We start from the raw sequence: 55,949 nt of genomic DNA, 5'->3' as shown, positions 1-55,949 counted from the left end.
GCGGCAAGTGGGTCCACTGGGGCCGGGTGTTGCGATCCTCCCTGGCCACGGGCCGCCAGGGCTGCAGGCCGGTAATTGCCAGCGCCGAGCCGGCGCCGCAGTTGCGATCCTCGCTGGCACGGGCGATCAGCGCTGCCCGATCCGGAGCCGAATCCACAAGCCGCCGTACTCGTCGTTGCGATCCTCGCGGGCCGCGGACGGCCAGCGCTTGCTTGCAGACCTCGACGGCGATCGGGTCAATGTCGATGCCGTTGCGATCCTCGCTGACCGAGGGCGGTCAGCGCTGCTGCCTCACAACAGGATGCCCTCGATACCCAGGTTGTTGCGACCCTCGCCGCCGCCGACGGCGAGCGCTGCGCCGTCACGATAGATCAGTACAGCAACGCGGTCGACACGTTGCGATCCTCGCCCACCGCAGACAGTGAGCGTTGTTGGATACCGCGGACATCACACATGACGTCTGGGTGTGGCAATCCTCGCTCGTCGCGGACGGCGAGCGCTGCCCCTCCGAGGGACACATCAAGCGCGCAGCTGATCCAGTTGCAATTCTCACCAATCGCTGGCGGCCGACGCTGCCCGACCTGGACAACTTCGCGTTCGGTTTCGAGACGCAGTTGCGACCCTCGCTCGCCGCCGACGAGCGCTGCCCGGTCCCCAATGCCTTCGTGGAACGAGTGGTGTGGTTGCGATCCTCACTCGCCCCTGCCCTGCACCACGTCCTCATCGCCCGTCGAGTTGCGATCCTCCCTCGCTGCGGACGGCGAGCGCTGATAGCTCGTGTTGTTGTCGCTCGCGGCCGCCGGGTTGACGTTGCGATCCTCGCTCGCCGCGGCGGCCAGCGCTGCCCGAACACCGGAGACACGGACTGCGCCGCGAGGTAGTTGCGATCCTCGCTGGCCGCGGTCGGCCAGCGCTGCCTCGTCGGGCACCAGGCCGTCGTAGCCCAGCAGGTCGTTGCGCTCCTCGCTGAAGGCGGACAGCCAGCGCTGCTCGTCGTCATAGGCGTCGACCATGTAGCCGTTGCCGACGTTGCGATCCTCGCTGGCCGTCCGCGGCCAGCGCTGCAGGTCTGCACCCGGCCATAGGTCGGGCTCGGCCTAGTGTTGCGATCCTCGCTGGTCGCGGTCGACCGGCCCCCGTGCGGCCGGGTCGTTGCGATCCTCGCTGGCCGCGGACGGCCAGCGCTGCCGCCGCGTCGCATCCTGCAACGTCTCGGCGTACCGGTTGCGATCCTCGCTGGCCGCGAACGGCCAGCGCTGCCCGCGGAAGCGCAGGTTGTCGCGCGAGCCCTCCATGTTGCGATCCTCGCTGGCCGCGGACGGCCAGCGCAGCCCTCGGGCGGACTTCCCGCCGGCCGCGTACATCGTGTTGCGATCCTCGCTGGCTGCGGACGGCCGACAATGCTTGGGCATACGGTTTCCAAGGAAGCTGCTTGCGCGTCGTCGGCATTGTACTCAGTCGACGACTCGGGTCAGTGTCACTCCCTTGGGCAGTTCGTCTTCAACAGTGATCTTGTAGTCGTCGATCGACCTCGGCGCGGTCACGCCGTCGAGCAAGGCGGTTCGGACGCCCTTGAACAGCTGGCTGGCACGTGCTCGTCCGTACGCGTCGTCGTGGCTGAAGATGTACAGGCCTTTGACGTCCATTTCTCCGCGCCCGCTGGCCCGGTCGTGCTCGAAGAGATTGGCCAGTGTCTGCCACAGCGTCGCCAGATCATGTTGGGTGACCCCGGTTTGCTCTCCTCGAGGTGCGCTGTAGTGCAGGTGGGCACGGTAGAGTCCGTAGTGGACGGTCCACTTGGATCCCATCTCGGTGGATTCGCCGCTTTCAATGTCTTTCTCGGTCGTCTGCGTGATCCGCGTGATGCCGTGCGCTTGGGTGAGGACGGGGCTGACGCTGCGGGCGAAGGTCAGCTGCAGAGGGCCACGGATCCTTCCCGCGTTGCCGTCGCCAGTGCCGACGACTCCGCCGAACATGCGGATGTCGAAGAACTCGTTGCAAAGCCACTGCTGCACATCGGCCCGCTGCTGCGGGCTGGTCTTCTTGGTCAGCGGCGTCCCGGTCGCGGTGAACGCGCGTTTGATGTTGGTGTTGAGTGCGACGTCGGCTTCGACGAAGATCTTGAAGCGTTCCTCGCCGGGGTGGAGCAGCGGGATCTGGTCACGGATCTTGCGTTTGAGGCAGACGTCGGTGACGAGGCCATGGCCGGTTTCGACGTCGGTGCGGGGCTGGTTGCCGGCGTCAGGGTCGCCGTTCGGATTGCCGTCAATGACGTCGAAGAGCAGCACGGCGTCGTGGCGACGCCGTGGGTCGAGGTGGGGCTGCATCATGGTTCCTCCTGGGTTAGTTGTCGGTCGCCTGGTCGGCGTCCGTGTCGGGGATCTCCGGGGCGTTGTCGTCCGCTCGCTGGCCGCGTGCTGCCGCGAGTGCGAAGAAATGGTTGCGTTGGTCTGCGTAGCCGTTGAACCAGGAGCACTGGTCAGCCAAGCCGAGCGCCAGTGGTATCGGCTTGAGTCGGGCGCTGAGATCGTCACGCTGCTTGGCGTAGTGGATGGCGAGTCCGTCGCGGTTGCGGCTGCGCAGCTTCTTCAGGTGGGCCTGGGAACCGCGAAGCAGCTCGGGGACCACTCGTGCTGGGCTGGTTGATGCGGCGGCGAGGTACCGGTCGGCCAGGGTGGTGTTGAGCTTCTTGTCCTTGCTGTCGAGTCGGGTGGCGGTGTATTGGAGGGATTCGAGGACGGCGAAGAGCCTTCCGGCGAGGTACGCGGGTGTGTCGTCGGTTTCGTCGAGTGCCAATCGGGTCTCCTTGTCCGGTCTGAAGGTCCTTCTGATGAGGAGCTTGAGCAGTGCTTGGCGGGGACCGTCGAGGTGCCGGTCGGCCCGCAGCCGCTGTACGAGGTGGTGGGCGAGAGTGACGGGGGGTGGGTTCTCGTGGAGCGCTGCGGCGAGTAGATCTCGTTGTGCCCATAGCGGACGATGTGCGCCAGGATCACCCAGGGGCAGATACGAGCTGCGGTGCCGGTCCCAGCGGCCGAACGCCAGCGTGAGACGGTAGAGCGAGTATCTCCGCGCTGTGCCGGTCCAGGGGTCCAGCACGCTGTGGTCGGTGAACCACCGTGCCACCGCTTGCTTTGCCGCGGGCAAGGGCACATCGATCCAGTCGCGCAGGACCAGCCGGGTTTTGTTCGCCGACATCGCCGCTGCGCAGAACAGGCTGGTGTCCACCCGCCCGGGTTCGCGTCCGGATTTCGGTGCGTCGATGATCGTTCCGGCCGTCTTGACGAGCCACGCAGGATCAGGCGCGGAGGTGGTAGGTGTTTCTGCGAGCAGCGCGTCGATGGCTGCCTCGTCGGGGTCGAAGACGAGCTGGATCGGCGCGGCCGTGCCGGGTTCGGCGTGCAGCAGCCACCAGGCCAGCGCGGTGTCACCGATGCGCCGGTGGTGGTCACGGCTGCGCAGCAGGTGATCGAGTGCGGCCACGCTCGCTTCCGCACAGGCCACACAGATGGGTGAATGCGCGAGCTGGATTGTCAGGTCGAAACCCATGGACTCCTTGTTCACACTCACCAGCGCCACCGAGTTGGGCTGGGGCCGGTTCTTGCTGCGGCTGTCCGGGTCGAATCCCACCGCCGGGATCAAGCCAGCTGTCACTTGCCGCGGCAAGGTGTCGATCAGTTGTCCCGTCCTGCCGCAGACCAGGCACATCCGGGTGGCCTCGGAGGCCTTGCGGCTCGTGGCGATGTGGGTCCATCGCCGCTTCGCTGACGGCGAGAGGTGGACGAACCGGCCGTTGACGCGGAAGGCGACCAGGTCGCTTGAGCAGTACTTGTCCGGCCGGGCCAGATGTTGCTGGCCGTCGCTCTGCAGGAACGCGAGCAATGCACGTGCACCGCGGTCGCGTGGGCTGGCCTCGGCCCACTCGGCCACCAGCGTGGTGAACGCCGCATGGCACCGCCGAGCTCGTTCGACGTCCTTGGGGTCGGCGGGACGACCGCCCTTTCCTGGGCTTGGCCATCCGAGGGCGTTCTTCAGGTCGTCGCAGGCGAGCATCGGCTGCGGCGCCGGACTCGAGCGTTGCAGGTTCGGGACGAGCTCGCGTTTGCCGTTGCGGCGTGCCGGCTCGTCCGGCACCGCGAGGTCGACCAGTTCCCCGTCGGGCCGGCCGTCGGGATGCAGGTCGAGCATCCACCGGATGCTGCGCCGGGCGTGAAACGGAGGCGGCATCGCGTCGTTGGATTCTGCATACTCGCGCAGCCGGGTCAAGAACATGTCCGGTCCACCTCCGCTGCGAGGCTCGGCCTGGCGGCGATCTGTTCGTCGAGCGCGGGGTCGTGGATGCCTTCCGGCGGGACCTCGAGGACACCCTGGCGCAGCCAGGCGGTGAACCAAGTCGAGCGCGGCGGGCGGACTGTGTGGTCGACGTCCAGCAGCATGATCCCCAGATACTCATCGTGCAGGACCGGTCCGACCGCGGGATCTGGGGCGCCGAAGTCTGTGGCTGAGAACTCGCGGCAGCCGAGGTAGGGCTGGCTGAAGCAGGCACCGCGCTCGATACGCCGGCGAGCTTGGGCGACGTACTTGCCCAGGCTGTCGGTCGCGTGCGGGCGCAGCGCCACGTCCGCGTGGATCCGATAGGCGACATCGCGCAGCGCCAGGGTGAATCGCTGGTCACGATCGGCCGCCGCGTCGTACCGGAAGTCCGCCCCCTGCCGCTGGATGGTCGAGAGGGCCGGTGCCGAGGAGACTTCGTTACGGCGGATCCGGAACCATCGGATCGGCCGCAGCAGTTCGATCTTCCTGATCCGGTATTCGAACTCCGGCTTCCAGAACACCGCCTCGAGCACCCCGCGCGCGGCGCTGGGTGTGATCAGCGGGTAGCTGATCCGCTCGGCCTTGGCTTCCGGCCGGGTGAAGCAGGCGTAGTCCCCCGCGACGTCGAGAACGATGGGGGTGTCGGTGGTGACGGGTTTGCGTGGCTGTCCCATTATTGGTCCTCCGGGGTGAGATCGATGCCGAAGTGCGGGTCGTAGCGGCCTGTCCAGATGTGCAAGTCGCCGACCAGCCGGACGAGGCGGGCGTCTCGTTGCCGCTCGGCGAACGAACGTGGCAACGAGGCGAGAAAAGGCTGCAGGTGCCTCAGCTGGTCTGGCCGCACCGGCCTGCCTCGCTGGAGCGCGGCCACCACACGATCGGCCTTGGCACGCGCCTCGCGACCGGCGATCGGGGTGTAGTCGACCAGGACGGGCACCGACTCGTCGCTGATCATCCGGAACAGCTCACTGACGCGCAGGCAATCCCATTCGCGTCGGGCGTCGATCACGGCTTGCCCGCGTGCCTCCGGTCCCAGCGTCGCGTACAGCCCGGTGAAGTAGGCGGCCAACGCCACCAGGTCATCCGGTTCGGCTTGGCCGGGCGCCGGTCCGAAGCGACGCCGGGTCTCGTGCAGCGGCACCTCGTAGGAGGGTGGACGGCCGGGCTCGTGGGGATCGAACACCACCACCAGGCCGCCCTCGCGTCCCAGGCGGCCTTCGCGGTTGCAGCGGCCCGCGGCCTGCAGCACCGCCTCGGCCGGCGCGTCCGCACGGAAAACGACCGGGAAATCCAAGTCGACACCGGCCTCCACCAACTGGGTCGACACCACCAGCACATCACCATCACCGGCGAGCAGCCGGCGGATCTCCTCGATGGTGTCCAAGCGGTGCCGCGAGCACATCCGCGTGGACAAATGCCGAATCGCCGCCGATCCCGTGCGGGCGTCCTTCCACGCCCGCAGAACTACCCGCGCATGGTCGGTGGTGTTCACCACCACCAGCGCGCGGCGGTGTTTGGCGGCCTCGGCTGCCACGTCGGCCAGGGACGGCTTCGGCCTCCCCCACCACCGGTACTGGACGCGGCGCAGCGCGGCGTACAGGCTGCTGGGGTCGGCCACGATGGACGTCGGTGTGACGCCCTGGAGCACGGGCAGGTGCCAGAACTCCGGTTGTGTCGCGGACGCGAAAAGGACCGTGGCGCCGAAGTGCTCCACGAGCTGCCGGAGCGCGAGCAGGACCGGGTCGAGCACGTGCACCGGGATCGCTTGGACCTCATCCAGAACGATCACCGCACCGGCCAACCGGTGCACCTTGCGCATCCGCGCCGGCGTCCGCGCATGGATGGACTCGAACAGCTGCACCGTGGTGGTGACGATGAACTCGGCGTCCCAGTTCTCGGCCGCCAACCGCTGCCATCGTCCTCCCCTTCGGTCATCGTCGAGGTTCACCGCGGTGTGGTGCTCCAAGACCACCCCACCGCTCCCGTCCGGGTCGAGCAGCTCGCGATACACCTCCGCGTTCTGATCAGTGACGGACAGGAACGGCACCGCGAAGACCACACGACGCATGCCGTGACGCTTAGCGTGGTGCAGCGCGAACCCACCGGCAGCGAACGTCTTGCCCGTTCCTGTCGGCGTTTCCAGCCGGAAGAACCCAGGCGAGCACGCGGCCGCTCGAACACTGTCCGCATAAACTTGGGCGCGCAGTTCGTCGATCGACGAGGGCTCCCGTTCCGCCAAGAGACGGGCCCGCTCGCGCTCGAACCGGTCCAGCAGCTCAGCCATCCCCACAGGTGCTTTCGTTGGCCCGCGTTCAACACCGCGGAAATGTGCCGCCGTGTCGAGGTGATCGGCGTCGACGAGCGCGGAGAAGAGCATCCGCAGCAACATCTCACCCGCTTCCGGGTCCTCGCGGGCCCAATTCGGCCACGGCGGCTGAGTCGGCTGCTGAAGCTTGGCGATATGTCCTGACATTCGACGAACGGCCTGGTCCTCGGCAAGTCGATCACGTTCCGGGCTGGTCAAGAAGGCATGCAGCTGGGCCGGGTTCTCGAGGCCGCCGTGATGACCGTGTATGGCCATCGCGAGCCGCCACAAACCCACCCGCTCAACAGCGAACCGGGTCCCCGCCGCCTTGTGGTCGATCCCGACCCGACCGCCGTCCGCCCCCAAGGCGACGAGCCTCTGTTGCCAGGTCTCGGACCCTTTACCCAGGTCATGCAGCAAACCCAGCCACCACGCCAACGGCGCAGCACCGAACGCTTCGGCGAACTCGGCAGCACGAGACGCGACACTGGTCAGGTGCTCGACCAGGCCGTGCCACTGGCCAGCAGCGTTCCCGCTGTGCGACCACAAACAGCCTTCGTCAATCTCTTTCGACAACACGGCGGTAGGCATACTCCGGAGCACCGACAGAAACCGGCACCAGCCTCTCGCCTGGGCAATGACACCGCCACAGTTCACACGATCGGGTTAACCCCACACGCGCGAGCCGAGAAGTTTGCCTGGTGCCGCATCTCGCACGTGATCTTGTCGGCATTTTTGAGATCCTCGTCCGCCGCTCACGGCGAACGCTCTTCCGGCTACGGATTCAGCAGTATGGATGGATAGAACCGTTGCGATCCTCGCTTGGCCGCGAACGGCCAGCGCCGCGGCCTACGACCGCGTCGAGGGCAGGTCCTTGTACACGTTGCGATCCTCGTCGGCCGCGAGCAGCCAGCGCTGCTGTGCACCGCCATGGCGCTGGTGATGGTCGACCTGTTGCGATCCTCGCTGGCCGCGAGCGGCCAGCGCTGCCTTGACGAGCATGCCCATGCCGAAGGTGTTGATGTCGTTGCGATCCTCGCTCCCGTCGGTGGCGAACGGTACCCGGTCGGAGTGCCGTCGAGAATAGTGCCGCGGATGTTGCGATCCTCGCTGGCTGCGGACGGTCAGCGCTGCACGGCAGCGTCCGGAACAGGTCGGCCGTGATGCCGTTGCGATCCTCGCGGGCCACGAACGGCCAGCTCTATCGGAGAAGGACCCGGGCCAGGCAGAGCGGTTCTTCGGGTTGCGATCCTCGCTCGCCGTCCGCGGCGAGCGCCGCCTTGCATGACCAGGCAGTTTCTCAACAAAGGGGCAGGCGGCCAAGCTATCAACCCGATTATCGGGACGACACGCCGACTCCACCTTTGGAACCTGTCGGCGAGTCCCCCCGGACGCTACACGTTCCTAACCGACCCGGTCTGACACGCCACCCCACCATCGGCACCAGCCACGCTGGTCCCCTACCTGCAGTGCAACGACCGTGCACCGACGTGCCCGTAGCGCACGCCTGGTCCGTCACGCCGAGCCGGAGGCCGACAATCAGGAAGGCGGCTATGATCATGGCTGCAGACCACGACCTCCGGACCCACATTCAACAAGTTGGGTTTCCTCTCTGTCCTCAGAGGGTTGACACAGAGAGGTGCCGTCGAGACCCTCCAGGCCACCGGTGGTCAACCCAACGTTGCCTGATGCTCGTCACCGGCACGCACAGCGGGAATCAGCAATATCGCAGCCACGAGCGACCACGGTACCCCGGCCCGGTCTAACCGGCCTCCTCCACATGCGGCGCACGACCGGCAGCCGAATCGTTGCTAAGCACAGCCACTACCCTGTCGATCAGCGCGCCGCTGTCGTCGGCACCCGTCAACTCCAGATGCACCTTGCGGCCATCGCCCTTCTCGATGTCCAGCAACACCCGAGTGCCCTGCGCTCGCTGTCCCAGCCACGCGAACACCGACCGGATGAGCACCGTCACCGCACCGCCACCTCCCAACGCAATACCGACAACGTCGGAGATCCCACCCATCCGCCCCGGTTGCACCTGCGCACCGACGAGCTTCACACTGCCCCGCAGCTCATCAACTCGCTTGAGCCAGTCGGCAAGAGCTTGCGCCTCACGCACCGATCCAGTGCCATCGCAGCTCAAACGAGCCTGCATCAGTCCCACCCCTTCCGTGTCGGGGAGATCCGCGAACTTCCATCAACCTCATATAACGCAGTCGTTGGCACTGCTGTAACACCACTCCCCGTGCCGAACGACATCCTGCTCATACGCGTCATAGAGTGGGAGTTCACAGCGGTGCTCGATCCAGATCTCCGGCACTCCGCGGCGGTGCTCGTCGGCACGAGCGTTTACGCCGGCGAGACCGGTTTACACAACCTTCCCGCGGTGGACAACAATCTCACCGACCTCGCCGCAACACTCACCGACCCCGCTGTGCTCGGCCTGCCACCACAGCAATGTGTGACGATCCGCAACGCACCCGACGCGCTGTCGGTCTCCCGGACGTTGCGGCATTACGCCATGACGACCACAGACACCCTTGTCGTCTACTTCGCCGGCCACGGACTGGTAGCGCATAACAACGAGCTCTACCTAAGCCTCAGCGGAACCGACCCCGAGGAGCTACAGGTCAGCGCATTACGCTACCAACTCCTGCGCGAAATACTGATCGACAGCCCCGCCCGCAATCGAATTCTCGTGCTGGACTGCTGCTTCAGCGGCCTCGCGACCGAGGCGATGAGCACCACCCACAGCCTCAACATCGCCGGAACCTACATCCTGGCCGCGACACCCCCAACGGAGATGGCGCTCGCGCCGACAGGCGAGCGCAACACCGCCTTCACCGGCGCGCTGCTACACCTTTTGCACACCGGAATCCCCCAACGGCCTGCCAGACTCAGCTTCAACGATCTCTACGGCTACCTGTGGAACGCACTCACCGAGCGAGCCCTGCCCAGACCGCAACAACGTATCACCGGGCACACCCACACCTTGCCGCTGTTCCACAACAAGGCCGCAAGCGCAGGCGACAATCACGACGACCGCCCACCGAACGACCCACAGCCGCCCTACCGCACAACGCCGCGCAGGATCTCCCGGCGAACGACGATCACGTTGTCCACCGCCGCGGTTGTCGTTGCACTCGGCTCAGGTCTCACCTATGCGATCGCCGCCCAGACCGATACCGCGTCGCCGTCCAGCTCAACGCAAACCAGCGTCACGTCCGCACCTTCGACAACCACCCCGGCGACATCGACGTCCCCGCCGGTCGACACACCCTCAAGCACTCCCACATCGTCCACCGCGAACAAGCAAGCTCCGGACTCAACACTGGTGGTGCGCACGACGTGGCCCACGAGCCGCGGATGCGACGGAGGAACCGCAGTCGCGATGCCTCCAAAAGGGCCCGCGATCGACACCTTCCCCGCCAGTGGTGCCGACATCCGAGAACAGGCTGTGGCGCGCGGGGGAGCTTTTTGGCTCACAGGCCACATTTATCTCTTCCTCTCCGCTGCAGCAGGAAAATCCATCGACATCCTAGACCTCACTCCGTCCTTCAAACCGGCTACTCACGAGCAGGCCGCATGGATCTACTCCCCACAGGGCGGCTGCGGCGGTCTCGGCAACCGGGTCTTTGACCTCGACCTGGACGCGAAAAAGCTTGTCGATAAGGGCATCGAAGAAGGCGTCGACGGGTCGCTCGACCCGTCCAACAACCCCGACGCCAAACTCGCCCGAGAAGAACCACTCGGCCCGACTTTTACCGTCAGCGCTGAAAAACAAGGCCTGATCAAGATCAATGCACACGGCTGCAAAGCCAACTACACCTTCAACCTCAACGTCAGCTACGCGATCGCCGGTGACCCAACCGTGCATGTGCAGTCCTTCGGCCCTTTCAGGTCCAACGCCTCATCCGGCGACGTCCCCGTATACGCGCCGACATCCACCGATGGCCAGAACTGGCAATTCGTCAAAACCGGCAACGCCAGCAACTACTACGGGTGCTGAACAACCCAGGGAGGTTGGCACGGCAGGACATACCACCGACGACACAACGATCAACTGCTAAGAAAAAGCAACCTCGCCGAAGACTACTTCCGTTACCGCGAGGGCTACACCCCGCCCACTCGTGACGCGTTTCTCGGCTTGATGTGCAAACCGGTAGCGGACCTGGACGTCGTCGACGTCGGTGCGGGCACCGGGATCTGGAACACGCATGCTGGCCGAATGCCAGCCCCGGTCGCTCACGGCCGTCGAGCCCAACGACCGGATGCGCGCGACCGGCGAACGAGACTCACACACGCTGCCGATCACCTGGCGCGAAGGCAGCGGGGAACAGACCGGCTGGACGACGACAGCGCCGACCTGCTGACCATTGGCTTCGTCGTTCCACTGGGTCGACTTCGACACCGGCATGCGCGAGTTTCACCGTGTACTGCGCCCCGGTGGCTGGTTCGCCGCGCTCTACAACCCCCAAGGTCGAACTCACCCCCACCCTGGTCGACATCGAAGCCGAGATCAAACGCCTGAAGCCGGAAGCCAAGCGGGCGACGTCCGCGCGCTCGGGCCTGATCGCACAGCTGACCGAGCGACTCGACGCAGTCGAAGACTTCACCGACGTCGTCTACCTGGAAGGCCGGCACGTCTCCCACCAGAGCGTCGACCGCTACCTCGGTCTCTGGCGATCGGCCAACGACGTGCAAGCACAGCTGGGTACCGACCTGTTCGAACGCTTCATGCGCTACGCCCAAGACCGCCTGAGCGGGCTCGAGCACGTCGAGGTCACCTACCTGACCACCCTCTGGGCCGTGCGCCGGGCATGACACCCCCGCCCCTACTGGCATGATCATGCGAGCCTGCGTGTCCCACACAGCCCGGTTAGCCTCGGCTGATGGACACGACAGCCGTCCAGCGGAAACGCCCCGGACTGGTGGGCGCGATCCTCGCCGCGACGAACTTCCTCGCCGTGTTCGACGGATTCGTCGTCGTGGTCGCGCTGCCGGCCATCCAGGGCCGCTTCTCCCTCGGCGCACTCACCGGCCAATGGATCATCACCGCGTACGCCCTTCCCCCTCGGCGGATTGCTGCTGGTCGGAGGGCCGCTGCGGTGACCGCTTCGGCAGCCACCGGATGATGCGCTTCGGCCTGTGGACCTTCACCGCCGGCGCCGTCCTGGCCGGCTGGCCGCCGCTGGCTGGTTCCTGCTCGGCGCCCGCGCCCTGCAGGGCATCGGCGCCGCACTGTCGGTGCCCAGCTCCTTCGACCTGATCAGCGCCCAAGCCGAGCCGACACGCCGGAACAAATAAGGAGACTGATGCAATCCCCTGGCACGCAGACCGACGACGACCCCAAGGAGCCGTGACCGTGGCAGCACTCAAGAAGCGATGGATCTCCCGATGGCCGCATCTGCTTATCGTGGCGTCCAGCCTTCTCGTCGTCCTGTCGGCACGCTTCGCTTTCGGGCCCTCGGACTGGGCGGGCCTTGGCCAATGGGCCGGCGGCTTCGGCGCCTTCTACGCCGCTGTGGTCGCCCTGCAAATTTCCGGGCGGGAAGCAAAGGATCGCGCAAAAGCGGAGGCGCATCAGGACTTTGTCCGCGCCAACATGGTGGTCTGCTATCATCAGAATGGCGTGGTGGTCATCAGTAATCGCAGCCGTGAACCAGTCAACGACGTCTTGCTCACGGGCTACCACCTTGAAGGCACGCGACATGCGGTTGCTTCCGAAGTACGGCACCTTCTCCTCCCGAGCATCGAGCCGCACACGTTGCCGTTCGAGTACAAGCCTGGGCACGGCATGAGCACAGACGAGGCACTCGGACTCATCGAGCGGGGCGCCGAGTTCGAGTTCGAGTTCACTGACCTCCACGAAAATCGGTGGACCCGGAGAGGCGATCATGCCGTTCGGCGCAAGCAGACCTGAACCCGCTACCACCTCTGAATGACGGAAGCGCAGACCTGGCAGGCGCCTGAAACTTCGGCTTATACACTCCATCTAACTCTCTTACACGGTTAGATGGTTAGAAGGCGTGCACGTCGCCCACCTAGTTCCGCGGCCGCGGTCGGCTTCGGCGGATCTGGTCTGAACAGCGGCGGTCGGGTACCACTCAGGACACCGGCCAAAACTGTGGGGACACTGTCCGATACGGCCTGTAGCGATTTCTCGCCTCGCAGAAGGCACATCCGGGGCACGATCGGGTGAAGGAAAGGCATGAGGTCGTAACGACCACGCCAATCTCCGACGATTTCAAGATCGGAGGTGTCCGTGAACAAAACTGCACGAGGGGCGAACACAACGCCACGAACCACGCTACTCAACCTGCAGAGGTCACGCGTACGCCTGCTGCGGAAGCTCAGCGAGGGCGACGACCGCCAGGCCGCCAAGATCGGCCGGCGGGCACTGGCCAAGGTCAGCCGAACAGTCGTCACGGGCCGGGCACTGCCTCATCGCCTCAGCATCCCATCGCGAGAACTAGTGTCGATCATCAAAGTCGACGTCGAGGTCGCCGATGCCATCCGGGCGCAGGACGTGGAGTCGGCCGTCGAGGGCATCCACAACACCTTCAAGCTAGCGGGGCGTTCACCTCAATCGCTGGCTCCCGCCTCGAAACTGATCACGATTTCCAACCTGCCGGCGACACAGCAGGTTCGACTACTCGAGTACCTCAACGCTCCCGCCTCCATGACCAAAGAGGACGTTGGCCCTGTGGCAAAGCCGCTGGCCGCGTTGTTCCTCGAATACGTCCAACAGGGACCCTTGTCGCTGAAGGCGTGTCGGCATGGCAACCCGTCGATCAGCGGCTTGTGCCACAAACCACCCTGCCCGGAGGCACCGTGATCTCGTTCGTCCTCCTCGCCTCGGTGCTGGCAGCAGGACGCGCCGTGTGGATCGGAGACTACTTACGCCGATGCGCGATAGCGGCACCTGGCCACGGGATGACGTGGGTCAAAGCAGTCATCACCGGTATCAGAGTCACCACAACGTCAAAGCTCGAGGGCTACCGGACAGAGGCTCTCCACCAAGCTACCCTCGGTCTGAGTGAGCGGCAGCTCGATACCTCGCTCGTTGGTGGGTCCGTCGCGTTGGCAGCCTGGACACAGCTTTTCGTGTCCTCGGAGAGCACACCGGGGTCAAGCATCAGCGATACCAGCCTATCACTGCTCTTCATCGGCGCGCTCGCGCTGATCGCAGCTCCGATCCTTTTTCGCACAGAAGGAATTCACTTGACCTTCATCGGCCGCGAAACAGGTTCACATCTCGGCTTCGGCCTGGTGATCCTGAGTCTCCTGTCCATGGCTGCCGATCTGTCCATAAGCTGGCTCATCACTGCCCTCGCCATCCTGGTCGGAGCCCTCCTAGTGCTGCGAGACGTCAGCGAGGTGACCCGCCACGTACAACTCCAAAATGAATTCACCTTCTAACGTGGCATAGCCTTCCCGCTCTCTCGCCTGGCCCTCACCGCGTGAGATCCACCGCGCCGGCGTGGACGCAGCGCTGACCAGGCCGCGCATGGCGATCCGGGCACGCAACGACTGCGCCACCGGCCCGTCCGGCAGCGGCGCCGTCCACTGGTAGGACGGGGCACGAGCCACGGCGGCCGTTACCAGCGAGCGACCAAAACCCGAGCACCGGTACTCGGCGGCAACGTGGACGTAGGCGAGGGTGGCCGTCCGGCAGCTCGCGCACAGGCTGGCAGTCACCGAGCCGACCTCGGCGCCGTCGAGATGGAGTCCGATCCGACCGGCCAGCGTCCCCGCGGTCGGTGGACAGGCGACCAGGGCAAGCCCGTCGCCTGGAGCCATGCCGGACGCGTGCTGGAGCGTGACGTCGAGGTGGGTCCACTCGGCGAGGCGCCGGGCCGCAGGCTCTCAGCCTTCCTGCGCGCGGCAGACCTCGCACAGCGTGCCGTGCAGCCGGTAGCGGTGACTGTAGGGCTTGAGCTTGTCGTAGAGGTCCAGATCGAGCCGGTGGCCACGCAAGCAGACGACAAGCTTCCCGGTCGCCGGTCGGACCGGAGTCAGCCCGCCGAACTCGCCACGCGCACCGGACCGAACGACGCCGTCGGCCTGGCCATCACCGAGCACCTCGTAGGAGTACCGACCGGTTCGACTGCGGCCGCTACGCGGGCGAACCGCAGCGCCGCGGCCGCGGCTGGTCGCCACGAGGTCACAGAACTCGAGGTGACCGAAGCCGTCGTCGGTCAGACCGCGCCACCGGCGTTTCGACACACGCAGTTCGAGGTCAGCGCCGGGCCAGGGACCGACAGCCACCAGCACCGCACCCCGGTTGCGAAGCCGACCGGCGAGACGGCGCGCCAACTGCGGTCGTACCCCGCGGACGACAGCCGAGCCGAGGACGACCAGGTCGAACCGTCGATCAACGCGGACACGACGGCGACCAGCTCCGCCCCAGGGTTGGGCGCGAGCGCGAGCCGATCGAGCTCGACGCCCAGCTCGGCTGCCGCCACCACACCGACCTCGGGCATGCCGGTGATCGCCGCCCACGATCCTTCGCGGGTGGCTTCCGCCAGCAAGGCCAAGACCAGAGCGGTCGAGCCGCCGACCGACACAGCGCTGCCGCGCCGCAAGCCCCCGGAAGCAGCCCGGCGAGAGCCGATGCCACCGGCAACGAACCGGCGGACGTCGACGTGTCCACGGTTGGCTCGCCGAGCTGTGCGGACGCCAGGGATCGCCGCGAGTCCGGCCACCGCTTCCGGTACTGCCACCGTGCACCTCCAGCACCACGAACACGCACCGGAGACACCCGCGTGGGGAAGCCGCGAGCGAACCCGAACAGTCATCGAACACCTGTTCGGATACTGCGAGAGGCAGGGACGTCTGTCAAGCCGAGAGCCGCTTAGGCTCACCCACCGCTGTGGTCGGACCGCAGCTCAGGGCGTTCGCTTCCGCACCCGCCGTCACCGATCAGGGTTTTGACCAGCGCAAACACAGCGGGGTTAAGCCAGTCGGGTTACAGTCGAACTCAGACGAGGATGTCCCATCCGGGATGGCGGCCATGGCTGTGCGTGGCTCTTCCCGAGTGCCTGAGTGGGTCGAGCCGATGCTGGCCAAGGCCGACGGCGGACGGCTGCGCGCCGGCCCGGAGTGGGCATACGAGTACAAGCTGGACTTATGTACACGGTCTCGACCTGTGGGTCGAATGGCTGAAAGCCTCTGGCTGACCAGCAAGTGCATGCGCGATCAAGCTCCGTTCGTGGTGCCGACGTCGAGCACATGCGTCAATTCGGTTGTCTCACGGTCGTGAGGAAGTCCTGCAGGGCAGCGTGGCGGAACTGGTACACCGCTCCTGCTTGGCGCAGGACCTGTCTGTGTAGGGCAGCCTGTAGCAACGGCAAGAACCGTATCGGCCGGCCCCGCAGCCGCCAGATCGTTTGGACGACAGTAAGTTGCAAGGCTGGCCCGAACGCGACCAAGAATCCGATCACGAGGCCGCCCGCGAGCCCGACCGCCAGGCTGTCCGGGGATCCGACCACGAGCCCCGTGAGCCCCGTGAGCCCGATCACGAACTCTGTAAGGTCGATCACCCCATTGCCCCCAGATCCAACCACGAGCCCGGTGAGCCCGCCAACGAGGCCAACCACGAAGCCAAACAGGAGAGTGCGTCGGCGATCAAACCGATAGACCTCCGCCGGGTCAATGGCATGTGCTGTAGCCAACGGAGTAACCCAGAGATAAAAGAGCCCTTCTGCTAGGCCGAACGCGAGCCCGAACATAGTCCCTCCTAGCTCGCCCACCAGTCCGCCTGCGATGCCGCCCGCCAGCCCGAACACAACTCCGCCCTCCAGTCCGAACGTGAGCCCGAACAGCAGTCCGAACAGCAGCGCGACCTTTGGTCCGAACCTGAGCCCGTACCTGAGCATGCACACGTAAACATCGCGTAGGTCCGCTCGGGCGGGCCACCGCATGGCGAGACCCCGAGGCCCGCCCGCGAGCCCAGCGAACTCTGAGAACCCGTATGCGACCCCGTACCCAAACCCCATGAGTGCGCCCAGGAGTCCGCCCACGAGCCCGAGTACGACTCCGCCCGTGAGCCCGAACAAGAGTCCGCCCCCAAGTCCAGATGCGAGTCGGAGTTGCCAGGGAGGCACCCAGGCGGGGATGTCCCACCAGCGCAGGTCTCGACTGGTGCCCATGTGCTGGGCGATCCAGGACAGCCACCGGGTGGCGTGGGCGCGTTCGGTCGGGTTGGGGTAGGCCAGCGTGAGGGCGCCGGCGAGCAAGTGGTGCAGCAGTGCGTCAGGGTGGGGGTAGGCGCGGGAGTCGAGCAGGCCGGCCGGGTCGGCGCGGGTGTAGGTGTCCCGGGCCAGGCTGAGCGCCAGCGGGGTGGTCAGGGTGCGGGCGGCGACGCTATCCGGATGCTCGCGCAGCCGGTCGGCGACATGCTGCCAGGCGCGGCGGCGCTCGCCGAGCTGTTCGGCAAGCAGAAACCTCGTAGCGTCGTGGATATCGGCTGGTAGGAGTTTGATTACGGCGGCTCTGTACAGTCGACCGTCCGCGAGCGCAGCCTGGTACTCGGTAGTGCGGCTGGTCAGCACCACTTTAAGCCCGGTGGCGTCGCGGTCGATCGTCTGCAGGGCCGGGCCCTGGATGGCCGGAGCCATCTCGTCCAGGCCGTCGAGAAACAGCGCAATCCGTCCGGTGCGGATCAGATTCTTGGCGGTACCGGGCCCGCCATAGGCAGCGGCGGAGAGGCCGGGATAGTCGCGGGTCAGCGCTGCGGACGCCCAGTCCTCCAGCGAGGTGGTCTCGGGGTTCCAGCCGCCAAGGGTCAGCCACACCGGTACCGGCGCTCCTGAGCTGGGTGGGCGGTGTTCCAGAATGTCGAGCAGTAGCAGCAGCATCGCGGCGGTCTTGCCCGCGCCAGGCCCGCCGAGCACCACAATCCGCCCGGTATCATCGAGGCGCTCGTAGAGTTGCTGGCGGAGTTCGGTGACGACCCCGGATGTAAGCACTCGGCCTGTCGACCCGCCCAGCACAACCGGTCCGGAAACGGCCGGTATGTCGGATTGCAGCTCGGCGGCGGGAACAGCCACGTCCTGGCCCGCCCAGGTCCAGCGCACCGACGCTGATGACGGTGTGGTGATGCGCCGGTCGTGGGCCTGTCGGCGCCAGTACCGCAACGTCTCAGTGGCCAGGTACTCGACTGCCAACTGCGTCGGCTCGCTCGGGACAGGGTCTGCGGCAGCGCGCCGGGAACCCCGTCGCCACAGCGCCAAGAGCGAAACCAAAAGGGCCGCCACGCCGGCGAGCGCGCCGAGTACCTGCGCGTTGCCGATAGCCGCATCACTTGCGACCCGGCCTGTGAACATCCATGCCACTCCGGCCAGTCCAGCGATCACCGCGACCACGATCAGCGCACGCACGGCCCCCTTCATCCGCCGAATTATCCCGGAATCGGGCCAATCTGACGACCTCCGATGCCATCAAACATGGAGAAGATTGCCGCCGTATGCTGTGTGGCCTGAAGAGCGAGCTGACGCTTTCGGCGGATGCCGCACCATGCCGCCCTGCTGGAGCTCTACACCACCGCCGCCGAGGCCGCCCTGCGCAGCGCGCACCGCTTCCACGTGGCCCGAGCGACCATCGGCCAGCTGGGGACCGCGCTGGATTCCCGTGCGGTGATCGACCAGGCCAAAGGCATCCTCATGGCCCTGCACCGCATCAGCGCCGACCAGGCATTCGACCTGCTGGTCACCAATCGCAGCAGCAAAACGTTAAGCTGCGTGGAGTCGCCGAACGTTTCGTCACCAACGTCGTCAACGACCGAAGCTGACCCTCGGCGGCCCGGTTCACCCTCCGGAAGCGAGCGATCCAGGCGGTAACACGCGGCGAATCCACAGCGAGTGACAGTTGCCGGCAGCGAACTCAACTGGGGGCATGTCGAAACGGCAGCGCCGTCTCCGAGTCCACTCCGACAGGAACAGAGGCGATGAGCACCACCACCGAACCACACGACCACAGCGCCAGACCGGCCGAACTCCAGCCCACCGCCGACGTCATCACGGTGAAAGCGCCCAACGTCCTCGACGCCCACACCGCCGACCGGCTCAGCACACCCGTGGCAGCCGCCCCTCCAGAAGCCGCCGTCGTGGTCGACCTGACGGCCGTCACCGAGCTGAGCCTCGAAGCCGCAGCCGAGCTGATGACCTTGACTCATCGATGCCAGCATGAACGCCGCACCTTGCAGGTCATCGCCTCGACGGCCGCACGACGCAAGCTGGCCCTGCTCGGCCTCGACACCCTTCTCCCCTTACACCCACCTGCCTGACCGCCTTGCAGACCGGCGTCCCCCCACCCAGCACCCCCCAATCGGGTGATTGATGCTTTCAAGGGCTTTCGTCCCTGGTAAGTCGGCGGCCGCAGCGACAGACTGAGGCCAAGTCGACACAGTGTGCCTGCGGGCCGCACTCGGGTGGCCCAGGTCCGCGGCCGGTTCAAACCAGAGCCACCGTAGACCGTCCAACCCAGAACGCCGCACTGCCCCGCACCCATCGCCGGGGCACCAGTACGTCAGGTCCTTCCTCGGCGGCGACCCGATCAGCGCGGTGTACTTGCGCGAGAGCGACGCACGGAACAGCCCGGATGCGGCTCCCCCGGCACGACGCAGATCGTCGAAACGGTCCTCGCCGGGTTTCTCGGCGCCACCGAGGACGTGTTCGGCCCGCGGGTGCAGTACGACAATGTCAACAACCGGTTCAGCATGGTGGTCACCTTGACCCCGACCTCGGGCACCGCGGCCGCCGCCCTGTACGTCGCGGCCATCCAGACCGGCGACGCGTGCGCCGGCTGGTGGGTCTACCGGCTGACCCTTGAGCGGCAGCCTCTACCCGCCCGGCAACCTGCTCGACTTCCTGCAGGTCGGGCGGGAACGCGCCGGGCGCGACGGCCTGGGCGCCGACGATATTGTCATTCAGCCCAGGGCCAGCAGGAACTCCAGCACGCTCGTCGTGGCTGCCGCGACTCGCGTCGGCACCGACGTGAACGTCGACTTCGCGCCGGTGCAGTCGGTCACCGTGCGGATGCCGTAAGCGGCGTCCGCGGCCGCACCCGAGCTACCGGTGTCGCTCGGGCCGCCACACCCGGAGACGGCCACGACGACTGCTGCGGCCATGACCGCGACACGCCTTCTCACCAAGGACTCCTCCAGCACCAGCCCCCCCGTCACCGAATGGCCGGCTGGAGGCAGCGAAAGGTTCCCGGCAATTCAGACGAACGGTTCGCGCGGAGCCGAGCTATTGCCGGGTCCGCCGCAGCCGCAGCGCGACGAAGACCGCGGCCACCACAACCACGACGGCGATCAGGATCCACACCCACGCCGGAACGCCACCACCGGTGTCGCCGGAAGCGGCCGCGCTCGGCGTCGCCGAGGTCGCCGACGTCGGGGCAGTAACCGCAGACGACGACGTCGGGGCAGCCGAGCTGGACGTGGTCGGCGGCGAGGCCGGCGCGGTGAGGGTGAAGTGGATCGCCGCGGTCACTTTGTCATCGTCGTCGGAGACGACCTTGTACGTGAGCGTGTAGGCACCCGCGGGTCCGGACGGCGTCACCGCTGCGGAGACGACCGCGTCGGTGACGGTCGGCGTGCTCACCGCCCACGTCGCGCCATCGGGTCCGGTCACCGAGATCGGGTCCGCCTGCAGGGTGACGGGCTCTTCGAAGGTGAGCTCGACCTTGCTCGGCGGCGCCGCGAGGCTGGCGCCCTCGGCGGGCGAGCTCACCTTCAGCTCGGCGTGCGCGGACGCCGGTCCGGCCAACACCAGCAAGCCGGCGACGGCGAGCAGGAACGCTCCGAGCAGTCGTAGGATTTTCATGCGGGTTCCCTCGTTCTGGCGGCGGCTGGTCGTGTACAGGTCGGATGGGAGACCGGATTGGTTCCCGGCGATTCCGCGGAGCGCACAGAGCGCTGGGCAGACCCCCATTGGCTTAACCAGGACCGGGTGACGAGCAGCGCCGAAGACGACGCAGCCCAGCAGCGGCTGAACGAGCCGAGTTCCGTCGAGTGCGCTGAGCCGCAACGCCGTAGTCGGCCATCACGGCACCACCACCGCGGCCGCGGTCAGTCACAGAGTTTTCGGCGACGACTCACGCAGGCGCGGATGCGCCGTCGTAGCAGGAGAGGGAGGCGGAGTGGCACCCGGTTCCCCGGCTTCTGCGCGCATGCTCGCCGTGACAGCCTACGACAGGTCATCACCGACCTACAGGTGGTGGCAGGTATCGGCGGTCCCGGTCACGAGCTTCCGAGTTCCGGCGCCGGTAAACGACGAGCAGCAGGATCAGGCCGGTGGTACTCAGGGCGTGGGTCGAGATTCGCCCGGTGATCGGCAGGCCGCGGAAGAGGTCGCTCACCGAGGCGACACCGAGCACGACGGTCAAGCCGCAATAGAACGGCAGCCAGACGCCCGCCAGCCGGGGTAAAGGGCCACGCACAGCAGTCCGGCGCCCAACGCGAGATTCCAGGAAACACCGGCGAAGCCCGGCTGGACGGGGTGCGTCATCCCGGGCATGGCGACCATGTCGGCGTGCGGGTCGACGGGCAAGAACAGCGCGCCGAACCCGAGCCCGGCCTGTAGGAGGGCGATGAGCGCGAGGGCGTACCGCACGAGCTGACTTTGAGCTGCGGCCCGCTGGGTGTCCTCCGCGAGCAGTGTCGTCACACCGGGAACACGGCTCCCGGGCCGGATCGGTTGAAAGTGATCCCGAATGGCGGGATCCTGGCTCCGAAGGCAGCCGACGGTCGCCGACGTCCGCTCACCGCCAGAAGCGCATGTTCCTCGAACGGCTCGTCCGTCGGCTGGCTCTCGACGGGCGCCGCGCTTGACGGAGTACGAGCAGGACCGCCCGGTTCGGGTCTGACAAGCTGGCCGGATGAATCAGACGCTGCGGTTGGCGGTCGCGCAGAGCACGGTGCCTGAGGATCCGGCGGACCGGGACGCACTTCGCGCAAGCGGAGCGGAGATTCGTGCTCTGATGCACGAGGCGAGTGCTGCGGGAGTCCGGCTTGTGCAGTTCCCCGAGGGCGCGATCACGTATCCCAGCAAGTACGCGGTAGCCGGCGGCGGCATGGCGGAGCTGGCCGAAGCGGACTGGTCGCGTGCCGCTTGGGATGTCATGCGCGAAGAGGCCGAGGCCGTCCTGTCACAAACCGAGATCAGTTACCTGTACACGCCGGGAGTGGCGCCGCTGGTGTTCGAGGTCGACGGTTTCCGATTCGGCTGCGTGCTCTGCATCGAGGTCAACTTCCCCGAACTATTCGCCGAGTACGAACACCTGAACGTCGACTGCGTGCTGGCCTCGGTGATGGTCGATGACGCGCCGAGATCGGTCGTGGCCCAGGCATACGGGACGCTCTACAGCTACTGGGTCGGCTACTCCGTCCCGGCTCAGTTCAGCGCGACAGCTCCGGCCGGCGTCGTCGCGCCCGGCGGACGGTGGATCGGACGCTGTCACGGCGACGGGCGGCCTGGCCTCGCCGTCGCGGAGCTCGATCGCGACGCGCCGGACGCCGACATCGACGTGGCCATCCGGCTGGCACGGCCATGGCGCCGCACGGCCAGAGCCGGTCTCTACGAACACCGCTTCGTGCACGGAGACCCACGAAGCGACACCCGCACCGCATTCTGACGTGTCCCTTCGGCCAACGGCGTTCCGAAGCTTCCCCCGCCCGACGCAGACAGCACCCGTCATGCCGCCCAATGCCCCGGCCCGATTGCGCCGTATTCATCACGTGCCTCGATCGTGCCGCGCGCCTGTCCATCCCGAACGCTCTCGCGTTCCTCAGTGGTTCGCAGGACGATGACGTCCTCGTGCGCGATCAGGTGCAGCGGTAGTCCGGCCTCGCGCTGTTTTCGGATGAAGTCCCGTTGGAAGAAGCTGCCGCGCGCTACCAGCTCGCTCTCGGCAACGCGAGCGAGGAGGGCGACGCAGCGCTCAACCGGAACCAACCCGGCCGCAACACCGCAGGCGATGACCTGAGAGGGCAGGTCGATCAGCTCGGCGTGCTCGCGCCACGGGCGAACGGTGATCACCACGTGGCCGCCCGGGCGCAGGACCCGCGCGCATGCGGTGAGGATGCGGGTGAAGCCGGCCAGCAGGCGGTGGTGACCGATGTTGGCGAGGTTGCCGCGGTCGAGCGCGCTGCCGTAGCGGTAGTGGTGCTTGCGGACCTTGCCGTCCTCCGTCTCCCGGTCGGTCTTGACCAGTCCGTGGACCGACGGCCCGTACGGCGGCGACGTCACCACCAAGGCGACCTGGCCGACGTACGGCTCCGGCAACAGCGTCTCGAGCTGACGGGCGTCACCACGGATGACCATGCCGTCGTGGTCGTGGCCCCGCTTGCGCGCGAAGCGAAGGTTCGCCCGGGCAACGTCGACCCAGTGCGGCTCGTACTCGACACCGGCTGCGCGGCGGCCGAGGTCGATCGCCTCGACCAGCGTGGTGCCGATCCCACACATCGGATCCAGCACTACCTCACCCGGCCTCGTGTAGTGCTCGATCGCGTGGACCGCGACCGCGGGCAACATCTTCGCGGGATGTGCCGTCGACTCCGGCACGTACCGGCCCTTGCGCTGCGCAGCCGGCGACGCCTGCGCCGTCGCCCACACCGACACCGGCAACCCGTCCAGATCCGTCATCGGCGTGCTGGCGACCGGGGTGCTCGGGGTGCGGGCCGCGGCGCGGTCGGGCACGGGCGGGGTTGGGTCGAGGGCGTCGATCAGCGCGCGGGACAGCGGCATGGTCGGCTCGTCGACCTGCGACGGGGAAGTACTCGGCGGTGTGCTGGTCATGGTTGTGTACCCGTCCTTCGGCTGGTCGGTCATCGGAGGCCTGCGGCGTCGGCGTGGGCTTGGGCAAAGATGAAGACGTCGCCATGCACGCGGGTGTGCATCGCGGCCGCGCCGATCTGCGGAGCACGGTCGCCGACGTCGTCGTGGACCGGCCCGACGGGTCCAGGCGGCGGTTGCACGCGACCGTTCCGGATTGGGGTGTTGAGGGTGACGATGTGCTGGAGGTAGAGCAGGTCGGCGTTCTGTGCGGCGGCGATCATCGCTCCGGACCGGTCGATCAGGCGTCCGGTCGACCAGTCGGTGTGGGTGTAGACGGCAAGGATGCCACCGAAGACGAGGACACGGGCGGCTGCGATCGCGAATGCTTCGGCTGATTCGTCGCCTTCGTTATTCGCCGGCAGCACCGTGATGATCAAGTCTGCCCGCGCACGGTCCCTGGTCTGCGGCGACGCGCCTCCGTCGCGCATGGCTTGCTGCATCGGTGCTGCGAGGCCGTGCGCGCCGCCGCCGCCTGCCGGCGTGTGCGCCGCAGCGACGAGTTCGGCCACCACGGCGTCTCGTCCCAGCGTGCACACGGCGTCGCGCACGACAGCCAACTCGCGACCACCAGCAGTGCCAAAGGTCGGCCACGGAGCGATCAGGACACGAGCACCGGATGCGGAAAAGCTCATCGTGATGGACCGGACGATCGGCACGGGCCAAGTCGCCGCCAGATCGATCGGATCGAGGCCGGTCGCCCACACGGTCGGCGGGATGGGCGCGAGTTCACGCGTGCGTTCCACCGCAGTGGTCGCCGTCGTGGAGCGGCGCGGGCGGGCAGTCGGACCGCAGGGGTCGGGTGCGCCCGGGTAGGGAATGCCGTTGGCCGGGCGAGTGCGTCGGGGCCGGTCCGAGCCATCACGATTGGGCGGTCGGTCGGTCGAGGACGTGCGTCGGGTCACGAGCGGAACCTCCGGAGGCGGGCCGCCGACAATCACTTCGGCGACTTCTGCGCTGTCACCGGCTAACTCCGCGAACCCCGTCCACAAGAGACACCATCACGCCGAGACAATTCTTCGCACACTGCTCAGGGCGCACGCAGGGCGTGAAACGCCTTCGACACGGCTTTGACACGGCTCTGACCTGGGCGTGAAGCGGTTTTGAGGCGGCTGGCCCGGCTTCCTGGCGACGTCACTTTCCGCTCGTTCAGGAGTGCCGTCATGGACTTTCCGTCAGCGCGCAGTCATCGCTCCGAGCCCGGTGTGTTCGACTCTGCTCGCACCGCGTTCGCCTGGCTCGTCACCGGACCGCACCCGGTCGCCCTCGACGGCCGTCGGATTCGCGGGTTGCCGCCGCGGCTGGTGCCGCTGGACGAGGTCGGCGCCACGCTGATCGCCAAGGGGTGTCCACAGGAGACGCGGGATGCGGTGTGGACAGCTCTCGTGACGCGGTCGCGCGCCGAGGGCCGCACGTGGACGGTCGCGTGCGTCGGGCTCGCACTGCCGGTCCTGATCCCGGTCGCGGCCAAGCTGACCGGCCGATTTCGCGGCGAAGTCCACGACATCCACGCCGCCGTGCTGACCGGCTTCCTCGAAGCGCTCGCCGACGTCGACCTCACCCGGCCGGCCATCCTCGTGCGGCTGCGCTGGTCCGCCTACCGCGCCGGGCACCGCGCGCTGCGCGACGCCCTTGACGCCGCCGCCCCCGTGGCCGACCTCGGCGCTCGTGCACCCGGACCGCAGAACGCCGGCGGCCACCCGGACTTCGTCCTGCTGGCCGCTGTCGGGGCCGGCGTGCTGACCGCGGCGGAGGCGTCGCTGATCGGCGACACCCGGTTCGGTGAGCTGTCGCTGGCCGACGCCGCCCACGCACGCGGCCAGACGTACAAGGCGACCCAGCAGGCGCGTCACCGAGCCGAACGCAAACTCGCCGGCTACCTCATCGCCCTTCGCGAGGACGGGGCAACCCTCGCTCGGCGAGGTCGAGTGGCACGTCGTGCACTGCCGCCAGGCCGGTCCGGCGCTGAGAAGACGCGGCGTCCGGTGTCTCCTCGCCCCTCGAATTCCGGAGTTGGTGACCGCGGGACGCGATCGCCCGCGCGCCCTCGCCCATCCCGGTCCGAAGTGGAACCGGGCGCCGTTCAGGAGGCGTCCTCATGCGACTGATCTCGCCACGTCGGCCGTCGAAGCGGCCCGAAAACCGAACCAGCTCACCTACCTGCCCAGCCCCGAAAGCTCCGACCTCTCCGCTGCGACCGCGACGTCGGTTTATGGTTCTGCTCGGCTGCACGTTGGCCGTCGCGGCGCTATTGCTCAGCGGGTCCGCGGCACGCGCCGAGACCGTGCACTACGTCGCGCTCGCGCAGACGGTCGACCAAGTTCTGTCGAATATCCGCTCATGGATCATGGGCATCCTCGCCGGCGTCGCGCTCGTGTTCCTCACCATCGGCGGGCTGCGCTACCTGATGGCGTCCGGCGACCCCGGCGAGATCGAGAAGGCGAAAGGCGCGTTCAAGGCCGCCGGCATCGGGTTCGGCCTGGCGGCGCTCGCGCCGATCGTCGTCGAAATCCTCAAGACGATCGTCGGCGGGGTGTGACCGATGTCCATCCCGCGCCGGATGCTCGCGCCTCCAGAACCTTCCGCCGTCGACAGACGACCGAGGTGGCGCCGGCACGCCCGCCGAGCCGGCATGGTGGCCGCGTCCCTCGTTGTCGCGCTCGGCCTGATCACGTCGGCCTCGAACCCTCGCCCAGCGGAAGCCGTGGGCCAGCTCGCCCCCGCCCAACCTCCGCTGCCGTTGCCGCCCAATCCCACCTGCGCGCCCGGCTCGACCGAACCGGCCTGCCACCTTCCGAGCGCGTCATCGCGCCCGCCGATCCCAGCCTCTCCCCTGCCGCCGATCACTACGCTGCCCGCGCCACCGTCATGTTTCCCGGGTTCGCCGGTGCCGGGCTGCGCGCCACCGAGCAGCCCGGCCACGTGCCAGGGACCGAACTGCATCCCGCAGCCCTCCACGCTGGTCCCGAGCACGCCACCGCCGGCACCGGTGCCCAACGGCACCGGCGATGCAGCCGAGTGCGGTCTGACCGACCTCGCGGGTTGCATGGTCGTCGCCGCGAGCACGTTGTTCGCCGCGGTCGTCGCCGCCGGGCTGAACCCGCTGCTGGATCTGCTCGGCAAGACGCTACTGACGACCCCCGAGCCGGATCAGCTACCAGGCTTGGGCGCGATCTGGGTCGGGTCGTGGCACGTCCTGCTCGCCGCCTACGTCGTGCTCGTGCTGCTGGCCGGGCTGATCATCATGGGCTACCAGACGCTGCAGGCCCGCTACACCGTCAAGGAAATCGCGCCCCGGCTCGTGGTCGGGTTCCTCGCCGGCACGCTGTCGCTGTTTCTCGCGACCAAGGGCATCCAGATCGCCAACGCGGTCTCCACCGCCATCCTCGGCATCGGCGCCGACCCGGCCGAGATGACCCGCAGCCTGATCACCATGGTGCAGAACTCCCTGCACGGCGGCGGCCTGTTCCTCGGCATCCTCGGGCTCGGCCTGGTCGCGATGCTGCTGGTCCTGCTCGTCGTCTTCATCGTCCGGGTGATCGCCACCGTCCTGCTGATCGCCGCCGCACCGATCGCGCTCATGCTGCACGCGCTCCCGCACACCGAAGGCGTCGCCTACCTGTGGTGGAAAGCCACCGGCGGCGTCCTGGCCATCCAGGTCGGCCAGTCCCTGACCCTCGTCGTCACGGTGAGGATCTTCTTCGCGCCCGGCGGCTTCACCATCTTCGGGCCGTCGCTGTCGGCGCTGATGAACCTGCTCTTGTGCATCGCACTGTTCTACGTGCTGATCAAAATCCCGTTCTGGTTCCTCGCGCCGCTGCGCTCCGGCCGGCCCAGCCTGCTCGGACGGATCGCGCGCGGCGTCATCGCCTACAAGACGATGGGGCTCCTCGCCGGCGCCGCGGCCGGCCGGGCCGGCGGACGACCTCGTGCGCACGGGCCGAGCGCACCGGCTGATCCGCCGGCGACACGGTCGGGACAGTTCATGCTCCCGATGCGGGTGCGCCGAACTCCTCCCCCGTCCCGGAGCACGCGTCGCGGATGGGATGCACCGCGTGCGCTCGACGAGCGGGGTCCAGGCCCCGGTCAGCTGTCGATGTTCAGCTCCACCGTGCGCGACGGGGACACGACGATCCGTCCGAATCCCCGGGTTCTGCCGACAGAGCCGCCGAACGCGTTGCCGGCCGACCAGCTCGGGCTGCCGATGGCCGTGCGCCGAGACCCTGACCGCACGCCACGGCGCACCCTCGCCGACGACCTCGCCACCCCGGCGACCACACCGCACCCTCCACGCCAGACCGGGTTGCTGATGCCGGACGGGCGGATCAACCGCAACGCCCGCCCACCCGCAAGGCTGCCGAACGCCCTACTCGCGCCAGGCGCAGGCATGCTGCCGATCCACCTGCCAACCCAGACACCACGGCCCGCGCGCCGCAGCCTCACCGACGAGCTCGCCGACCCGGCCCGCACCAACCGCGCGCCGCAAACCGGCCCGGGACTGCTCACCTCCTCCGGACAGATCAACCGCGCCGCCCGGGCTCGCCGCCGACCGCCTCCCGATGCCTACAGCGGCAACCGGCCCCTCTCCTCCGGGCAGTACCCACTCCCCCTCGGCGTGCAGCGCCAGCCGAAACCGACACCGCCCGCCGACCCTGCGCCGCCGCCAAAACCGGCCGACACGCAGCTGCCGTTGCCACTGAATCTGCCGTCTCGGCGACGGCGCCCGAAGTCGAAGTGAGGTAACGACGTCATGTCCCACCCTGTGCGCATTCCCGCCGACGTCGACCGCCCCGACCGCGTACTCGGCCCGCTCACCGCACGGCAACTGGCCATCCTCGGCGTCACCGGCCTGCTGCTCTACGCCCTCTACAACGCCACCCACGCCTTCCTACCGCTCCCGCTGTTCCTGCTCATCGCGGCGCCGGTCGCCTTGGCGGTCACGGTGCTGGCGCTCGGCCGCCGCGACGGCGTCGCCCTCGACCACCTCCTGCTGGCCGCGATCCGGCAACGCCTCACCCCACGCCACCAGGTCTCCGCACCGGAAGGTGTGCAGCCGGCGCCGGCGTGGCTGACCGCCGGACGCGACTCCGCCCGCGAGGACGTGGCACCGACGCCTCTCGAACTGCCCGCGCGCAGCGTCACCAGCGGCGCCACCGCCGGAGTCGTGGACCTCGGACCGGACGGGCTCGCGGTGATCGCAGCCTGCTCGACGGTGAACTTCTCCCTGCGCACACCCGCCGAGCAAGAGGCCCTCGTTGCCTCCTTCGCGCGTTACCTGCACTCGCTCACCGCGCCGGTGCAGTTCCTCGTCCGCGCCGAGCGCCTCGACCTCGTCCCGCAGATCGACGAGCTCCGCGCCCGAGCCGGCGGACTCCCCCACCCGGCGCTGGAAGCCACCGCGCTCGACCACGCCGATTACCTCACCCATCTCAGCCGGCACGCCGACCTGCTGCGCCGCCAGGTCCTCTTGGTCCTGCGCGAACCCGCGCGGCCTGCCGTCGCCGTCAGCTCCGCGCTAGGCCACCTCCGCCGGAAAGCGGCGGCGACGCCGATCGATCCGGCGGCACGCCAGGCAGCTGAGCAGCGGCTCGCGCGGCGCCTGAACGAGGCCACCGAGCTGCTCGCGCCGGCCGGCATCGTCGTCACCGCCCTGGACGCCAACACCGCGACCGGCGTCCTGGCCGCCGCCTGCAACCCCGACACCTTTCTGCCGCCCTCGGCCACGCTCGCCGGCGACATCGTCACCGCTGCGGCGATCACCGACCTCTACGACGACGACTTCGAAGGCAGGTGAACCGCGATGTCCCGCACCCATGACCTCGGCACGAAAGCAGAGGCATTCACCCCGGACGCACTGTCGGTCGGAGCTCGTCACCTCGAGGTCGGCAACGAGTGGGTCGCCTCGTTCGGCGTCACCGGCTACCCGCAGGAGGTCTACCCCGGCTGGCTCGCCCCGCTGCTGACCTACCCCGCCCGGCTCGACGTGTCCGTCCACGTCCAGCCCGTCGATCCGATGACCGCGGCCAGCGGGCTGAAGAAGCAACGCGCCCGCCTCGAATCGTCCCGCCGACATCACGCCCGGCACGACCAGCTCGACGACCCGGACCTCGACGCCGCCGCCGAAGACGCGGCCGACCTCTCCCGCCGGGTCGCCCGCGGCGAAGGCCGGCTGTTCAAGTTCGGCCTCTACCTGACCATCCACGCACCCGACGAGGAGACGCTCGCCGAGGAGGTGTCGGCGCTGCGGTCGCTGTGTGCATCGTTGCTGCTGGACGCCAAGCCGGCCACGTACCGCTCGCTGCAGGGCTGGGTGACCACGTTGCCACTCGGGCTGGACTCGCTCGGTCTGAAGAGGACGTTCGACACTGCCGCCGCGTCCGCCGCATTTCCCTTCACATCACCCGACCTCCCAGTTACGGACCCGACCTCCTCCGTTCCGAACGGGGTGCTTTACGGCTACAACGTCGGCTCCCAAGGACTGGTGCACTGGGACCGGTTCGCCTGCGACAACCACAACGCCGTCGTGCTCGGCCGCTCCGGCTCCGGCAAGTCGTACCTGGTCAAGCTCGAAACCCTGCGCAGCCTCTACCGCGACATCCAGGCTTTCGTCATCGACCCCGAAGCCGAATACGCCCGCCTCGCCGCGCAGGTCGGCGGTGCCTACGTCCACCTCGGCGCCGGCGGCGTCCGGCTCAACCCCTTCGACCTGCCCATCCACACCACCGCGGCCGGCCGGAGGACCGCTCCGCACGACGCCCTCAACCGACGAGCCCTGTTCCTGCAGACCGTGCTCGCCGTGTGCCTCGGCACTGAGTTGAGCGCGGGCGAACGCGCCGTCGTGGACACCGCGCTCACCACGACCTACGCGAACGCCGGGATCACCACCGACCCGCGCACCTGGACCCGCCCGGCGCCGCTGATGCGCGACCTCCGTGACACCCTCGCGACTGCTCGAGACGGCGCGGACCTCGCTGCCCGGCTGCACCCGTTCGTCGACGGCGCGTTCGCCGACCTCTTCGCCGGACCCACGACCACCACCCCCGACGGGCACCTCGTCGTGTTCTCCTTGCGCGACCTGCCTGACGAGCTGAAGGCGATCGGGACCCTGCTGACCCTCGACGCAGTCTGGCGACGCGTCTCCAACCCGGCCGACCGACGCCGTCGGCTGGTCGTCGTCGACGAGGCCTGGCTGCTCATGCAGTCACCGGAAGGCGCGAAGTACCTGTTCCGGATGGCGAAGACCTTCCGCAAGCACTGGGCCGGGCTCACGGTCGCGACCCAGGACATCGAAGACGTCCTCGGCAGCGACCTCGGCCGAGCCATCGTGGCCAACGCGGCCACCAGCGTGCTGCTGCGACAGTCACCGCAGGCGATCGACCAGATCGCGGCGACCTTCAACCTCTCCGAAGGCCAGCGCCAGTTCCTGCTGACGGCCGACCGCGGACAAGGCCTGCTCGGCTCTGGCACCGAATGGGTCGCCTTTCAAGCGCTCGCGTCGCCGGCAGAGAACGTCCTGGTCACGACTGATCCCGCCGAGCTGGCCGAGATCGCACAGGACTTCGGCGATCCCTCCGTGGACGACGTCGTCGACCTCGGTCCGGTGACTGGCTCATGATCTGGCACGCCGGGTGGATCAGCGACTACCTGACTGATCCGTGGACCGCGGTGCACCAGCTGCTCAAGGACGTCCTCGACGTGGCGTTGAGCTGGGGGCCGATCGCTCTCCCCGCGCTGGTCACGATGATCTTGGGTCAAGCAGCCGGCCGGAGCTGGTGGCGACGCCGCTGCCACGCCGCGCTGCTCGTCGACGCGCGGTGCGTCAGCGTGCTCGCCCCGCCGACCGTCGATTGCGCCGGCGGCGCTCTGCTGTGGGCCAACCTCGTCGGGTTGCTGCGACCGAGCTGGCGACGCTGGTTCACCGGCCAACCGCACCTGACATGGGAGTACCGCTTCTCCGAGCACGGCGTCGCCCTGCGGCTGTGGGTCCCGGGCGTGATCCCGCCGGGTCTCGTCGAGCGGGCCATCGAAGCCGCCTGGCCCGGCGCGCACACCCGCGCGGTCCCCGCCGATCCACCGCTGCCCGAACCGGGCGACGACCGGCGGGTGGTCACGGTCGGCGGCCAGCTGCGGCTCGCCCGGCCCGAAGCGCTGCCGATCCGGACCGGGTTCGACGCCGACCCGATCCGCGGGCTGCTCGGCGCGCCGGTCGGGCTCGGCCGCGACGAGTACGCCAGCGTCCAGGTCCTCGCCCGGCCGGTCACCGGCCGACGGGTCAGCCGAGCTCGTCGCGCGGCCCGACGTATGCACACCGGCGCGTCCGGCCGACTCGGTGGCCGCGTCCTCGACCTGCTCACACCAGGCGCGGCGGCGACACGGCCCGGGCGTACCCGTGATACCCGCCGGATCAGCCAGGACCCGCAGCTGTCGCTGGAGTACTCCGCGCAGAACCGGGCGATCGTGGGCAAGCAGCGCGGCTCCCAATACGAGGTCGTCGTCCGCTACGCCGTCACCACCCACCTGGCGGCCGACGCCGACGACCGGGAAGCCCGTGACACCGCCCGCGGCCGCGCACACGCCCTCGCCGCAAGCTTCGCCGCCTACACCGAGCACAACTACTTCACCCGTACCCGCCTCCGTCACCCGCAGCGCGCGCTCGCCGAGCGTCGTCTCGGCCGCGGCGACCTGATGGCCGTGCCCGAGCTGGCGGCCATCGCGCACTTGCCGGTCGACGCGGAGATCCCCGGCATCGAGCGTGCCGGCGCGAAAGCCGTCGCGCCGCCACCGGGCGTCGCCGTGCCGGGGCCCGAGGTCAAGCCGCTCGGGGTGGCCGACAGCGGCCACGCCCGCGGCGTCGGGCTACGCGTGCCGGACGCCCACCACCACCTGCACGTGCTCGGCGCCACTGGGTCGGGGAAGTCGACGCTGCTGGCGAACATGATCCTCGACGACGCGGACGCCGGCCGCGGCGTCGTGCTCATCGACCCCAAGGGCGACCTCGTCACCGACGTCCTCTCCCGGCTCCCCCGCGAGGCCGCCGACCGCGTCGTGCTCTTCGACGCCGACTCCCGGCAACGCCCGCCCTGCCTCAACCCCCTCGAAGGTGGCGAGACCGATCGCGAGGTCGACAACCTCGTCTCGGTGTTCCGCCGCGTCTACTCCGCGTTCTGGGGTCCCCGCACCGACGACCTCATGCGCGCCGCCTGCCTCACCCTCCGCGCCCAGGAGTATGTCCCGACCCTCGCCGACCTGCCCAAGCTGCTCGGCAGCGAGGCCTTCCGGGCCCGCATCACCTCCGGCCTGACCGACCCGGTCCTCACCGGGTTCTGGGAGTGGTACGACGAGCTCACCGACTCCAGCCGCAGCCAAGTCATCTCGCCGCTGATGAACAAGCTCCGCGCGTTCCTGCTGCGGCCCTTCGTCCGGGACGCGATCGCCGGCGGTCGGTCCACCGTCGACATGACCCAGGTCCTCGACCAGGGCGGGATCTGCCTCGTCCGGATCCCCAAGGGTTCGCTCGGCGACGAGACGACCCGGCTCGTCGGCTCGCTGGTCGTCGCCCGCACGTGGCAGGCCACCACCGGCCGCGCCCGGGTTCCGCAGCGCGAACGGCCGGACGCGTCCCTGGTCATCGACGAGTGCCACAACTTCCTCAACCTGCCCTACCCGCTCGAGGACATGCTCGCCGAAGCCCGCGGCTTCCGCGTCGCCATGACCCTCGCCCACCAGCACCTCGGCCAGCTCCCCCGCGAACTCAAGGAAGGCATCTCGACCAACGCCCGGTCGAAGATCTTCTTCAACGCCTCCCCCGAAGACGCCCGCGAACTCGCTCGACACACCGCGCCGCGGCTGTCCGAACACGACCTCGCCCACCTCGGCGTCTACCACGTCGCCGCCCGGCTCGTCGTCAACGGTGCCGAAACCGAGCCGTTCACGATGACGACAACTCCCCTGCGCCCCGCCGTTCCCGGGCGAGCCAAGGAGATCCGCGCAGCTATCCGCCGTCGCCAGTCCGAGCCCGCGAACCGGACAACCACTGACAGCTCGAAGCCGGCCGTCCACGGCCGCAAGACCGATCCCCGCCGCGCGCGGCTCTGAGACCCGCGGAGGTTTCCGTTGATCACCACCACGACCCGGCAGCATCAGCTGCGTCAGCATCTTCCCGGCGCAATCGCCGCCCGCGCTGCGAACTCGATCGAACACCAGGCCGCACTCGCAACGCGCCTCACGCCGCGGGACAAGTGGCTCCTGGCCCTGCTGCACGAACACCGCGTCCTCACCTCCACCCAGGTGCAGGCTGCGGCGTTCCCCTCCGGCCGCTCCGCCCGCCAGCGTCTGCGCGAGCTCTACCTCTGGCGCGCGGTCAGCCGGTTCCAGCCGTTCCGCCAGCACGGCTCGGCACCGATGCACTACGTCCTCGGTCCCGCCGGCGCCGCCGTGCTGGCCGCCGAACACGGCCTCGACGTCAAGGACCTCGGCTACCGGCACGACCGCGCCATGGCTATCGCCCACAACCAGCGCCTCGCCCACACCGTCGGCGTCGGCGACTTCTTCACCTCCCTGATCGCCCACAGCCGACGCCTCGCCGGTGACGGCTTGACCGCCTGGTGGGCGGAGTCCCGCTGCGCCCGTCACTTCGGCGACCTCGTCATCCCCGACGCCTACGGCCGGTGGCGCAGCCGCGCCGGCGAACTCGAGTTCTTCCTCGAATACGACACCGGCAGCGAGTCGTTGACGAAGGTCGCCCGGAAGCTGCTCGCCTACGCGAGGCTCTCTGACTCCACCGGCATCGCCACACCCGTGCTGCTGTGGTTCCCGACGAACCGACGCGAGGCCAACGCCCGGGCGGCGCTGGCCCGCATCCATGCCGACCTCGAGCGACCGGCCGACGTGCCGGTCGCGACCGCGTCAGCCGACCTGCTCGACCAGCAGGCCACGTGCCCGTGCCCTGCGCACGCTGTCTGGCTGCCGCTGGTGACGAGGTCGGCCATCCGGACGTCACCACGCCGCGAACTCGGCGAACTTGCGGAGGTATGGCCACACCTCCCCGCGCCGGCTGCCACCGAGGCCGCCGACCTCGTCGGGAGGGAAGCGACGGCCTACCGCCTGCCGGCGCCCCAACCTCAGCCACCGATGGCCAGCCCTGCTCGGGCCCGGCGTCCCTGCTCCTGATCGCGAGGAAGTGCTGCATGGGATCCAAGATCGCCATCGGGGTCGCCGTCATCCTTGCGACGGTCCCGCTCTTGTTCGGCGCGGTGCCGCAAGCAGTCGTCACCTCCCTCAACGCCGGTTCCGGGTTGAGCTGTGCCCCGAGTACCCAGCCCAGCAGCTCGGTGCCGGGTTACCAGCCGGATCAACTCGCCAATGCCACGATCATCACCTCGGTCGGCAAGCAGCTGCAGGTTCCCGCGGCCGGCTGGGTCACCGCGATCGCGGTCGCCATCCAGGAGTCCGGCCTGCGCAACCTCGACCACGGCGACCGCGACAGCCTCGGCCTGTTCCAACAGCGCCCCTCTCAGGGCTGGGGCACACCCGAGCAGATCATGGATCCGACCTACACAGCCACGCAGTTCTACCGGCACCTGCAGGCTGTGCCCGGCTGGCAGCAGATGACGCTCAACGCCGCCGCACAAGCCGTCCAGCGGTCCGGAACCCCCGACGCCTACGGCCGCCACGAGAAGGACGCCACGGCCATCGTGGCCGCAGTGGGCGGGATGTCTTGCGAGAACACCGGCGGCGGGTGCACGGACATCACCGCCCCGACTCCCGCCGCGCTGACTGCGATCAACTACGCCTGCGGCCAGCGCGGGCTCCCGTACGTGTGGGGCGGCAACGGCCCGGTCGCCGGTGACGCCGGGTTCGATTGCAGCGGGCTGACCCGCGCCGCCTACAAAGCGGCAGGCATCACCCTGCCGCGCACGTCGCGTGAGCAGTACACCGCGGGGCCACGTGTGCCCGCCGGCGATCCGCTGCTACCGGGCGATCTCGTCTTCTACGCCGCGGCCGACGGTGTGCACCACGTCGGCCTGTACATCGGCGGCGGCAACATGATCGACGCGCCCGACTTCGGGAAACCGGTACAGGTGGAGCCCTACCGATACTTCGGCGACGACTACATCGGCGCCACGAGACCATCCGCTCCACGGTGATACGTCCTACGACAAGACCCGTCCGGGCGATACAGGTGTCTTGTTTGGACAGTCGCTTGACACGGAGGGGTTGACGGAGCGTCCATGGATGCATAGCCCGAACCACCGGATGCGCACCGGCGGGCGCTGCCCCGGCCGGGGCATGACCATCCACCGCTTCACCCGAGACGGAGTTCGTCATGTCCCAGAACAAGAACGACCAGCCGAACCAGATCAAGCCCGAAACCGCGGAATCGAAAGTCCGCCGCGCGCTGGAAGCCTACCCGGGCACGACAGCCGCGAACCTGGCCAGCATGGCCGGAGTGGGACGCTCGACCGCCACCAAGATCCTGTCCCGCTGGGCCGCCGAAGGCCTGGTCACCAGGACCGACGGCAAGGACCAGTCAGTTCCCGTCACGTGGACGATGCGCGACGGTCAGGCCGAAGACACTCCGAAGACCGGTGATGACGCGGGCGTTGCCGGTGAAGACGACACCGAGTCCGCATCCAGTCCGTCGCCGACGCCGGACGCACCAACGAAGGACCGGCTCCCGAAGGGCGGGCTTTACGACCTGGTGAAGACCTACCTGTACGAGCATCCTGGCGAGGAGTTCGGCCCCGCGAAGATCGGTACCGAGCTGGGCCGGTCGAGTGGCGCCGTGAACAACGCGCTGGAGAAGATGGTCACCGACGGCTTGGCAACGAAAACCTGCGAGGCGCCGAAGCGCTTCGCAGCCTGCTGACGGCAAGCACACAAAGGGGCGCGGTCCGGTTACCATCTCGGTAACCGGACCGCGTCCCTTGCTGTTCCTTGGATCAAGTTACCGCCGCACCATCCGAACGTGGGCGAAGATCGTGGGTCCAGCTGTGTCGCAACTGGCCGTGGTCGTCAACGAAGAATAGGGTACCGGCGTACCGTTCGAACCCGTCGGACGGCAAGTGCTCACGGCTATGCCGTTCCAGGCTGGCGAGAGCTTCGGCGGCCACCTCGTTTCGGAGGGCTGCACTCTGCACGTCGGCAAAACCGGTGAATCGGATGTGCAGCAACCACACCGGGGGCTCGTCGCCCCACAGGGGCCGGATGGTGGACGCGCTGATTGTCGTCTTGACGTGCTTTGGAATGCGTCCGGCTGCGCGCGCGGCGAGCAGGTCTTCGTGAACGTGGTGGGCGAACGAGCCGAATGCGTCGCAATCGTTGATGTCGCGGGACTCGACGCCGTCGACCCAGACGCCGGGCTTCCAGCCTTCTTCGATGAGCATTGTCTTCTCCTGAAAGTCAGAGTTCGGATTGGCGAGCAGGCGGCGTCAGACGAAGAAGTCCTCCTCGTCGGCGAAATCGTCTGGGCTGACGGGCGGAAGTCCGATGGCTTCGGCCATTGCGTTCAGGCCGGACAAGGCGGGGCCGTGGAAGTAGCCGCCAGAGCCGACCTCTTCGGCCGCTTCGTCGTCCAGCTTCGCAACGGCAGCCTGGACTGCAGCCCTCAACTGGTCCAGCGTGAGGTCGCCCACGCGTACGGCGATCCGCTGAGCGGCTACGGTGATTGTCGGCGTGGTAGTCGTTCCGATTGCCGGTGTTCCGGTCATCATGCTCTCCTCGTGTGGTGTAGGTGCAGGGGTCGGCGTAGGCGAAGCGGGCCTCACCCCACGACGGAATTCGGTCGCCTAGCGCCGAGCAACCGCACGGAGTGCGGCGGTGGCTGCGTGCCCGATCGCTCGGGCCGTGGCGGCGGGATCGGTCAGCTTGTGCACGGTCGCCCCGGCGAGCGGCGTGTCGCTGCGCCTGGTGATCAGCCACAGCACGGCACATCCGGACGCGCGCATCCGGTCGAGCTTCTTCTGCCCGTCGCTGCGGGGCTGTTCGCAGTAGTCGCCGTCGGACACGATGACGATCAGCCGTGCCGCGCCGGGGCGAGACAGCCCGAGGGAGCCGTCGAGGGCGTCGAGGGCGTCGGGGATGTTCTCCCAGTCGTCGTTCGATTCGAAATCGGTGACCTCGGTGGGCGGTTTGCCGGGGTGGGTCAGCGGGCGGACGTGGTGCCCGAAGATCACGCTGGCGGTTTCGGCGGGCACCCGGGTGTGGCGGGCGGCGTTGGCCAGGATCCACGCCGCCGAGGCCACGTGGGCACTGGCCCAGCCCATCGAGCCGGACACGTCGCAGGCGATCCCGACGCGCAACGGCGGGACGGTGACCGGGGTGCGGATGGTGCGGGTGAACGGTTCGGCGGTCACCATCGCTCCGGCGGCACGCTGGGCTTCGGCGGCCCGCAGGCCGCGCATCCGCAGCCGTCCCGGCGGGACCTCTGAGGTGGAGCGCACGGCGACCCGTTCCCGGATCCCGGCGGTGTCCAGCGCCCGTGCCAGCACGCGGGCGGCGGTGCGCTCCTCCGGTGTGGGTGGGCGGGTGTCCCTGATTTTGGTGCTACCGGTGCGCGAATGACCAGCTGTGAAGACTCGCCGTGCAGCCTTCAGCGCTTCCTCGGCGGCGGCGTCCTCGCGTGCCTTCGCGGCGGCGGCAACGGCGGCGGGGTCCTCAGGTACCTTTTCGGCCGCCGACTTCGCCGCCACTCCGTCCAGCACGGCGGCGATTGCGTCGGCCAGCGGGGACGGGTTAGCCGGGGTGCCGGTCCCGGGCGAGTCAGCGGATGGGACCGAGGCGCCGGACATCTCGGGTGGCGAGCCGGGGTCTGCGTCCGGGTCGCTGCCGAGGATTTCGCACCATTGCCGCCCGAGGTCGAGCATGACCTCGCCGGCGTCGTCGGCGGTCAGCAACGCCGCTCGCCACACCTCCCTCAACTTCCCGAGGGTTTCGGTGCCGAGCACGTCCTCGATGACGCGGGCGACGGGGTAGACCTCCGCGTGGGAGAGCACGCCCCCGTCGGCCCGTCCCAGCAGCAGGGCGGCGGTGCGCGCGGCGTCGGCGGGAGTCATCGTCGGGGCGGTGTCAGGGTCGGCGAACAGGTGCAGGTCGGCCGCGACGATGCCCTTGACGCACGCGCGCAGCCAGTGCCGGTCGTCCGGACGGCGGCGGACTTGCGCCGCTTCCATGCGCGGCTCCTCCAGCAGCATGGCGGCGGCGACCACACCGGCCGGAGCGTCGTCGGGTGGTTTCCACACGGTGTGTTTGGCGTGCCCGCACTCGTGGGTCAGGGCACCCCAGGCCGGGGCGTAGCGGGTCCGGTCGGACATGTTGGCGGGGTCTACGGTCGCGGGGTCCACGCCGAGGTGGTCGCCGTCGACTTCGATCAACGCGCGGTGGGGGTAGAAACAGGCGGGAGCACCGCCACCGGCACCGGGCGCGACGCTGACCACGAGGTCGTCGCGGTCGGCGATCACTGGGACCTCATCGGCAAACGCGGCGGACAGGGTCAGCCATTCCGGACCCGCCGGGAACACTGCGGCACCGGCAGCAGACGGGTCGGCGGTGAAGTGGGTGCTCATGGCGCAGGTCCTTTCGCGAGTTCCAGTCGGTTCGGTGGCGGGTCAGGTGGTCTTGATGCGTCCGCCGAGGGCGAGCGGCGTGACGGTGCGGCCGAAGACGTCGCGCACCACGGCGGCGACGGTGGCGCGGTCCTCTTCCGGCGCGGCGCCGACCAGGTTCGCGGCGGCGGCGTCGATGTCCCACGCCTCGGCGAGCTTCTTGAAGGCCAGCAGTTCCCGCAGCTGCGGCGCCCATCCGATCTCGCCGTTCTCTTGCCGGGTCGCGAGGTTGCGCGCCACCCGCACGGCTTTCGTGTCGACGCCCAACTCGTCGGCGAGGGCGTAGTCGCTGGAGACCTGGATGTGCACGGAGAACCGGGAGGACAGGGCGTCGGTGAGGATGGCCCCGTGTACCCCGGGGTTGTGTCCGGCGATGACGTAGAACCCCGGCGCGGCGTGGACGACTTCCCCGCCGTTGGCCTTGATCACGATCTCGCGGCGTCCGTCCATCGCGGGATAGACCACGGCGAGCACGGTCGGCGGGATCAGGGTCGCGTCGTCGATGAACAGCGGCACCCCGCCGCGCATCGCGCGGACCAGCGGACCGTGGACGAACACGAAGTCACCGTCGGGGGTCTTGGTGTAGTCGCCCACGAGGTCGGCGACCACGGTGTCGCCGTCACCTTGCACGGTGAGGCAGTCGTTGAACGCCGCCTCCACCACTGAGGTCTTCCCGGTGCCGGGCGGGCCGTACAGCAGAGCGGCCACCCCGGCGGCGCGCAGCCGCTGCAGCGCGGTGACGTCGGGCATTCCGGACAGCAGCCGGGGGTGGTAGTCCATCCCGTTGGGGCGTTTCACCGGGCCGGTGACCGTGCGCCCCGAGCGGCGCGGGGCGCGGCCCTTCCCGGCTGCAGTGGGTTTGGCCGTCGGGGTGAGTGCCGCTCCGGAACCCTTCCGGCGTGGCGGACGGGTTGCGCGCGGCGGGGCGGACGTGACGGTGGTTGCGGCGGCGGACGCCGTGGTCGCGGTCGCCCGGTAGGTCAGCGGGGCGGCCGAAACGAGTTCGGCTTCGCCCCGGTCGGTCAACGTTTTGCAGGCGTTGCCGACGGCGCCGGAGGAGCGGTTCAGGGCGTGGGCGATGCTGCGCGGGGTGTGGGTGCTTGCGGCGTTGTCGGACAGGAACTTGGCCACCATCGCACGAAGTTCGCCGTTGCGGAGCCGGGTTGCCGTCCCACCCACCGGGGTGGTCGGCCCGGCGGCGGGTGCCGTAGCGGGCGGGATGGGCGTCGTCATCGTGGGTGTCCTTTCCTGTTGGACGGTGCCGGTCAGCGCCGGACACCAAGCGGGATTAGATGCAATTTCCGGGAATTCCCGGCGACACAACAAACGTAACTCGATCAACCCCATGCGCGCAACGGTTTTCGGACACCCATTCAGGTGAGACATTCGACCTGAGAAAATTATTCCCATCCGTTTCGGAAGAACATTTCGCCAGGTCAGCCATATCGCCAACATTCCGAGACGCCGGCGACGCAACAGGCAAATCATAATCTGACTTGAACTCCAAATTGCAGAAAGCGGGCCAGTCAACAGAAGAGGAGAAGTCCACGCGAACAGGACCACCGGAAAACCATCCCGGCAGCCTGGCTGACGAAGCGGGCCCGATGTGCTTACCTGCTTGCTACCAAGCGAGTCTGGGATACCGGCGGATCCCCGCGCACGCCGGATGACCTGGGCGTATGCTTGCACGCCGAGGGTCCACTTTAGCTGGCCCACGGAACGCCGGTGCGATCGGTATCCGCGTCGGCACCCCCATCGACCAACGGGTGCATCACCAGGACGAGCGGCCCTGACAGAGAGGCCGATTCGAGTCGAAACGGTGTGGTGGCGGCCCACGCGGTGCGTTGTACGTCCCGACCACGACTCGCGATCAGCGAGGGGAATTACGGAGTCAAACACCAAGAGGCTTTTCTGTGCGACGACCAGCAGTTCAACGACACTAACATTCGCGGTGGCTGCTCAGCTATTCCTGCGTCGAGGTATTTCGAAGCGGGCTTCACAACGGTCAAACCGTCGTCTCGATGATATCGGCGTCGAGTCGGCGGAGGCGGTGAGCCAGCTCGATGGTTGCGGTGGTCGGGGATTCGTCGATCTCGGCGAGGCGTGCTTCGAGGAGTCGCAGGGTCCTGGCGATGGCGTCGGGCCGGCCGAGGTGGTGTTCGAGCCGCATGATGTCGCGGTAGAGCAGTTCGTTGTGCGGGTCGAAGTCTCGTGCCGATTCCAGCAGCTGCAACGTGGCTTCGGGGTCGGTCTGGATCCGTGTGCGCGCAAGCGCGGCGACGGCGTCGAGAGCGTCGCGGCGAACACCTTCCCGAAGCGCGGCGAGCCACTCTGCGTCGAAACCGGCGGCGAGTTCGCCGCCGTAGCTCGCGACGATCGCGGCGGCGGCCGTGGCCCGTTCCTCGTCGTCGGTCGTGGTGCGGCGTCGTGCGAGCGCCCAGTAGTCGACCGCGATGAGTGCGGGTTCGAGGCGATAGCGGCCGTGCTCGGCGACGACGACGTCGCTGAGGCCGGCACGGGTCGCTGCTTCGATGGTGCTGCGGAGCCGGGACAGCACCGTGCGCAGGACGGCAGCGGGATTTCGCGTCGAGCGGCCGCCCCAGAGGTTGTCGATGGCCGCGGCCCGCGGCGCGCCGTCAGGATGCAGGGCCAGGTAGATCAGCAACTCCCACAGCCGGCGTGATAGCCGGCCGGTGATTTCGACGGTGTGGTCCGGGCGGGCGAGGTCCGGGCGCCAGGTCAGGGTCGGCTGCCCGAACACCGACAGCGTCAAGGGCTTCACAGCGGTGCTCTGAGCTGAGGCAGGCGGCACCATGCTCGGCTCGGTTTTCGATTCCGCGCGGCCCGCATCCGGGCAGGCTGCAACCTCCAGCCCGCCGACCGGCTCGCCCGATTGATCGGGCGGGTCGCGGGGGTCGCGGGCGGCGTGGAGCAGAGCGAACAGCTCGCGGGTCGCGGACTCGGGAAGGGCGAAAGCGCGCCGGCCGCGCAGCGGCTCCCCCGGGCCGGGCGAGGTCGCGGTGATGGCTCCGGTCGCGCTCACGTAGGCCGTGACGCCGGGTTGCCACTGGCCGAGCAGTAACATGATCCGGCTACTTTTCTCGAGAACGCACTGTAATCGGGTGCGCTCGTCGTCGCCAGTCGGTGCGGTCGCGACGAGAATCCGCCGCGAACCCTCCGGCAGGTCCGTGCGGTCGAGGTGTGCCAGCGCCGCAGCGAGGTCGTCGACGAGGTGGACGCATTCAGGCAGTTCGGCGCCGGGATCCGGGATGCCGAGCAGGGCCCGCAGCTCCGGAACCGGCACCACGACGTCCGCGGAGCTGGTCTTGGTCATCGCGGTCAGCAACAGCGCGCGGGCGGCGGCGTGGCCGCCCGGTCCGACGAAGCCCAGTCCATGTGTCTGCGCGAGGTCCAGCGCCAGGTCCGCAGCTGCTTGATCGGCCGCTTCGCCGGATGCGGGCGTCGCGCCGGGCTCGGCAGCTTCGAGTTCGGCCCGCGCGTGCTGGTATGCCATATGCAGCTCGTAGACCGCCGGAGCGGCCGGGAAGTCGTCGTCGCGTAGCCCGCTGCCGGGCCGGTAGCGGGCGCGGTGACGTCGCCGGGCGATCAGCAGCGCCGCGCTGATCGCGCCGGCCAGGCCGAGCCCGACGTACACCTCGGGTCCCACCAGCGCATCCGGCTGCGGAGCAGGTGACGTGGCTGGTGCCCGGCTTGGCGGGACAACGGGCGCGGGATGGGGCGGAGAAGGTGGTGGCGGAGCCGCGGGAACCTTCGGTGCAACAGGACCGGGGGTCGATGGCAGCCGGATCCGGTCGCCCGGGTGGACGAGGCTGGGCGAGGTCAGCTTCCGGCCGCCGGGCTGGGCGCTGTTCATGTTCAGGCGCCAGAGCTCCGGCCATCGGCCGCCATCCCCGAGCCGGCGTTGCGCGATCCGGTACAGCGAATCGTGGACGCCGCCGCGGAGTGGACGCACCACCTCGACATCCGCTCCCCTGGCCTCAGCCGGCGGGACGGCAGCCGACGAGGAACTCAGCTCGGTCTGCACCGCGCCGCCTCCGCCGGACGCGGCGAGAGCGCTGCGGCTGAGGAACGACATGACGACGGCGGTGATGAGGACCGCGGCAGCTCTGCGAAGCGGGCCGCCCCGCCCGCGGAGGTTCGGCTGGCCGGCTGTGCGCACGAGCTCACGGGCGCAGCCGGCCAGCTCGACGAGAAACGCGCCCCACAGCAGCCACGCACCGCACGCGAGCACGTCGAGGACCAGGCTCGTCGACAGCGGAGCCGTCATCACCTCGCCAAGTTCAGCCGCTGTGGGCAGGTGCCCTGGGAGCGGCCAGCCGACAAACCGCACCAGCGCCCACGGCAACCCGGCGCACAACCCGGACAGCAGCGCGAGCGCCACGCCGGCTTGCAGTAGCCGTCGGGCGCCGCGCAGGACCGCACGAGGAGCAGGCACCGCAGCGGCTTTTGCTCAGCTTCGCTGGCTTTGAACAACCGCGGGCTGCGGGCCGGACACCGGAGGTCCTGGGCGAGTTTCCGGCGGTGCGGGTGCCGGCGAGGTCCCGGGACGGGCGTCCTGTTTCGGTCGCCGGCTGCCGGGCGGCCGACCGCGCCGGGCGCGGGGCTTGCCGGAGGTAAGCCACGTCGTGAGGTCGGAGGTGGGGACGTCGGTGAACTCGGCCAGCTCGTCGATGCCGATGACGTCTGCCGCCGCGGCGATGACGGCGCCGAGCTTGCGTTCGGCGTCTGCCAGCTGCTCGGCGAGTGTGGCGCGGCGTCGTGCGAGTTCGCCGACCTCGCGTGCCGCGGCGGTCCTCCTTGCGCTCTTTTCCGCGTCGACCTTCTCGACGCGCCTCTCGATCTCGTCGGTCGTGATCATGTCTTTCCTCCTTGGGTGTTCACGGCTCCAGCTCGGCGATGCCGCGCTGAGGATGGGCAGCGCCGTTGCCGTGGGCGGTGATCGCAGGGATACCGATGAGCGACAGCAGCTGGGTGCGCTGGCTGGTCGTGACGGTGACGGTCACGGTGTCGGCGGTGGCGGTCACCGTGCCGGTGGCGCCGACCCCGGCGAGGTACCGGCGGGCCAGACCGTCCGCTTCCGCCGGCACCAGCCGCAGCGCGCCGGTCGCCCGATACGTCGCGAGGTCGATCGCCTGCGCGCCGGCGCGCGCGGCGGACTCGGCCTGGCCGGTGGCCCGGACTTTCGCGGCGAGTGCGAGGCCACCGTCGAGCCCGAGGCCGGCCAAGGCCAGCAAGCCGGCCACGAGCACGACGACGAAGGCCGAGACGCTCCCTTCGTCGGCTCGCCACCACGCTGCGGGGCGTCGTGCGTTCATCACGCGCCTCCCGCTGTCGGCTGCGAGCGATAGGTGTCGATGACCTCGCTGGCCGTGGCGCTGAGCGTCCGGCTGCCGGGGACACCCAGGACAAGTGCCTGGCCGAAGCCGACGACGCAGCGGACGCTGACGACGACGGTGCTGCCCGGCCTCGACGAGGTCGTGGTGCTTGTCGCAGCGTCGCGGCAGACGAGCCCGGCGTGCGCCAGCGCCGAGGTAACGGTCGCTCGTGCTGCCGCGTCGGCGGCCGCCGACGTGCGCTGCAGACTCGCGGCGCGCGCGGCCTGGTGTACGGCGTCATCGAGTCGCAGCCGGGCGTCGACGCCGCGGTGGACCACCACAGCGACGAGCACCAGCAGCATGACCAGGACCGGCGCGATCAGGACCGCCTCGACGGTCACAGACCCGCGTTCGGCATGCCACCCGTCGACCAGCCGGTGGGGCTGCACGCCGGTCATGAAACCGGCTCCGCGGACGGCAGCTCCCAAGGGAACCGTCCGGCGTCTGTCAGGTCTCGAGCGGCGGTGACGTACGCGAAGACGGACTCCGGCAGCTCCTCAGCGACGTCGAGCACCGGCCGGATCGACGCAGCATGCAGCTCGGCGTGGACGGCGCTGGTGTGCTCGACGAGCTCGGTGTGCCGAAGCTTGGCCTCCCATTCCCGGGTGAGCGTGACGCATCCCTGGAGGTAGAAGACCAGCTCAGCGAGCGATGCGTCGAACTCGGCGATGGCCATGGCGATCGTGGCCGCGAGGTCATCCGCGCCTGGCATTGTGGCGAGTCGCGCGGCCTGCCGGCGAGTAGGCGCAGTGCTGGCCAGGCGGGTCAGTGCCTCCCAGACCGCGTGGTGGACGAGGTCGGGCAGATCGGGGTCGAGCCACTCGCGTGCCGTGGTGGCGTGGAGTTCCCCGGCGAGGTCGATCAGGCGTCCGGCCGTGGGGTGCGCCATAGCCCCGAGGTCGGCGAAGTCGTCACTGCGGAAGAAGAACTCGCCGGGAGAGCGCTCCAGCGAGCAGCGGCGTCCATGCTGGTGGTCGGTGGCCAGGCAGGCCGCGGTGACGAACGCGTCGCAGAGGCCGCTCAGCAGCAGCGCGATGGCACCGCAGATCGTCAGCGCACCGACGAGGGTGTTCGTAGCGCTCATACTCAGCACCAGGACGACTGCGAGCACCCCCGCCGCGCAGCGGGCGGATACAAATCGTTCGAGAGATCGGCGAAGGACCAGCCAGCGCCAGCGTTTGGTGGTGAGAGCGGGATTCCACAGCATGATGTCCGGGCCATCGGCGAAGTCCCCGACGGTCACCGCATCCGGTTTCTTCGGCAGTGACATGGTTTCTCTCCTTCGATCAGGCGGCCGGGACGAACCTTTCGACCTCACCCGTGGCTTCCGCATGCACGTGCAGGTGCATGCCGGGCAGCACCGCGACGACCTCGCCCCGCACGCTCGCCGAAACCGAGGTCGCGGTCCGCACGACATCGATTTGCGACGACCGCAGCGGTCCCTGCGCGAGGTCGTCGACCAGCTGCTGGCCGGCGACCCGGCCGACCGCGACAGTTCCGTTCTGGACGCGGGCTGCGGCGAGCGCCTCGGCGGCCGCAGCTTGAGCGACATGGGTCGCGTGCGACCACAGAGCAAATTGGATGATCGCCAGCAAGGCCAGCAGAAGCAGGGGTGTCGCGATCACCAGCTCGGCGGTGACCGCACCACGCTCCCGCGGCGAAGCGTGGCGAACGCGCCAAGCCATCGGATTGACCGGATTCGCCGGCACGTCAGCCGCCGAGGCCGAGGTCAATGCTGTTGGCTTTCGCGGTCAGCTTCGCGGCGATGATCGCGATCAATGCGATGGCCAGCACCGCCATGAGCGCAGTCACGATCACCGTGGTGGTGATCTCGCCGCGGTCGTTGTCGCGGCGCAGGAGAAGGACGCGGGCAGCGACGAGGGTCCAGAGCGTTCGGCAGTAACTCAACATGACATGTCTCCTGTGGACTTTCAGAGGCCGTTGAGGACCTGGGTGACGGCCGGGTAGGCGATGAATCCGAGGAAACCGAGGAACAGCAACGTCACCGGCAAGGCCATGCGCTCGGTGGCGGCCTGGGCATCGGCTTCGGCGTCGGCGACCAAGTGGGTTCGCAGCGCCTTGGCTTTCGCCGCCAGTGAGGTGCGGATCTTGGCGCCTTCGGTGCCGGCGAGGGAGATCGATGCGGCGAGCTCGGCAAGTTCGGTGACGTCCAGCTCCTCGCCGAGGCGGCGGAGCGTCGACCACGGAGTGGTGCGGGTCAGGTGGGCAGCGTCCAGCGCGCGGCGCAGCTGGGTGAACGCTGCTCCGCGTCCGACCTTGGCGGCCGCCAAGAGGGCGACCTCGACTCCGGCGCCACCAGCGAGGGTGATCCAGACGAGGTCCAGGAAGGCCGAGAGCGCGCCGCGAAAATCGGCACGAGCTCGGGCCGCCTTGGTACGCACCTCAAGGTCGGGACCGATGAACCCGGCCGCGGCGAGCAGAAACCCTACGGCCAAGGGGACCTCGACGCTGACCGGCAGATCCGCGAGCGCGAGCAAGCCCTGAAGCAGAAGGGGCGCCACGAAACCGGCGCAACCGAGGACGATTTTGATGGCGACGTGCGTGTCGGCGCCTCGCCCGAGAACTCGCAAGTCGCGTTCGACCTTCTCCCCCGGCAAGCCGAGCCTCCGCAGGCTGGGAACGAGTGGTCGGACCACGACCACCGCCCAGCCGGCCTCCGCCACGTCCACCAGCGAAGCGGCTGCCTCGGCGTCCGCCGTCGAGAGGTGCTCGCGAAGAGAAGGTCGTGGCGGGATTGCCCAGGTCAAGAGCATCCACAAGCCGATACCGGTACCTAGCCCAAGGCAGACGAACGGGATCATGCGCGCTCACCGCCCGACCGAGCTGAGGGCGGCGGCCGGCTCGCCGAGCGACAGCACGCGGGAGGCGGCGCGGCCGGCGGCGATCCTGACCAGCCAGCCGAACCCGGTACCGAACAAACCACCGATGACGAGCAGAACGACCTGGCCGAGCACGCTGTCGTACGCGGTCAGGTAGGCGCGGTTGAGCACCACGACGCCCACCGCGAACGCGACCGTGGTCGCGACGACGACCCGCACCGAGGTCCGGGTCCGAGCACGACCTGTCTCGACACGCATCCGCATCGCCGCCTGCGACCGCGCCGTCCCCGCCAGGGAGCCGAGCAGCTCGCCCAGCTGCCGCGCCTGGTGCTCGGCAGCCAGGACCAGAGCGGCAAGGACCAGGTCGGCGGTCGGGTCGGCCAACTCCTCCGCCATCTGCCGCAGTGCCGGCGCGAGCCGATGCCCGTTCTGCAGCCGCAAGGCGAGCCCAGCGACCTCATCACGGATCGCGGCGGGCGCCAACGGAGCGGTGGCGAGGATCGCCTGCTCCAGACCGGCCGCGGCCGAGAGCGTGTCACGCAGCATCTCCGTCCACGACGCGACCGCCTCGATCCGCGCGACCCGATGCACGTGCGCACGGTCCGGGCCGACCAGCCGTGGCAGGAACCAGACCGCCCCGGCAGCGAGCACTCCCCCGACGAGCCACCCGGTCGCGACTCCAGCCAGCAGGCCTGCGCCCAGCGCGAGCGCCAGCCGAAGCCCCCAAGTCCGATCGGCCCGCCAGGGCGGGACCGATCGCGGACGACGACCCAGCTGGGGACCACGAAGGCCGACGAGGACGAACAGCAGCCCGACGGCGGTACCGAGCCCGGCCAGACCGGCAACCAAGGTCGTGGTCATGTCGCCCACCACCCGGCGGGCTCGGCCAGCAGCTCGGGATCGAACCCGGCTTCGACGAGGTCGTCGAGCGTGTCCGCGCGGAGCGCGCCGGCGACCGGACGAGCCCGGCGATCGGCGCCAGGTCGGTAGACCTCATTGGAGACGACCGTGCCGCCGTCGGCGTCGACAACTTCTCGAATCGAGGAGATCACCCGGGTGCTGCGGTCGGCGGCTTTGTCGAGGTGCACGACGAAGTGCACGCTGGAGGCCACCAGCAACGCGGTCGCCTCCAGCGACAGCCGCTCCGCGCTCTGCGCGGCATACGAGGCCAGGCGGGTGAACGCGATCCTCGAGCTGCTCGCGTGCAAGGTCGCCATCGAGCCGTCGTTGCCCTGGGACATCGCATTGCACATCGGAATGACCTCAGGGCCCCGGATCTCGCCGACGATGACGCGGTCCGGGGACATCCGCAGACCCCAACGGACGAGCTCGGCCTGGCTGATCGCGCCGACGCCTTCAATGTTCGCCTCGCGGGCCTGCAGCGCGGTGACGTCGGCGTGCAACTCCGGGTCGAGCCCGAGGCCAAGTTCGAAGGCGTCTTCGACGGTGACGATGCGTTCGAGCGGGTCCATCTCCGCGGCCATCGCACGCAACAAGGTCGTCTTGCCGAAGCCGGCGCCGCCGGTGATGAGGATGTTCTTCCGCGCTCTGACCAGGGCACGCAGGAATCGCTCCAGGCCGACGTCAAGGGTGCCGCGGCGGCGCAGCTGGGCGAGGCTGGTCGTGAGGTAGCCGTGCCGGCGGATCGAGCACGCCGTCACCCCGTCGGCGGTGAGGCCGAGCACCGCGAAGAGACGCTCGCCGCCGGGCAACTGGAGGTTCAGCGCCGGCGAGCCGCGGTCGAACCGGCGCTCCTCCGATGACGCGCGGGCAGCGAGCGTCCGGACCAGGTCCGTCAGCTCGTCGTTCGACGCGGCGACGGGCGCGACCTGCGTCCGCGTGCCGTCGGCGTACTGGACGAAGACCCGGTCGAAGCGGTTGACGTTGATCGTCTCGACCTTCGGATCCGCAAGCAACGGCTGCAGCCCGCCCAGCCCGAAGACCTCGTCGAGCACAGCCTCGGCAACTCGCGCCTCGACGTCCGGAGGCAGGAGCACGCGACCTGCTTCCAGCTCGGCCTCGCTGTGAGCAGCACCAGCGGATCGAAGGACTTCCCGAGCGAGTTCGCGACGTCGTTCGCCGGTCACCGGGCTGGTCTCGGCTACAGCTCGGGCCGGCAGCTCGGTCGCGAGCGCCTGGCGGAAGGCGTCGCGCAGGCGCCCTTCCGGAGTCGGCGCGGACACCGACGGCGTACGACGATGCTCGTCGAGCACGGTCATGACGAAAGCTCCTTCCCGGGCGCGCTGACGTACTGGTGGCCGTTGTGCAGCCCTGGTGCCGGGGCGACACGGACACCGGACGTCCGCACCTGCTGGGCCGGGACACCGGGCACGTGCTGGCCGAGGCCGAGCGGCTGTTCTTCCGCCAGCGCCGCCTCACCGACAAGCACCTTCGCCACAGCCACGGCGACCTGGGCGAGTCCGCCCTTCCGGCCGCGACCTGCGACGGTGTGCCCCGTCAAGTTCCTCACCGAGGTGGGGTCGTGAGGGATCCTCGCCACGACCGGGACGCCGAGCTCACGCTCGACTTCGCTCGTGGGGTGACCCTGCCCTGCCAGGACAAGCGACGCACGAGCTGCCATCCGGCCCAGTTCATGAAGGCGAGCGGCCACATGCGCGAGCTCGTCGCTGTGCGTGCCCGATACCAGGAGGAGCACGTCCGCTTGCCGTATCAACGGTTCCGCCGGCGAGCCGGGGTCCATGCGTCCGCAGTCGGCGAACACCAGCGCTCCGGGCTCGCGTGCGGTCCGGTACAGGGGTGAGCCAGCCGACGCCAACGGGCCCAGCGCCGCGCGAGCCTGAGGCGCACCGGCCGGTCCGGCAATCACCGGCAGCTGACCGGCGAGCGCCTGCGTGTTGTTCCAGACCACATCAGGTCCGGCCGGCTGCCGGGCCGCAGCGGCGAGGCTGAGCAGACCCGGTGATGGCGCGAGGCCGAATCGCTGGCCGAGGTCTCCGCCTGCGGGGTCGCATTCAACGATGAGGCGCCGGACCGTGACGGGCCAGTTAACGGCCAGCGCCACGGTGAAGGTGGTGACGCCCGGGGAGCCCTTCACGCTGGTCAAGGCGATCAGCATCAGCGCTCACCGCCAGGGACCATGACCAGCGCGACTTGACCGGCCGGGACGCGAGCGAGCGCCGGAGCAGTCGTACTCGGCACCTGCAGGGAGACCACGGTGGTCTGCTCGGACTCCGCTTTGGCGAGGGCGGTCACCGTCGCCGGCCACGTGGGCCCGTCGACGCTGCTTTGGCCTGTTGCTGTCGGAGCGTTCGACGACGCGGTGACCACGACGACCACCGGTGAGCCAGGCGCAAGTTCGAGCGGGAACTGGCCTGCTTTGAGCCCGACCGCAACGACCGCCTGCCCGGTGACCGGCACCGTCGAGGGACCGACGCTGCCCGGCGTGAGCAGCGCGCCGACGGTGAGGCTCGTCGCCATCGGCCTGTCAAGGACGGACGCGACCTGTTCGGCCGGGACGGTTGCCACCGCGTCGGCGGCCGCGATTTCGACTTCGCGGACGTCTGCTCGTTCGAGAACGTGTCCGACGCCGACCGGCCGGGCGATACCCAGCACCGACACCCGACCCTGCGCACTGCTCGACCACCAGAGCACTCCGCCGACGCAGACGACGATGAGCAGAAGCCCGATCAGAAGGTGCGGCAGGCGCCGGCGCGCCTGGCGGCCTGTCGGCACTGCGGTAAGGCGGCCTTTCTTCCCCAACCACGACACGGAACCCACTTCGGTTCCGGCGCCGGGTTCACCGGTGCTAATACTGGTCACGACGTCCTCCAGGCATGGTTCGACCGCGCCGCGCATCGAAGAATTCGTTGATGCGCGACAGGAATTGATTTCAGAATTGCGTTCGTGCTAGCGGCGGCCGGTACCGAGTGCTTGCACCTCGACGACCCGGAACGCCGCCGTTGCCGACGTCGTCATGTCGGGAAAGGTCCCGCCCGCTCCGGCGCCGGACCACGTCACCGTCCAGTGCACCGTCGCCGTGACAGCAAAGTGCTGGCCGGCGACCGCAGCCGAAGATCGGCGGTAGGTGTGCCCGCAATCAGGCGACGCCGCTGTCGGCTCGGCGGCGGCCGAGTACGGCGTTCCGGGACCCGAGCAGCTCACGTTCTGGCGGTCTCCCATCGACCAGGACACCGACGTCGGCGTGGCCACGGCAGTGACTGACACACCCGGCACGGAAGCCGTTGCCTGCCTCGTTCCCCAGCTGTCCCGGCCCACCCACAGCCAGGTTGGCAGGTTCACGAGTTTCTCGGCGAGCGGATTCGCCTCGATCCGCGGCGCCGGCAGCCGCAACTGCGCCCGCGCCTGGTCGGCCAGCTCCTGCGGCGATGGCAACGCCGCTGCCGGTACGACGCCGTCCGGAAGCCAGATCGGCGCCCGATAGAGACCGTCGTGGACACCCGATCCGGAACAGCGGTAGACGTACCAGGCCCCTCCTTGCGGCTGCTGAGCAAGAAAGCCAGACCAACGCGCGAAGGTCGGCTTCGGCCCGGTTCGCAAGGCGACGGTCTGCACCCCGTTCGCCGGCGGCTGGTAATTGCTTCGGACATACGAACACTTCGCCATGGAGTCGTTGTCCTCGAGGAGGCTGTCTCCCGACGGCGGCCGTTGGCCAGGCACCGTCTGCGGCTTCGCCGGCTTGCCGGGGCCCGCAGGTGGCGGCGGTGCCTTCCCGCCATTGCGGCCCGCGTCGACGTCACAGGAGGGATTTCCGGTCTGGCCGCAATGCACGTCTCCCCAGCCGTCGGCGAGCGCGACCGGAACCACCGCCAGGCCGATACCGAGAGCTGCCGCCGTCGAGATCGCCGCCTTGGTCAGCCGGTGCATGATCCGACCTCGTGCACGGCGAAGGTGGTGACCTTCCAGGAGCCGTCGACCGCCTTCTTCACGAGCGCCTCGATGCGGCGGTGGCCGCCGGGGCCGTCGTTGGCTGGCTCGCCGTTGTCGGCGCGGTACTTGAGCCAGTTCGTCGAGTCGCCGCAGTCCGAGATCTTGACGGTCGTCGGGTCGGCTTGCGGTTCAATTCTCTCGACCTGCGGGTGGTTGAGCGGCCGTCCCTTGGTGACGATGCCGTTGTAATGGTCGGCGTAGAGGCCACGGGAGATAGTCTGCAACGCTTCCGCCGTAGCGTTTTGCGCGAGCTTGGGCGACTGCCAATCGGAGGTCACCGCGGCGTCCGCCATGTCGCTCCACATACCTACGTAGGCAGCGATCGCGCGCTGCTTCGCCAGGTCGGCTGGCTGCGGTACTACGCTGGTCGAGGGCAGGCCGGACGACGTATCGGGCTGGTGAGGCTCGCTCGAGCTGCAGCTCCCAAGTAACAGGAGTGCCGCGGACGACGCAGTGGCGGCGCGGATTACTTCACCAAAGTTCATGGGTTTCCCTCCTGTCATGATGATCAGCTCTTGGTTCTGCCTGGAACACAAGCTCGGCGCAGGTCCACTCGTTAGGAGGACGAGCGTCGCCAGGTGTACTGGCCCCTTGCCTTGGCCGGAGAGCAGGCGCGCCAGACGTCGGGTCCCGGTGACAGTCATCGAGGAATCGGTTAATCCTTGATCTCCTTGGACCGAAGTATCCTGTCCAGTGCATGAGTCCGATACCGCATCGAACGATTTGCGGCGATTTCCTGCTCCGCAGCTCGCCAAACTCGCCGCCGCAAGGATGAGTGCCGAAATCAAAGTGAAGTTCTGAGCCATCATTCAACCTTTCCGCGAAGATTGGTCAGGATCAAGCCGGGCCGTAGTAGCCAGGGGCGCAGCCCACGCCACCGTTCCACCAGGCGCCGGTGACACGCCATCTGATCACTGGCTGCAGGTCCGTCACGCCCGGGCCGACGCAGTAGTGGTATATGTTGCCCCAGATGTCCCGGACGTCGAGCATGACAGTGGAACCCGTGCCACCGTCGCAATGCCGGTACTCGCCCCAGCTTTGATAGCCACATGATCCCTCCAGGCCGAAGTGGACAGCTGCGTCCGCGGCCGGCGTCAACGCGGCACCGAGCATGGCAATCATGACCGAGCCCGTTGCAGCGACCCGTCCCACCAGGCGGCGGTACTTCGAATTTGTCATTGCGACCTCCAAACCGATCCACGTTGTTGCTATGAATCCGGTTTACAGGCCGCGGTCCCACGCACTGCAAACGGCGCATGACACGAACTTTCAAGTACGCATGCGAAGTTCCGTCGAATTCACTCGACAGTCGGCTAGTCCATCAGGTCAAACTCACCACGACGCCGGTCTGTCCCGGCGGAACTTGACCGTGGTGCGGGATCACTGTTCCGGCCGCAAACGTTTCGACGGTCAACATGGGCAGCCCGGGGTTGCGCACGAACCCGGCACCGTTGAAAGCCTGGCGTCTCGGCGGTTCGGCGTAACCAGCAGCGACAGCGGCGTCTATCTGGGCCCGGAGGACCTCCGCACTTTCGCCGTTCCGAAGGGTGATGACCCCCAAGGTGAGCGGCCCGTTGGGACCCCTACCGCCCGAGAACTCTTCCTTCAAAACGCTGCCGTTTCGCGCGCAGATGCGATCAGCGACAGCGGAGAGGTACGCACGTTGCCGCTTGAGCTTGCGCCGGAAGAGCATGCCCCCAGGATGTCATGGTGAAGGCTCCGACACCGCCAGATTCCAGTTGATGTGGTGCTGGGTCAGCCACGCCGCCGTGTTGCGCGGGCCGCTCTTGAGCCGCTTGGAGATCGCCATGTCGCGGATGAGTCGCTTGATCGGTCCGGGGGTGGCCGTGCCGCCCATCTTCGCGCTGGTCGCCACCAAACGTTCAACTCGCTCCCGGCGCTGCTGCTCGTAGGCCCGGAACGCCACGACCGGTTCGCGCAGGTCGCGCAGGCATTTGGCCAGAATGACGGCGTCTTCCATGGCCATCGACGCACCGTGGCCGGCGTTCGGCGCAGCGGCGTGGGCGGCGTCGCCGATGACGATCATCCGATCGGCGTGCCACCGTGGCGTGGAGGCGATGTCGTAGCCGTTGCTTGCGCGGATCTGCTCCGACACCTGGACGATCGCCGCCGCCGGCGATCGATCTCGCCGAACCAGCGTCGTCGCTTGCCGCTTCCACTCCTCCAGCGACGTCGCCGCCAGCTCCGCCTTGGAAAGCTCCGGGCGCGGCAGGTTGACGAACCACCACGTTTCGCCGTCCGGCGCGGTCGTATACGCGAAGAAGACGCGCTTGCCGTAGATCATGCGGTACACGCCAGGCACCGGGTCGACCGGCGCCTGGCGGGCATAACCGCACAGCACGACCGTTCCGGTGTAGCGCGGCTCGGGTGCCTCCGCGTCGATGAGCACCCGGGTCGCCGAGTGGATGCCGTCGGCGCCGATCAGCAGGTCGCCTTCTCGGCGGGAGCCGTCCGCGAAGATCGCCGCCACGCCGTGGTCGAGGTTCGTGTCGACGTCGTCGAGGCGTTCGCCATGCTCGATCTGGATCCCGCGCCGGGTGGCCTCCTCGTGCAGCACCCGGTACAGCTCGGCCCGCTTGATCGTGTGCGGCCCGTACGCCCCGGCGCCGCCGCCGATGGGTGCTTCGCCGAGCTTCTTGCCCGAGCCGCTCCAGAAGAACGCGCGATCGGCTGGGAAGGACGCCTCCAGCACCGGCTTGTCGGCCTCGATCGCGTGCAGGGCGTCGAAGCCGTTGTTCATGATCGTCATGAACGCGCCGACGTCGTCCGCTCCGGTCTCGTAAGCCTCGTAGACGACGGAGTCGATGCCCGCCTTCTGCAGGGCCATAGCCGTGACCGGCCCCGCGATGCCTCCACCGATGATCAGCGCCTTGGTCATCCCGCTCCCCTCGTCTCCAGGCCCCGGGCCAGCTGCACCAGCTCGCGAACGTCAGCGTCCAGCCCGTCACCTTCCGGCAGCGCGACCGGGACCGCCTTCGCCGGAGCAGGCTCACCGGCCGCGTGGGCGGCGAGGGCCTGCTGCAGACGGCTCGGCAGGCCGGCAGCGCCGTCGGTCTGGGCCAGGTACGGGCTGATCCGCACCAGACCGTCGCGGCATTCGACGACCCGACGGTAGTACCGGCGGTGCGTCCCACGCAGGCGCAGCGCGTCACGCCACCGCGCTGCCGGCACCCGGTCCAGCGCGTCATCGGGAAACTCCGAGTGCAACACCGTCCACAAAGGCGCGAGCTGCCGATACCCGCGGCGGTGACGCCACCAGACCCGCACCGCACCCACCCTGGTCATCACGGCGGGATAGCTGACTCCGGCCAGGAACAGCAGAACACCCGGCATCAGCAGAACGGTGACGGCGATCGCGCCCGCCACCGTCCCGGCGGATCCGCCGCGGTCAGCGACCCCGACGTGATAGATCAAACCCAGCACGATCGCGGGCACGAAGACGCAGTTCGCCAGCACGATCGCGACCAGGCCGACGGCCGCGATCCGCAGTCCCCGGCCCAGCCTGCCGCCCGCGTCGCGCGCGTACCGCCACGCCCAAACGGCCGCAGTCGCAAAGCCGAGTGCCATGAAGACGTCGGCGGCGATGAAGAAGACCGCCACGCTGGGCACCGACTGGTCGTTGGTCCGAGCCGACGCCGGCGTCATCAGCGCGGCGACGAGAAGCACGACCTCGGCCACCAGCAGCAGGACCGCGTACCAGCCGGCCCGTCGCCGCGCGACCG

58 protein-coding genes and 1 pseudogene (1 of these 59 cut by a window edge) are annotated in these 55,949 nt (G+C 68.7%); 19 read left to right on the top strand and 40 right to left on the bottom strand.

Annotated features, from left to right (window positions below; all coding sequences use genetic code 11):
* Positions 1–692 precede the first annotated feature (692 nt).
* The 8 genes from ACWED2_RS10160 to ACWED2_RS10125 form a co-directional block, all read right to left on the bottom strand.
* Positions 693–1,013 carry a hypothetical protein gene (locus ACWED2_RS10160; RefSeq protein WP_449690114.1) on the bottom strand — a complete coding sequence of 107 codons (321 nt, stop codon included), beginning with the start codon at positions 1,011–1,013 and terminating at the stop codon, positions 693–695.
* 84 nt (positions 1,014–1,097) lie between these two features.
* Positions 1,098–1,364, bottom strand: a complete 267-nt coding sequence (locus ACWED2_RS10155; RefSeq protein ID WP_449690113.1) for a hypothetical protein — start codon at positions 1,362–1,364, stop codon at positions 1,098–1,100.
* Positions 1,365–1,454: 90 nt separating this feature from the next.
* Positions 1,455–2,330 (bottom strand): type I-C CRISPR-associated protein Cas7/Csd2, encoded by an 876-nt coding sequence (cas7c, locus tag ACWED2_RS10150; protein ID WP_449690112.1) that lies wholly within the window; start codon positions 2,328–2,330, stop codon positions 1,455–1,457.
* A 13-nt stretch (positions 2,331–2,343) separates the two neighbouring features.
* Positions 2,344–4,269 carry a type I-C CRISPR-associated protein Cas8c/Csd1 gene (gene cas8c / locus ACWED2_RS10145; protein WP_449690111.1) on the bottom strand — a complete coding sequence of 642 codons (1,926 nt, stop codon included), beginning with the start codon at positions 4,267–4,269 and terminating at the stop codon, positions 2,344–2,346.
* A complete protein-coding gene (gene cas5c, locus ACWED2_RS10140; RefSeq protein ID WP_449690110.1) occupies positions 4,260–4,985 on the bottom strand; it encodes a type I-C CRISPR-associated protein Cas5c in 726 nt (241 codons plus the stop codon). Before cas5c ends, cas8c begins: the two co-directional genes overlap by 10 nt.
* The gene (gene cas3 / locus ACWED2_RS10135; RefSeq protein ID WP_449690109.1) at positions 4,985–7,195 is read right to left on the bottom strand and encodes a CRISPR-associated helicase Cas3'; all 2,211 of its coding nucleotides are present in this window, start codon (positions 7,193–7,195) and stop codon (positions 4,985–4,987) included. Before cas3 ends, cas5c begins: the two co-directional genes overlap by 1 nt.
* 270 nt (positions 7,196–7,465) lie before the next feature.
* A complete protein-coding gene (locus ACWED2_RS10130) occupies positions 7,466–7,624 on the bottom strand; it encodes a hypothetical protein (protein ID WP_449690108.1) in 159 nt (52 codons plus the stop codon).
* A gap of 754 nt (positions 7,625–8,378) precedes the next feature.
* On the bottom strand, positions 8,379–8,774 hold the full coding sequence (locus ACWED2_RS10125; protein WP_449690107.1) for an effector-associated constant component EACC1: 396 nt from the start codon (positions 8,772–8,774) through the stop codon (positions 8,379–8,381).
* Positions 8,775–8,864: 90 nt separating this feature from the next.
* Between ACWED2_RS10125 and ACWED2_RS10120 the strand changes: the two genes are divergently transcribed.
* Entirely contained in the window at positions 8,865–10,628 is a 1,764-nt protein-coding gene (locus tag ACWED2_RS10120) for a caspase family protein (RefSeq protein ID WP_449690106.1), read from the top strand.
* 57 nt (positions 10,629–10,685) lie between these two features.
* Here the strand turns inward: ACWED2_RS10120 and ACWED2_RS10115 are convergent, their stop codons facing one another.
* A complete protein-coding gene (locus tag ACWED2_RS10115) occupies positions 10,686–11,036 on the bottom strand; it encodes a hypothetical protein (RefSeq protein WP_449690105.1) in 351 nt (116 codons plus the stop codon).
* Positions 11,037–11,065: 29 nt separating this feature from the next.
* Between ACWED2_RS10115 and ACWED2_RS10110 the strand changes: the two genes are divergently transcribed.
* The 6 genes from ACWED2_RS10110 (at position 11,066) to ACWED2_RS10085 (ending at position 14,041) form a co-directional block, all read left to right on the top strand.
* Positions 11,066–11,443, top strand: a complete 378-nt coding sequence (locus tag ACWED2_RS10110; RefSeq protein ID WP_449690104.1) for a hypothetical protein — start codon at positions 11,066–11,068, stop codon at positions 11,441–11,443.
* Between the two features lie 68 nt (positions 11,444–11,511).
* Positions 11,512–11,754 (top strand): hypothetical protein, encoded by a 243-nt coding sequence (locus ACWED2_RS10105; protein WP_449690103.1) that lies wholly within the window; start codon positions 11,512–11,514, stop codon positions 11,752–11,754.
* Positions 11,755–11,767: 13 nt separating this feature from the next.
* Positions 11,768–11,926, top strand: coding sequence for a hypothetical protein (locus tag ACWED2_RS10100; RefSeq protein ID WP_449690102.1), 159 nt, complete (start codon positions 11,768–11,770; stop codon positions 11,924–11,926).
* A gap of 58 nt (positions 11,927–11,984) precedes the next feature.
* The gene (locus tag ACWED2_RS10095) at positions 11,985–12,542 is read left to right on the top strand and encodes a hypothetical protein (RefSeq protein ID WP_449690101.1); all 558 of its coding nucleotides are present in this window, start codon (positions 11,985–11,987) and stop codon (positions 12,540–12,542) included.
* Positions 12,543–12,884: 342 nt separating this feature from the next.
* Positions 12,885–13,457, top strand: a complete 573-nt coding sequence (locus ACWED2_RS10090; RefSeq protein ID WP_449690100.1) for a hypothetical protein — start codon at positions 12,885–12,887, stop codon at positions 13,455–13,457.
* Positions 13,454–14,041: a hypothetical protein gene (locus ACWED2_RS10085; RefSeq protein WP_449690099.1), complete on the top strand. Its 588-nt coding sequence runs from the start codon at positions 13,454–13,456 to the stop codon at positions 14,039–14,041. The genes ACWED2_RS10090 and ACWED2_RS10085 overlap by 4 nt, the downstream gene beginning before the upstream one ends.
* Before the next feature lie 447 nt (positions 14,042–14,488).
* On the opposite strand, the gene ACWED2_RS10080 is transcribed toward ACWED2_RS10085, so the two are convergent.
* The 3 genes from ACWED2_RS10080 to ACWED2_RS10070 form a co-directional block, all read right to left on the bottom strand.
* Complete coding sequence (locus tag ACWED2_RS10080; protein WP_449690098.1) at positions 14,489–14,890, bottom strand: hypothetical protein; 402 nt, start codon at positions 14,888–14,890, stop codon at positions 14,489–14,491.
* Complete coding sequence (locus ACWED2_RS10075) at positions 14,821–15,189, bottom strand: hypothetical protein (protein ID WP_449690097.1); 369 nt, start codon at positions 15,187–15,189, stop codon at positions 14,821–14,823. Before ACWED2_RS10075 ends, ACWED2_RS10080 begins: the two co-directional genes overlap by 70 nt.
* 669 nt (positions 15,190–15,858) lie before the next feature.
* Positions 15,859–18,015, bottom strand: coding sequence for a hypothetical protein (locus ACWED2_RS10070; RefSeq protein ID WP_449690096.1), 2,157 nt, complete (start codon positions 18,013–18,015; stop codon positions 15,859–15,861).
* Positions 18,016–18,141: 126 nt separating this feature from the next.
* Here ACWED2_RS10070 and ACWED2_RS10065 point away from each other — a divergent pair.
* Together ACWED2_RS10065 and ACWED2_RS10060 are read left to right on the top strand one after the other, a co-directional pair.
* Positions 18,142–18,413: pseudogene (locus ACWED2_RS10065) on the top strand (ANTAR domain-containing response regulator); the annotation flags it as partial.
* A gap of 156 nt (positions 18,414–18,569) precedes the next feature.
* Positions 18,570–18,908 carry an STAS domain-containing protein gene (locus ACWED2_RS10060; RefSeq protein WP_449690095.1) on the top strand — a complete coding sequence of 113 codons (339 nt, stop codon included), beginning with the start codon at positions 18,570–18,572 and terminating at the stop codon, positions 18,906–18,908.
* A gap of 642 nt (positions 18,909–19,550) precedes the next feature.
* Here ACWED2_RS10060 and ACWED2_RS10055 read toward each other — a convergent pair.
* From ACWED2_RS10055 to ACWED2_RS10040, 4 genes are all read right to left on the bottom strand, one after another.
* A complete protein-coding gene (locus ACWED2_RS10055; RefSeq protein WP_449690094.1) occupies positions 19,551–19,772 on the bottom strand; it encodes a hypothetical protein in 222 nt (73 codons plus the stop codon).
* Positions 19,773–19,872: 100 nt separating this feature from the next.
* Positions 19,873–20,451, bottom strand: a complete 579-nt coding sequence (locus ACWED2_RS10050) for a copper resistance CopC family protein (protein WP_449690093.1) — start codon at positions 20,449–20,451, stop codon at positions 19,873–19,875.
* Positions 20,452–20,827: 376 nt separating this feature from the next.
* Positions 20,828–21,013, bottom strand: a complete 186-nt coding sequence (locus ACWED2_RS10045; protein ID WP_449690092.1) for a hypothetical protein — start codon at positions 21,011–21,013, stop codon at positions 20,828–20,830.
* Entirely contained in the window at positions 21,010–21,294 is a 285-nt protein-coding gene (locus tag ACWED2_RS10040) for a hypothetical protein (RefSeq protein WP_449690091.1), read from the bottom strand. Before ACWED2_RS10040 ends, ACWED2_RS10045 begins: the two co-directional genes overlap by 4 nt.
* 211 nt (positions 21,295–21,505) lie before the next feature.
* Here ACWED2_RS10040 and ACWED2_RS10035 point away from each other — a divergent pair, with 211 nt between their 5' ends.
* Positions 21,506–22,261 (top strand): hypothetical protein, encoded by a 756-nt coding sequence (locus ACWED2_RS10035; protein WP_449690090.1) that lies wholly within the window; start codon positions 21,506–21,508, stop codon positions 22,259–22,261.
* Positions 22,262–22,320: 59 nt separating this feature from the next.
* Here ACWED2_RS10035 and ACWED2_RS10030 read toward each other — a convergent pair whose 3' ends face one another.
* Positions 22,321–23,457 (bottom strand): TRM11 family SAM-dependent methyltransferase, encoded by a 1,137-nt coding sequence (locus ACWED2_RS10030; protein WP_449690089.1) that lies wholly within the window; start codon positions 23,455–23,457, stop codon positions 22,321–22,323.
* On the bottom strand, positions 23,454–24,206 hold the full coding sequence (locus tag ACWED2_RS10025) for a hypothetical protein (protein ID WP_449690088.1): 753 nt from the start codon (positions 24,204–24,206) through the stop codon (positions 23,454–23,456). The genes ACWED2_RS10030 and ACWED2_RS10025 overlap by 4 nt, the downstream gene beginning before the upstream one ends.
* A 459-nt stretch (positions 24,207–24,665) precedes the next feature.
* On the opposite strand from ACWED2_RS10025, the gene ACWED2_RS10020 reads away from it, so the two are divergent.
* The 9 genes from ACWED2_RS10020 to ACWED2_RS09980 all read left to right on the top strand — a co-directional run bounded on the left by ACWED2_RS10020 (position 24,666) and on the right by ACWED2_RS09980 (position 36,328).
* Positions 24,666–25,568, top strand: coding sequence for a sigma-70 family RNA polymerase sigma factor (locus tag ACWED2_RS10020; RefSeq protein ID WP_449690087.1), 903 nt, complete (start codon positions 24,666–24,668; stop codon positions 25,566–25,568).
* A gap of 104 nt (positions 25,569–25,672) precedes the next feature.
* The gene (locus ACWED2_RS10015; protein WP_449690086.1) at positions 25,673–25,999 is read left to right on the top strand and encodes a pilin; all 327 of its coding nucleotides are present in this window, start codon (positions 25,673–25,675) and stop codon (positions 25,997–25,999) included.
* Positions 26,000–26,449: 450 nt separating this feature from the next.
* Positions 26,450–28,198: a hypothetical protein gene (locus tag ACWED2_RS10010; protein ID WP_449690085.1), complete on the top strand. Its 1,749-nt coding sequence runs from the start codon at positions 26,450–26,452 to the stop codon at positions 28,196–28,198.
* 12 nt (positions 28,199–28,210) lie between these two features.
* Positions 28,211–29,254, top strand: a complete 1,044-nt coding sequence (locus ACWED2_RS10005; RefSeq protein ID WP_449690084.1) for a PrgI family protein — start codon at positions 28,211–28,213, stop codon at positions 29,252–29,254.
* A 6-nt stretch (positions 29,255–29,260) separates the two neighbouring features.
* Complete coding sequence (locus ACWED2_RS10000; RefSeq protein ID WP_449690083.1) at positions 29,261–31,075, top strand: VirB4 family type IV secretion system protein; 1,815 nt, start codon at positions 29,261–29,263, stop codon at positions 31,073–31,075.
* The gene (locus ACWED2_RS09995) at positions 31,072–33,555 is read left to right on the top strand and encodes a type IV secretory system conjugative DNA transfer family protein (RefSeq protein ID WP_449690082.1); all 2,484 of its coding nucleotides are present in this window, start codon (positions 31,072–31,074) and stop codon (positions 33,553–33,555) included. The genes ACWED2_RS10000 and ACWED2_RS09995 overlap by 4 nt, the downstream gene beginning before the upstream one ends.
* Before the next feature lie 18 nt (positions 33,556–33,573).
* Positions 33,574–34,629, top strand: coding sequence for a replication-relaxation family protein (locus tag ACWED2_RS09990; RefSeq protein ID WP_449690081.1), 1,056 nt, complete (start codon positions 33,574–33,576; stop codon positions 34,627–34,629).
* A 17-nt stretch (positions 34,630–34,646) separates the two neighbouring features.
* Positions 34,647–35,606: a C40 family peptidase gene (locus ACWED2_RS09985; protein ID WP_449690080.1), complete on the top strand. Its 960-nt coding sequence runs from the start codon at positions 34,647–34,649 to the stop codon at positions 35,604–35,606.
* A 179-nt stretch (positions 35,607–35,785) separates the two neighbouring features.
* Complete coding sequence (locus ACWED2_RS09980; protein WP_449690079.1) at positions 35,786–36,328, top strand: helix-turn-helix domain-containing protein; 543 nt, start codon at positions 35,786–35,788, stop codon at positions 36,326–36,328.
* Between the two features lie 73 nt (positions 36,329–36,401).
* On the opposite strand, the gene ACWED2_RS09975 is transcribed toward ACWED2_RS09980, so the two are convergent.
* From ACWED2_RS09975 to ACWED2_RS09870, 22 genes are all read right to left on the bottom strand, one after another.
* A complete protein-coding gene (locus ACWED2_RS09975; protein ID WP_449690078.1) occupies positions 36,402–36,845 on the bottom strand; it encodes a hypothetical protein in 444 nt (147 codons plus the stop codon).
* Between the two features lie 45 nt (positions 36,846–36,890).
* Complete coding sequence (locus ACWED2_RS09970) at positions 36,891–37,169, bottom strand: hypothetical protein (protein ID WP_449690077.1); 279 nt, start codon at positions 37,167–37,169, stop codon at positions 36,891–36,893.
* A 78-nt stretch (positions 37,170–37,247) separates the two neighbouring features.
* Positions 37,248–39,023, bottom strand: coding sequence for a vWA domain-containing protein (locus tag ACWED2_RS09965; RefSeq protein WP_449690076.1), 1,776 nt, complete (start codon positions 39,021–39,023; stop codon positions 37,248–37,250).
* Between the two features lie 42 nt (positions 39,024–39,065).
* Positions 39,066–40,295 (bottom strand): AAA family ATPase, encoded by a 1,230-nt coding sequence (locus ACWED2_RS09960; protein WP_449690075.1) that lies wholly within the window; start codon positions 40,293–40,295, stop codon positions 39,066–39,068.
* 772 nt (positions 40,296–41,067) lie between these two features.
* Positions 41,068–43,464 (bottom strand): transcriptional regulator, encoded by a 2,397-nt coding sequence (locus ACWED2_RS09955; RefSeq protein ID WP_449690074.1) that lies wholly within the window; start codon positions 43,462–43,464, stop codon positions 41,068–41,070.
* Positions 43,465–43,533: 69 nt separating this feature from the next.
* A complete protein-coding gene (locus ACWED2_RS09950) occupies positions 43,534–43,941 on the bottom strand; it encodes a hypothetical protein (protein WP_449690073.1) in 408 nt (135 codons plus the stop codon).
* A gap of 19 nt (positions 43,942–43,960) precedes the next feature.
* Positions 43,961–44,398 (bottom strand): pilus assembly protein TadG-related protein, encoded by a 438-nt coding sequence (locus ACWED2_RS09945; protein WP_449690072.1) that lies wholly within the window; start codon positions 44,396–44,398, stop codon positions 43,961–43,963.
* Complete coding sequence (locus tag ACWED2_RS09940; RefSeq protein WP_449690071.1) at positions 44,398–44,856, bottom strand: TadE/TadG family type IV pilus assembly protein; 459 nt, start codon at positions 44,854–44,856, stop codon at positions 44,398–44,400. The genes ACWED2_RS09945 and ACWED2_RS09940 overlap by 1 nt, the downstream gene beginning before the upstream one ends.
* Complete coding sequence (locus tag ACWED2_RS09935) at positions 44,853–45,728, bottom strand: hypothetical protein (RefSeq protein WP_449690070.1); 876 nt, start codon at positions 45,726–45,728, stop codon at positions 44,853–44,855. The genes ACWED2_RS09940 and ACWED2_RS09935 overlap by 4 nt, the downstream gene beginning before the upstream one ends.
* A 16-nt stretch (positions 45,729–45,744) precedes the next feature.
* A complete protein-coding gene (locus ACWED2_RS09930; protein WP_449690134.1) occupies positions 45,745–46,143 on the bottom strand; it encodes a TadE/TadG family type IV pilus assembly protein in 399 nt (132 codons plus the stop codon).
* A 25-nt stretch (positions 46,144–46,168) separates the two neighbouring features.
* On the bottom strand, positions 46,169–46,369 hold the full coding sequence (locus ACWED2_RS09925) for a hypothetical protein (RefSeq protein ID WP_449690069.1): 201 nt from the start codon (positions 46,367–46,369) through the stop codon (positions 46,169–46,171).
* A gap of 20 nt (positions 46,370–46,389) precedes the next feature.
* Entirely contained in the window at positions 46,390–47,280 is an 891-nt protein-coding gene (locus tag ACWED2_RS09920) for a secretion system protein (RefSeq protein WP_449690068.1), read from the bottom strand.
* Positions 47,281–47,286: 6 nt separating this feature from the next.
* Entirely contained in the window at positions 47,287–48,159 is an 873-nt protein-coding gene (locus ACWED2_RS09915) for a type II secretion system F family protein (RefSeq protein ID WP_449690067.1), read from the bottom strand.
* Positions 48,156–49,517: a CpaF family protein gene (locus ACWED2_RS09910; protein ID WP_449690066.1), complete on the bottom strand. Its 1,362-nt coding sequence runs from the start codon at positions 49,515–49,517 to the stop codon at positions 48,156–48,158. The genes ACWED2_RS09915 and ACWED2_RS09910 overlap by 4 nt, the downstream gene beginning before the upstream one ends.
* Positions 49,514–50,374: a hypothetical protein gene (locus tag ACWED2_RS09905; protein WP_449690065.1), complete on the bottom strand. Its 861-nt coding sequence runs from the start codon at positions 50,372–50,374 to the stop codon at positions 49,514–49,516. Before ACWED2_RS09905 ends, ACWED2_RS09910 begins: the two co-directional genes overlap by 4 nt.
* Positions 50,374–51,114, bottom strand: a complete 741-nt coding sequence (locus tag ACWED2_RS09900) for a hypothetical protein (protein WP_449690064.1) — start codon at positions 51,112–51,114, stop codon at positions 50,374–50,376. Before ACWED2_RS09900 ends, ACWED2_RS09905 begins: the two co-directional genes overlap by 1 nt.
* Positions 51,115–51,165: 51 nt before the next feature.
* Positions 51,166–52,143 carry a hypothetical protein gene (locus ACWED2_RS09895; protein ID WP_449690063.1) on the bottom strand — a complete coding sequence of 326 codons (978 nt, stop codon included), beginning with the start codon at positions 52,141–52,143 and terminating at the stop codon, positions 51,166–51,168.
* A complete protein-coding gene (locus ACWED2_RS09890; protein ID WP_449690062.1) occupies positions 52,131–53,012 on the bottom strand; it encodes a hypothetical protein in 882 nt (293 codons plus the stop codon). Before ACWED2_RS09890 ends, ACWED2_RS09895 begins: the two co-directional genes overlap by 13 nt.
* A 31-nt stretch (positions 53,013–53,043) precedes the next feature.
* Entirely contained in the window at positions 53,044–53,328 is a 285-nt protein-coding gene (locus ACWED2_RS09885; RefSeq protein ID WP_449690061.1) for a DUF6355 family natural product biosynthesis protein, read from the bottom strand.
* A 199-nt stretch (positions 53,329–53,527) separates the two neighbouring features.
* Complete coding sequence (locus tag ACWED2_RS09880; protein ID WP_449690060.1) at positions 53,528–53,899, bottom strand: hypothetical protein; 372 nt, start codon at positions 53,897–53,899, stop codon at positions 53,528–53,530.
* Positions 53,900–53,911: 12 nt separating this feature from the next.
* The gene (locus tag ACWED2_RS09875; protein ID WP_449690059.1) at positions 53,912–55,105 is read right to left on the bottom strand and encodes an FAD-dependent oxidoreductase; all 1,194 of its coding nucleotides are present in this window, start codon (positions 55,103–55,105) and stop codon (positions 53,912–53,914) included.
* Positions 55,102–55,949: the 3' portion of an MAB_1171c family putative transporter gene (locus ACWED2_RS09870; protein WP_449690058.1), read on the bottom strand. 277 nt of this gene lie beyond the right edge of the window; only the last 848 of its 1,125 coding nucleotides appear in the window; its start codon lies beyond the right edge, outside the window; the stop codon is at positions 55,102–55,104. Before ACWED2_RS09870 ends, ACWED2_RS09875 begins: the two co-directional genes overlap by 4 nt.

It is taken from the genome of Amycolatopsis sp. NPDC005003 (assembly GCF_053600695.1).
The sequence above is the reverse complement of the archived record's forward strand: the minus strand, read 5'-3'. Positions and strand labels throughout refer to the sequence as shown.

Bases quoted from the DNA above. Each gene is read 5' to 3' on its own strand.
- ACWED2_RS10160 (WP_449690114.1), bottom strand. From the start codon at position 1,013: ATGGTCGACGCCTATGACGACGAGCAGCGCTGGCTGTCCGCCTTCAGC.
- ACWED2_RS10155 (WP_449690113.1), bottom strand. From the start codon at position 1,364: ATGTACGCGGCCGGCGGGAAGTCCGCCCGAGGGCTGCGCTGGCCGTCC.
- cas7c (WP_449690112.1), bottom strand. From the start codon at position 2,330: ATGATGCAGCCCCACCTCGACCCACGGCGTCGCCACGACGCCGTGCTG.
- cas8c (WP_449690111.1), bottom strand. From the start codon at position 4,269: ATGTTCTTGACCCGGCTGCGCGAGTATGCAGAATCCAACGACGCGATG.
- cas5c (WP_449690110.1), bottom strand. From the start codon at position 4,985: ATGGGACAGCCACGCAAACCCGTCACCACCGACACCCCCATCGTTCTC.
- ACWED2_RS10130 (WP_449690108.1), bottom strand. From the start codon at position 7,624: ATGGGCATGCTCGTCAAGGCAGCGCTGGCCGCTCGCGGCCAGCGAGGA.
- ACWED2_RS10125 (WP_449690107.1), bottom strand. From the start codon at position 8,774: ATGCAGGCTCGTTTGAGCTGCGATGGCACTGGATCGGTGCGTGAGGCG.
- ACWED2_RS10115 (WP_449690105.1), bottom strand. From the start codon at position 11,036: ATGCCGGTGTCGAAGTCGACCCAGTGGAACGACGAAGCCAATGGTCAG.
- ACWED2_RS10105 (WP_449690103.1), top strand. From the start codon at position 11,512: ATGGACACGACAGCCGTCCAGCGGAAACGCCCCGGACTGGTGGGCGCG.
- ACWED2_RS10070 (WP_449690096.1), bottom strand. From the start codon at position 18,015: ATGAAGGGGGCCGTGCGTGCGCTGATCGTGGTCGCGGTGATCGCTGGA.
- ACWED2_RS10060 (WP_449690095.1), top strand. From the start codon at position 18,570: ATGAGCACCACCACCGAACCACACGACCACAGCGCCAGACCGGCCGAA.
- ACWED2_RS10050 (WP_449690093.1), bottom strand. From the start codon at position 20,451: ATGAAAATCCTACGACTGCTCGGAGCGTTCCTGCTCGCCGTCGCCGGC.
- ACWED2_RS10035 (WP_449690090.1), top strand. From the start codon at position 21,506: ATGAATCAGACGCTGCGGTTGGCGGTCGCGCAGAGCACGGTGCCTGAG.
- ACWED2_RS10030 (WP_449690089.1), bottom strand. From the start codon at position 23,457: ATGACCGACCAGCCGAAGGACGGGTACACAACCATGACCAGCACACCG.
- ACWED2_RS10015 (WP_449690086.1), top strand. From the start codon at position 25,673: ATGGTTCTGCTCGGCTGCACGTTGGCCGTCGCGGCGCTATTGCTCAGC.
- ACWED2_RS10005 (WP_449690084.1), top strand. From the start codon at position 28,211: ATGTCCCACCCTGTGCGCATTCCCGCCGACGTCGACCGCCCCGACCGC.
- ACWED2_RS10000 (WP_449690083.1), top strand. From the start codon at position 29,261: ATGTCCCGCACCCATGACCTCGGCACGAAAGCAGAGGCATTCACCCCG.
- ACWED2_RS09995 (WP_449690082.1), top strand. From the start codon at position 31,072: ATGATCTGGCACGCCGGGTGGATCAGCGACTACCTGACTGATCCGTGG.
- ACWED2_RS09985 (WP_449690080.1), top strand. From the start codon at position 34,647: ATGGGATCCAAGATCGCCATCGGGGTCGCCGTCATCCTTGCGACGGTC.
- ACWED2_RS09980 (WP_449690079.1), top strand. From the start codon at position 35,786: ATGTCCCAGAACAAGAACGACCAGCCGAACCAGATCAAGCCCGAAACC.
- ACWED2_RS09975 (WP_449690078.1), bottom strand. From the start codon at position 36,845: ATGCTCATCGAAGAAGGCTGGAAGCCCGGCGTCTGGGTCGACGGCGTC.
- ACWED2_RS09970 (WP_449690077.1), bottom strand. From the start codon at position 37,169: ATGACCGGAACACCGGCAATCGGAACGACTACCACGCCGACAATCACC.
- ACWED2_RS09965 (WP_449690076.1), bottom strand. From the start codon at position 39,023: ATGAGCACCCACTTCACCGCCGACCCGTCTGCTGCCGGTGCCGCAGTG.
- ACWED2_RS09960 (WP_449690075.1), bottom strand. From the start codon at position 40,295: ATGACGACGCCCATCCCGCCCGCTACGGCACCCGCCGCCGGGCCGACC.
- ACWED2_RS09950 (WP_449690073.1), bottom strand. From the start codon at position 43,941: ATGATCACGACCGACGAGATCGAGAGGCGCGTCGAGAAGGTCGACGCG.
- ACWED2_RS09945 (WP_449690072.1), bottom strand. From the start codon at position 44,398: ATGAACGCACGACGCCCCGCAGCGTGGTGGCGAGCCGACGAAGGGAGC.
- ACWED2_RS09940 (WP_449690071.1), bottom strand. From the start codon at position 44,856: ATGACCGGCGTGCAGCCCCACCGGCTGGTCGACGGGTGGCATGCCGAA.
- ACWED2_RS09935 (WP_449690070.1), bottom strand. From the start codon at position 45,728: ATGTCACTGCCGAAGAAACCGGATGCGGTGACCGTCGGGGACTTCGCC.
- ACWED2_RS09930 (WP_449690134.1), bottom strand. From the start codon at position 46,143: ATGGCTTGGCGCGTTCGCCACGCTTCGCCGCGGGAGCGTGGTGCGGTC.
- ACWED2_RS09925 (WP_449690069.1), bottom strand. From the start codon at position 46,369: ATGTTGAGTTACTGCCGAACGCTCTGGACCCTCGTCGCTGCCCGCGTC.
- ACWED2_RS09920 (WP_449690068.1), bottom strand. From the start codon at position 47,280: ATGATCCCGTTCGTCTGCCTTGGGCTAGGTACCGGTATCGGCTTGTGG.
- ACWED2_RS09915 (WP_449690067.1), bottom strand. From the start codon at position 48,159: ATGACCACGACCTTGGTTGCCGGTCTGGCCGGGCTCGGTACCGCCGTC.
- ACWED2_RS09910 (WP_449690066.1), bottom strand. From the start codon at position 49,517: ATGACCGTGCTCGACGAGCATCGTCGTACGCCGTCGGTGTCCGCGCCG.
- ACWED2_RS09905 (WP_449690065.1), bottom strand. From the start codon at position 50,374: ATGCTGATCGCCTTGACCAGCGTGAAGGGCTCCCCGGGCGTCACCACC.
- ACWED2_RS09900 (WP_449690064.1), bottom strand. From the start codon at position 51,114: ATGCGCGGCGCGGTCGAACCATGCCTGGAGGACGTCGTGACCAGTATT.
- ACWED2_RS09895 (WP_449690063.1), bottom strand. From the start codon at position 52,143: ATGCACCGGCTGACCAAGGCGGCGATCTCGACGGCGGCAGCTCTCGGT.
- ACWED2_RS09890 (WP_449690062.1), bottom strand. From the start codon at position 53,012: ATGGCTCAGAACTTCACTTTGATTTCGGCACTCATCCTTGCGGCGGCG.
- ACWED2_RS09885 (WP_449690061.1), bottom strand. From the start codon at position 53,328: ATGATTGCCATGCTCGGTGCCGCGTTGACGCCGGCCGCGGACGCAGCT.
- ACWED2_RS09880 (WP_449690060.1), bottom strand. From the start codon at position 53,899: ATGCTCTTCCGGCGCAAGCTCAAGCGGCAACGTGCGTACCTCTCCGCT.
- ACWED2_RS09875 (WP_449690059.1), bottom strand. From the start codon at position 55,105: ATGACCAAGGCGCTGATCATCGGTGGAGGCATCGCGGGGCCGGTCACG.